Source organism: Streptococcus sp. HSISS3 (assembly GCF_000448605.1).
GTDB lineage: Bacteria > Bacillota > Bacilli > Lactobacillales > Streptococcaceae > Streptococcus > Streptococcus raffinosi.
In genome coordinates this window covers 2,257,322-2,302,888 of sequence record NZ_CM002130.1, presented here as the reverse complement: position 1 = coordinate 2,302,888, position 45,567 = coordinate 2,257,322, and the positions used below count along the sequence as shown (strand labels likewise).

General features: G+C 39.5%; 49 protein-coding genes, 1 tRNA gene and 7 pseudogenes. 55 read left to right on the top strand and 2 right to left on the bottom strand.

Annotated features, from left to right (window positions below; all coding sequences use genetic code 11):
• Nucleotides 1-211: 211 nt before the first annotated feature.
• From HSISS3_RS10730 to HSISS3_RS10525, 42 genes and pseudogenes are all read left to right on the top strand, one after another.
• The gene (locus HSISS3_RS10730) at nucleotides 212-1,357 is read left to right on the top strand and encodes a low temperature requirement protein A (RefSeq protein ID WP_021152654.1); all 1,146 of its coding nucleotides are present in this window, start codon (nucleotides 212-214) and stop codon (nucleotides 1,355-1,357) included.
• A gap of 449 nt (nucleotides 1,358-1,806) precedes the next feature.
• On the top strand, nucleotides 1,807-2,313 hold the full coding sequence (locus HSISS3_RS10725; RefSeq protein ID WP_042772019.1) for a DNA topology modulation protein: 507 nt from the start codon (nucleotides 1,807-1,809) through the stop codon (nucleotides 2,311-2,313).
• 264 nt (nucleotides 2,314-2,577) lie between these two features.
• Nucleotides 2,578-3,870 carry an adenylosuccinate synthase gene (locus tag HSISS3_RS10720; protein ID WP_002887495.1) on the top strand — a complete coding sequence of 431 codons (1,293 nt, stop codon included), beginning with the start codon at nucleotides 2,578-2,580 and terminating at the stop codon, nucleotides 3,868-3,870.
• 274 nt (nucleotides 3,871-4,144) lie between these two features.
• Complete coding sequence (locus tag HSISS3_RS10715) at nucleotides 4,145-4,579, top strand: low molecular weight protein-tyrosine-phosphatase (RefSeq protein WP_008536057.1); 435 nt, start codon at nucleotides 4,145-4,147, stop codon at nucleotides 4,577-4,579.
• Nucleotides 4,576-5,001 (top strand): MORN motif family protein, encoded by a 426-nt coding sequence (locus HSISS3_RS10710; RefSeq protein WP_021152652.1) that lies wholly within the window; start codon nucleotides 4,576-4,578, stop codon nucleotides 4,999-5,001. Before HSISS3_RS10715 ends, HSISS3_RS10710 begins: the two co-directional genes overlap by 4 nt.
• Complete coding sequence (locus HSISS3_RS10705) at nucleotides 4,998-6,821, top strand: acyltransferase family protein (RefSeq protein WP_021146606.1); 1,824 nt, start codon at nucleotides 4,998-5,000, stop codon at nucleotides 6,819-6,821. The genes HSISS3_RS10710 and HSISS3_RS10705 overlap by 4 nt, the downstream gene beginning before the upstream one ends.
• An 81-nt stretch (nucleotides 6,822-6,902) precedes the next feature.
• Nucleotides 6,903-7,907 carry a Holliday junction branch migration DNA helicase RuvB gene (gene ruvB, locus HSISS3_RS10700; protein ID WP_008536059.1) on the top strand — a complete coding sequence of 335 codons (1,005 nt, stop codon included), beginning with the start codon at nucleotides 6,903-6,905 and terminating at the stop codon, nucleotides 7,905-7,907.
• A 249-nt stretch (nucleotides 7,908-8,156) separates the two neighbouring features.
• On the top strand, nucleotides 8,157-8,465 hold the full coding sequence (gene rpsJ, locus HSISS3_RS10690; protein ID WP_002885653.1) for a 30S ribosomal protein S10: 309 nt from the start codon (nucleotides 8,157-8,159) through the stop codon (nucleotides 8,463-8,465).
• A 114-nt stretch (nucleotides 8,466-8,579) separates the two neighbouring features.
• On the top strand, nucleotides 8,580-9,206 hold the full coding sequence (gene rplC / locus HSISS3_RS10685) for a 50S ribosomal protein L3 (RefSeq protein ID WP_002885755.1): 627 nt from the start codon (nucleotides 8,580-8,582) through the stop codon (nucleotides 9,204-9,206).
• Nucleotides 9,207-9,230: 24 nt separating this feature from the next.
• The gene (rplD, locus tag HSISS3_RS10680; protein ID WP_021152651.1) at nucleotides 9,231-9,854 is read left to right on the top strand and encodes a 50S ribosomal protein L4; all 624 of its coding nucleotides are present in this window, start codon (nucleotides 9,231-9,233) and stop codon (nucleotides 9,852-9,854) included.
• Complete coding sequence (locus tag HSISS3_RS10675) at nucleotides 9,854-10,150, top strand: 50S ribosomal protein L23 (protein WP_002885771.1); 297 nt, start codon at nucleotides 9,854-9,856, stop codon at nucleotides 10,148-10,150. Before rplD ends, HSISS3_RS10675 begins: the two co-directional genes overlap by 1 nt.
• 17 nt (nucleotides 10,151-10,167) lie before the next feature.
• Nucleotides 10,168-11,001: a 50S ribosomal protein L2 gene (gene rplB / locus HSISS3_RS10670; RefSeq protein ID WP_021152650.1), complete on the top strand. Its 834-nt coding sequence runs from the start codon at nucleotides 10,168-10,170 to the stop codon at nucleotides 10,999-11,001.
• A gap of 90 nt (nucleotides 11,002-11,091) precedes the next feature.
• A complete protein-coding gene (gene rpsS, locus HSISS3_RS10665) occupies nucleotides 11,092-11,370 on the top strand; it encodes a 30S ribosomal protein S19 (protein ID WP_000533765.1) in 279 nt (92 codons plus the stop codon).
• Between the two features lie 15 nt (nucleotides 11,371-11,385).
• Nucleotides 11,386-11,730, top strand: coding sequence for a 50S ribosomal protein L22 (rplV, locus tag HSISS3_RS10660; protein WP_002887063.1), 345 nt, complete (start codon nucleotides 11,386-11,388; stop codon nucleotides 11,728-11,730).
• Nucleotides 11,731-11,742: 12 nt separating this feature from the next.
• Nucleotides 11,743-12,396: a 30S ribosomal protein S3 gene (gene rpsC, locus HSISS3_RS10655; protein ID WP_002887507.1), complete on the top strand. Its 654-nt coding sequence runs from the start codon at nucleotides 11,743-11,745 to the stop codon at nucleotides 12,394-12,396.
• A gap of 3 nt (nucleotides 12,397-12,399) precedes the next feature.
• On the top strand, nucleotides 12,400-12,813 hold the full coding sequence (gene rplP / locus HSISS3_RS10650; protein ID WP_002887508.1) for a 50S ribosomal protein L16: 414 nt from the start codon (nucleotides 12,400-12,402) through the stop codon (nucleotides 12,811-12,813).
• Nucleotides 12,814-12,822: 9 nt separating this feature from the next.
• Nucleotides 12,823-13,029, top strand: a complete 207-nt coding sequence (gene rpmC / locus HSISS3_RS10645; RefSeq protein WP_002885754.1) for a 50S ribosomal protein L29 — start codon at nucleotides 12,823-12,825, stop codon at nucleotides 13,027-13,029.
• Nucleotides 13,030-13,056: 27 nt separating this feature from the next.
• On the top strand, nucleotides 13,057-13,317 hold the full coding sequence (gene rpsQ, locus HSISS3_RS10640) for a 30S ribosomal protein S17 (protein WP_002885836.1): 261 nt from the start codon (nucleotides 13,057-13,059) through the stop codon (nucleotides 13,315-13,317).
• Between the two features lie 24 nt (nucleotides 13,318-13,341).
• Nucleotides 13,342-13,710, top strand: coding sequence for a 50S ribosomal protein L14 (gene rplN, locus HSISS3_RS10635; RefSeq protein ID WP_002885711.1), 369 nt, complete (start codon nucleotides 13,342-13,344; stop codon nucleotides 13,708-13,710).
• Nucleotides 13,711-13,788: 78 nt separating this feature from the next.
• Nucleotides 13,789-14,094 carry a 50S ribosomal protein L24 gene (rplX, locus tag HSISS3_RS10630; protein ID WP_002885874.1) on the top strand — a complete coding sequence of 102 codons (306 nt, stop codon included), beginning with the start codon at nucleotides 13,789-13,791 and terminating at the stop codon, nucleotides 14,092-14,094.
• A 26-nt stretch (nucleotides 14,095-14,120) separates the two neighbouring features.
• Nucleotides 14,121-14,663: a 50S ribosomal protein L5 gene (gene rplE / locus HSISS3_RS10625; RefSeq protein ID WP_002887058.1), complete on the top strand. Its 543-nt coding sequence runs from the start codon at nucleotides 14,121-14,123 to the stop codon at nucleotides 14,661-14,663.
• A 17-nt stretch (nucleotides 14,664-14,680) separates the two neighbouring features.
• The gene (locus HSISS3_RS10620; protein WP_001085699.1) at nucleotides 14,681-14,866 is read left to right on the top strand and encodes a type Z 30S ribosomal protein S14; all 186 of its coding nucleotides are present in this window, start codon (nucleotides 14,681-14,683) and stop codon (nucleotides 14,864-14,866) included.
• Between the two features lie 122 nt (nucleotides 14,867-14,988).
• A complete protein-coding gene (rpsH, locus tag HSISS3_RS10615; protein WP_002885642.1) occupies nucleotides 14,989-15,387 on the top strand; it encodes a 30S ribosomal protein S8 in 399 nt (132 codons plus the stop codon).
• 126 nt (nucleotides 15,388-15,513) lie between these two features.
• A complete protein-coding gene (gene rplF / locus HSISS3_RS10610) occupies nucleotides 15,514-16,050 on the top strand; it encodes a 50S ribosomal protein L6 (protein ID WP_002887056.1) in 537 nt (178 codons plus the stop codon).
• Nucleotides 16,051-16,139: 89 nt separating this feature from the next.
• On the top strand, nucleotides 16,140-16,496 hold the full coding sequence (gene rplR, locus HSISS3_RS10605; RefSeq protein WP_002885810.1) for a 50S ribosomal protein L18: 357 nt from the start codon (nucleotides 16,140-16,142) through the stop codon (nucleotides 16,494-16,496).
• A gap of 18 nt (nucleotides 16,497-16,514) precedes the next feature.
• Nucleotides 16,515-17,008 (top strand): annotated as a pseudogene (rpsE, locus tag HSISS3_RS10600) (30S ribosomal protein S5).
• 14 nt (nucleotides 17,009-17,022) lie between these two features.
• Nucleotides 17,023-17,205, top strand: coding sequence for a 50S ribosomal protein L30 (rpmD, locus tag HSISS3_RS10595; RefSeq protein ID WP_002885773.1), 183 nt, complete (start codon nucleotides 17,023-17,025; stop codon nucleotides 17,203-17,205).
• Between the two features lie 128 nt (nucleotides 17,206-17,333).
• A complete protein-coding gene (gene rplO / locus HSISS3_RS10590) occupies nucleotides 17,334-17,774 on the top strand; it encodes a 50S ribosomal protein L15 (protein WP_002885849.1) in 441 nt (146 codons plus the stop codon).
• Nucleotides 17,775-17,790: 16 nt separating this feature from the next.
• Nucleotides 17,791-19,086, top strand: a complete 1,296-nt coding sequence (secY, locus tag HSISS3_RS10585) for a preprotein translocase subunit SecY (protein WP_002887516.1) — start codon at nucleotides 17,791-17,793, stop codon at nucleotides 19,084-19,086.
• 131 nt (nucleotides 19,087-19,217) lie between these two features.
• Nucleotides 19,218-19,856, top strand: a complete 639-nt coding sequence (locus HSISS3_RS10580; protein ID WP_008536073.1) for an adenylate kinase — start codon at nucleotides 19,218-19,220, stop codon at nucleotides 19,854-19,856.
• A 117-nt stretch (nucleotides 19,857-19,973) separates the two neighbouring features.
• Nucleotides 19,974-20,192 (top strand): translation initiation factor IF-1, encoded by a 219-nt coding sequence (gene infA, locus HSISS3_RS10575; protein ID WP_001040189.1) that lies wholly within the window; start codon nucleotides 19,974-19,976, stop codon nucleotides 20,190-20,192.
• Nucleotides 20,193-20,217: 25 nt separating this feature from the next.
• Complete coding sequence (gene rpmJ / locus HSISS3_RS11860) at nucleotides 20,218-20,334, top strand: 50S ribosomal protein L36 (RefSeq protein WP_000868345.1); 117 nt, start codon at nucleotides 20,218-20,220, stop codon at nucleotides 20,332-20,334.
• Between the two features lie 17 nt (nucleotides 20,335-20,351).
• A complete protein-coding gene (gene rpsM, locus HSISS3_RS10570) occupies nucleotides 20,352-20,717 on the top strand; it encodes a 30S ribosomal protein S13 (protein WP_002887519.1) in 366 nt (121 codons plus the stop codon).
• A gap of 27 nt (nucleotides 20,718-20,744) precedes the next feature.
• Nucleotides 20,745-21,128, top strand: coding sequence for a 30S ribosomal protein S11 (gene rpsK / locus HSISS3_RS10565; protein WP_002887520.1), 384 nt, complete (start codon nucleotides 20,745-20,747; stop codon nucleotides 21,126-21,128).
• A 48-nt stretch (nucleotides 21,129-21,176) separates the two neighbouring features.
• A complete protein-coding gene (locus tag HSISS3_RS10560) occupies nucleotides 21,177-22,115 on the top strand; it encodes a DNA-directed RNA polymerase subunit alpha (protein ID WP_002887521.1) in 939 nt (312 codons plus the stop codon).
• Nucleotides 22,116-22,132: 17 nt separating this feature from the next.
• Nucleotides 22,133-22,519: a 50S ribosomal protein L17 gene (gene rplQ / locus HSISS3_RS10555; protein ID WP_002887523.1), complete on the top strand. Its 387-nt coding sequence runs from the start codon at nucleotides 22,133-22,135 to the stop codon at nucleotides 22,517-22,519.
• A gap of 247 nt (nucleotides 22,520-22,766) precedes the next feature.
• Nucleotides 22,767-24,062 carry a hypothetical protein gene (locus HSISS3_RS10550; protein ID WP_021152647.1) on the top strand — a complete coding sequence of 432 codons (1,296 nt, stop codon included), beginning with the start codon at nucleotides 22,767-22,769 and terminating at the stop codon, nucleotides 24,060-24,062.
• Nucleotides 24,063-24,260: 198 nt separating this feature from the next.
• Nucleotides 24,261-24,346, top strand: a tRNA-Leu gene (locus tag HSISS3_RS10545).
• A gap of 144 nt (nucleotides 24,347-24,490) precedes the next feature.
• A complete protein-coding gene (locus HSISS3_RS10540; protein WP_002887525.1) occupies nucleotides 24,491-25,372 on the top strand; it encodes a class II fructose-bisphosphate aldolase in 882 nt (293 codons plus the stop codon).
• Between the two features lie 165 nt (nucleotides 25,373-25,537).
• Nucleotides 25,538-25,894 (top strand): hypothetical protein, encoded by a 357-nt coding sequence (locus tag HSISS3_RS10535; RefSeq protein WP_002887526.1) that lies wholly within the window; start codon nucleotides 25,538-25,540, stop codon nucleotides 25,892-25,894.
• 32 nt (nucleotides 25,895-25,926) lie between these two features.
• A complete protein-coding gene (locus HSISS3_RS12450; protein ID WP_042772015.1) occupies nucleotides 25,927-26,265 on the top strand; it encodes a hypothetical protein in 339 nt (112 codons plus the stop codon).
• Between the two features lie 12 nt (nucleotides 26,266-26,277).
• Nucleotides 26,278-26,838: a TIGR01440 family protein gene (locus HSISS3_RS10525; RefSeq protein WP_021152646.1), complete on the top strand. Its 561-nt coding sequence runs from the start codon at nucleotides 26,278-26,280 to the stop codon at nucleotides 26,836-26,838.
• A 55-nt stretch (nucleotides 26,839-26,893) separates the two neighbouring features.
• Here the strand turns inward: HSISS3_RS10525 and treR are convergent.
• Nucleotides 26,894-27,603, bottom strand: a pseudogene (gene treR / locus HSISS3_RS10520) (trehalose operon repressor).
• Between the two features lie 141 nt (nucleotides 27,604-27,744).
• Between treR and HSISS3_RS10515 the strand changes: the two are divergent.
• The 13 genes and pseudogenes from HSISS3_RS10515 to ilvC all read left to right on the top strand — a co-directional run.
• Nucleotides 27,745-28,059 (top strand): annotated as a pseudogene (locus HSISS3_RS10515) (DUF3459 domain-containing protein); the annotation flags it as partial.
• 81 nt (nucleotides 28,060-28,140) lie between these two features.
• Nucleotides 28,141-30,036, top strand: coding sequence for a M13 family metallopeptidase (locus HSISS3_RS10510; RefSeq protein WP_021152645.1), 1,896 nt, complete (start codon nucleotides 28,141-28,143; stop codon nucleotides 30,034-30,036).
• A 140-nt stretch (nucleotides 30,037-30,176) separates the two neighbouring features.
• Nucleotides 30,177-32,764: pseudogene (gene adhE, locus HSISS3_RS10505) on the top strand (bifunctional acetaldehyde-CoA/alcohol dehydrogenase).
• Nucleotides 32,765-32,925: 161 nt separating this feature from the next.
• Nucleotides 32,926-33,768 carry a hypothetical protein gene (locus HSISS3_RS10500; RefSeq protein WP_021152643.1) on the top strand — a complete coding sequence of 281 codons (843 nt, stop codon included), beginning with the start codon at nucleotides 32,926-32,928 and terminating at the stop codon, nucleotides 33,766-33,768.
• A gap of 29 nt (nucleotides 33,769-33,797) precedes the next feature.
• Nucleotides 33,798-34,768: pseudogene (locus HSISS3_RS10495) on the top strand (hypothetical protein).
• A gap of 162 nt (nucleotides 34,769-34,930) precedes the next feature.
• Nucleotides 34,931-36,415, top strand: a complete 1,485-nt coding sequence (gene thrC / locus HSISS3_RS10490; RefSeq protein WP_021152640.1) for a threonine synthase — start codon at nucleotides 34,931-34,933, stop codon at nucleotides 36,413-36,415.
• A gap of 60 nt (nucleotides 36,416-36,475) precedes the next feature.
• On the top strand, nucleotides 36,476-37,762 hold the full coding sequence (locus HSISS3_RS10485; protein ID WP_021152639.1) for an MATE family efflux transporter: 1,287 nt from the start codon (nucleotides 36,476-36,478) through the stop codon (nucleotides 37,760-37,762).
• Between the two features lie 110 nt (nucleotides 37,763-37,872).
• On the top strand, nucleotides 37,873-38,238 hold the full coding sequence (locus tag HSISS3_RS10480) for an Asp23/Gls24 family envelope stress response protein (RefSeq protein ID WP_002887462.1): 366 nt from the start codon (nucleotides 37,873-37,875) through the stop codon (nucleotides 38,236-38,238).
• Nucleotides 38,238-39,905 carry a DAK2 domain-containing protein gene (locus tag HSISS3_RS10475; RefSeq protein ID WP_021152638.1) on the top strand — a complete coding sequence of 556 codons (1,668 nt, stop codon included), beginning with the start codon at nucleotides 38,238-38,240 and terminating at the stop codon, nucleotides 39,903-39,905. The genes HSISS3_RS10480 and HSISS3_RS10475 overlap by 1 nt, the downstream gene beginning before the upstream one ends.
• Before the next feature lie 169 nt (nucleotides 39,906-40,074).
• Nucleotides 40,075-41,796 (top strand): dihydroxy-acid dehydratase, encoded by a 1,722-nt coding sequence (gene ilvD, locus HSISS3_RS10470; RefSeq protein ID WP_002887460.1) that lies wholly within the window; start codon nucleotides 40,075-40,077, stop codon nucleotides 41,794-41,796.
• 133 nt (nucleotides 41,797-41,929) lie between these two features.
• Entirely contained in the window at nucleotides 41,930-43,630 is a 1,701-nt protein-coding gene (locus HSISS3_RS10465; RefSeq protein ID WP_021146580.1) for an acetolactate synthase large subunit, read from the top strand.
• Nucleotides 43,623-44,099 carry an acetolactate synthase small subunit gene (gene ilvN, locus HSISS3_RS10460; protein WP_021146579.1) on the top strand — a complete coding sequence of 159 codons (477 nt, stop codon included), beginning with the start codon at nucleotides 43,623-43,625 and terminating at the stop codon, nucleotides 44,097-44,099. The genes HSISS3_RS10465 and ilvN overlap by 8 nt, the downstream gene beginning before the upstream one ends.
• A gap of 74 nt (nucleotides 44,100-44,173) precedes the next feature.
• Nucleotides 44,174-45,195: pseudogene (gene ilvC, locus HSISS3_RS10455) on the top strand (ketol-acid reductoisomerase).
• Between the two features lie 61 nt (nucleotides 45,196-45,256).
• On the opposite strand, the pseudogene HSISS3_RS10450 reads toward ilvC, so the two are convergent.
• Nucleotides 45,257-45,567 (bottom strand): annotated as a pseudogene (locus tag HSISS3_RS10450) (transposase); the annotation flags it as partial.

Here is a 45,567-nt window from a genome sequence, read left to right as displayed (position 1 = left end):
TAAAAGACGAGTATACTCTCGCTTTTTTATTGTAAAATCTTATTCTTCATTATCAATCATCAAACACTCTGCCTGTGAGTTGGTACATGAGGTAAATGTGCTCCAAGGTTTTGACAATTCGCGTCACATGAAGTTATTTAAGCATCTCCTTTTCTCTCATTACCATTTTCTGTTATAATAAATTGTACTTCTAGAATAGAAAGGTCTTAAGATGGCAACTCTTATTAAGCATAAACGTGTAGAATTTTCAGAACTATTTTATGACCTAGTGTTTGTTTTTGCAATTTCAAAAGCAACTGCTTTAATTCACCCTATTCATAACGGTGTTTTGGCTTGGGACTCTTTACTTGATTTCTTCATCTCTGTCATGGTTATCATCAATTCCTGGATGATTCAAACCATTTATACCAATCGCTATGGAACAAACTCGTTATTTAACATGGTAATCATGTTTATCAACATGGGACTTATGCTCTTTATATCCAATATGATTGGATACAATTGGCAACAATGGTACTATCATACCTGTTGGGCTGTTGGCACATTAACCCTTACCTTATTTTTTCAATATTTGGTTCAGTTTTTTAGAGGATCAACCGATAGTGCTGATCGGGAAAGTATCAAAGGTTTTCTATGGTTGACAGGTCTACAAAGCTTAGGAGTCTATCTGGCAGCTCTTTTTCCTATTTACGTTGGAGTCTATATCTTTATTGCTAGTATTCTGCTAACATTTATTGTGCCAATTTTCTTGATTACTAAAGATGAGCATTTCCAAGTAAATCTTCCCCATTTAATCGAGCGCGTCTCCCTTCTTGTCATTATTACGTTTGGAGAGATGGTTATTGGGCTAGTTAACTTCTTTACAGTTGAGAATTTCTCGATATATTCGGTTCTTAATTTCGTTATCATGCTTTCTCTGTTCTTGTTTTATTTTGGTGAATTTGACCATGCTATTGACGAAGGATCCAATCAAAAGGGATTATTTATAATTTATAGTCACTATCCTATTTTCATTGGGCTTATGTTGATGACAGTTTCGATGGGTTTTCTTCTGAATCCTGAGGCTAATCTTCTCGTTGCAATCAGCTTCTTTTATATCGGAATTGGCCTCTTCCAAGCTGCTGTCCTAGCAAATGGGCCCTATAACAAAAACTATCTTCGCTATTCGAGAAGTTACTACTGTGCTCAAGCGACACTCTATCTGGCTGCCTTGATTCTCTCTTTGGTTTTCGCTTCGAATCCTACAATAGTGCTGAGTATTGCAACCATCTTCGCTCTAGCTATAGCCATTCATTTTATTTATTTTTATGTGACACAGAATAAAAAATATTCCAAATCTAACTGGGGGTTCTTTTAATGAGTTTATAACATAAAAAAGCTTTGGGAACCAAGGCTTTTTTTTCATTAATTTGTTTTTCCATTTTATCCTCCAATTTGATCTCGCACTGACATTTATTTATAACAAAACTATATATCTAGAATAGCATAATCATTAGGTATTATAGGTTTTCAAACAAAATACGAGTCATTCGTTTTTGCCCCACTTTTGCCCCATTTTTAAATCCTGACATTGAAAACACCTAAAAGTATTTCCCTAAAATCAGCTATATTTCAACATTTTTGTTTATTTTCAATATGAAAAGTTCTTACAAATCCATGTAGGGGGCAGCTAAACAATAAGAAAAAGCCTTGAGATTAAGGCTTTTTTGTTTGTCTGAAGCGATTACTTTTCGGTAATGTCTCTGCAAGGTGTACACTTTATGCTATGATATTAGTTAAGGAATGAAATTGAAAAGGAGACAGGTGTTGAAAATAGCAATCATCGGCTATAGTGGTTCTGGAAAGTCGACTTTGGCTAGTTTTTTAGGTCAACATTACAATTGTGATGTACTCCATTTAGATAAAATTCATTTCACATCAAATTGGCAAGAGCGGACAATTGATGAAATGGCTAACGATATATCAAGATTCATGCTACAAAGTGATTGGATTATTGAAGGGAATTACTTGACCTGTCTTTATGAAGAACGCATGAGAGAGGCGGACTGTATTATATATTTCAGCTTTAACAGATTTAATTGTCTCTCTCGGGTTTTCAGGCGATATCTAAAATATAGGGGACATGCACGTCCCAGTATGGCAGAGGACTGTAATGAAAAATTTGACTTTGAGTTTATGAAATGGATTTTATTAGATGGTCGTTCAAATAAATATGTAAAGCAATATAAAGCAGTTATTAAAAAATATCCTGACAAAACAATTGTTTTAAAGAATCAAAAGCAGTTGAATCATTATATGAAGCAGATTAATTAATTATTATAACGATTTCCTCATATAAATAGCTGGTAAGTCTATATAAGATGAAAGATTAAAAAGATATAGTAAATCACTAGTTGCAATCTTAGCTGTAACTGTCAGAATATTTTGTAAGAAACGCTTTCAACATTGAACAAAAGGACTTTTTTCTGCTATAATAAACTGTAACGCAAAACTTGTGGGTGAAATTCCCACCGTGAAGTTTTTCAAGAAAGGTGGGGACAGTCTCGTAAAGGTAGAGCTGTCCGTTATCAAAATAATATGACATCAGTAGTTGTTGTAGGTACCCAGTGGGGTGATGAAGGTAAAGGGAAAATAACAGATTTCCTAAGTCAAGATGCCGAAGTGATCGCACGCTATCAAGGTGGAGACAATGCAGGTCACACGATTGTTATCGATGGTAAGAAATTCAAATTGCACTTGATTCCGTCAGGTATTTTCTTCCCAGAAAAAATCTCTGTTATTGGGAATGGTGTAGTGGTCAATCCTAAATCACTTGTCAAAGAGTTGGAATATCTTCATGCGGAAGGTGTGTCAACAGACAGTCTTCGTGTTTCTGATCGTGCGCATGTTATCTTGCCATACCATATTAAACTTGATCAACTGCAAGAAGCTGCTAAGGGTGACAATAAGATTGGTACAACTAATAAAGGCATCGGTCCAGCTTATATGGATAAGGCTGCGCGTGTCGGTATTCGTATTGCAGACCTTTTGGACAAGGAAGTCTTTGCTGAACGTTTGAAGACAAACTTGGCTGAAAAAAATCGTCTCTTTACTAAGATGTATGGGTCTGAAGGACTGTCATTCGATGATATTTTTGAAGAATATTATGCTTACGGCCAACAAATTAAACAATATGTCACGGATACATCTGTTATCTTGAATGATGCTCTTGACGCTGGCAAACGTGTTCTCTTTGAAGGAGCTCAAGGAGTTATGCTTGACATTGACCAGGGAACGTATCCATTTGTAACGTCATCAAACCCAGTTGCGGGGGGAGTTACAATTGGTTCTGGTGTTGGTCCATCTAAAATCAATAAAGTTGTTGGTGTATGTAAGGCCTATACGAGTCGTGTTGGTGACGGACCATTCCCAACTGAATTGTCTGATGAAGTGGGTGAACGCATCCGTGAAGTTGGTCATGAGTATGGAACAACAACTGGACGCCCACGTCGTGTGGGATGGTTTGACTCAGTAGTGATGCGTCATAGCCGTCGTGTATCAGGAATCACAAACCTTAGCTTGAACTGTATTGATGTTTTGTCAGGTCTTGATACGGTGAAAATTTGTGTAGCTTATGATCTTGATGGTAAGCGCATCGATTACTATCCAGCTAGTCTTGAACAATTGAAACGTTGTAAACCAATCTATGAAGAGTTACCAGGTTGGGAAGAAGACATCACAGGTTGCCGTAGTTTAGATGAGCTTCCTGAAAATGCCCGTAATTATGTTCGTCGTGTTGGTGAATTGGTAGGTGTACGTATTTCTACCTTTTCAGTAGGACCAGATCGTGAGCAAACTAATATTCTTGAAAGTGTCTGGTCAAATATTTAATAACACATTAAGGAAGAATCTAGAAAATAGGTTCTTTTTTTCTGAATCTTAAACCTAGTAAAGGCTGACAGAGGCCAGTAATTGTTAGGGAAAGTGCTTGCTAAATTTTCGACAGTAATAAGGAAGAAGTCTTTCTATTTGATTAGTTTTTCGGTATAATATGGGTTGATTAGATGAAAATGAGTGAGCATTTACTTTATTATTTCAAATGCGGACTCTCAATGTGGTAAAATAAGTAACTATATCTCTTAATATCTTTGACAAGAGGTGGATAATGAAGAAGATTGTATTTGTTTGTTTAGGCAACATTTGTCGTAGCCCTATGGCAGAATTTGTGATGAAAGCACTTAATCAAGAGGAAGCTTTGCAGATTGAGAGTCGTGCAACATCTTCATGGGAACATGGAAACCCAGTTCACCAGGGAACGCAAAAAATTTTAAGAAAATATGCGATTTCTTTTGATCCTTCTAAGAGATCACAGCAGATTAATCAGTTAGATTTTGAATCTTTTGATTTAATTTTAGGAATGGATGAGTCAAATGTTGATGATCTTTTACAATTATCTGCGGGACGTTATGATGATAAGATCAAGCTTTTTCGGTCTGGTGGAGTTCCGGATCCGTGGTATACAGGGGACTTTGAAGAAACATACAAATTGGTAATGGAAGGTTGCCAAGATTGGTTACAATGGATTAAGGATAGACAATGAATTTTAAACAATTAAAAGATTTTGATTTTAAAAATATTGATCTTAAAAATATTGAGATTGATCGTAATCAATTTGAACGTATCGCAGTAGGAGTTATTATTCTTTGCGCATTGTCCTTGTTTTTAGTGACTATAAAAACACAGCACACTATCAAGGTTGATGGGACTAAAATTACCTATAAAGGTCAAATGCAAAACCACCGTTTAAATGGTCAAGGAACTCTGACTTATGATAATGGCGACACCTATACAGGTGAATTTAAAAATGGTTCCTTTAATGGTCAAGGAACATTCAAATCTCACGAGGGTTGGACCTATGTGGGGGAATTCAAATCTGGTCAAGCTGATGGTCAAGGTAAATTGACTACTGAAAATAAAGTTACCTACAAAGGAAAATTTAAACAGGGGATTTTTAAAGGATGAGAATTAACTGGTTTTCTTATATTCGTGTGACAGGACTTCTCTTAGTTCTTGTTTATCATTTCTTCCCAAGTGTTCTTCCTGGGGGGTTCATTGGTGTTGATGTCTTCTTTACTTTCTCGGGGTATCTGATTACAGCTCTTCTTATTGATGAAGTGTCTAGAACGCATCGTATTGATTATCTTGGTTTTATGCGACGTCGTTTTTACCGGATAGTACCACCGCTTGTATTGATGGTTCTTATCTGCACCCCCTTGGCACTCCTAGTTCGAAATGATTTCATAGCAGGTATTGGACGTCAAATCACCTCTGTTCTTGGTTTTGTGACTAACTATTATGAAATTTGGACCGGAGGAAATTATGAGAATCAGTTTAACCAGCATATTTATCTCCATACGTGGAGTCTGGCTATCGAGGTTCACTACTACATTCTCTGGGGAGCTTTGCTCTGGTTCTTAGCTAAGCGTGTCAAGCACCAAAATCAATTTAGAGGGCTAGTTTTCATAGTTTCGCTTACTTGTTTTGCGGTAAGCTTCTTATCAATGTTTATTAGTGCTTTCTTTGTTGATAGCTTTTCTCGTCTCTACTTCTCATCGATTACCCATGCTTATCCTTTCTTTTTAGGTTCGCTTTTTGCGACGCTTTCAGGTGTGCATGAGACGACTGCTAGGTTCAAGAAAAATATTCGCCTTTGGGATCTGAAAAAGACAGTCCTATATATGGTTGGAAGCTTTGCCCTATTATTATTGTTAGGATTAGTACTTCATTTTGAAGAGCGCCTTACCTATTTATTTGGCTTTGCTTTAGCTAGTTTGTTTACATCTGTCATGATTTATTCGGCGCGTATTCTTCATGAAAAGTTACCTGGGAAATCAGAGCCTGCTGTCATTAGTTATTTGGCAGAGATTAGTTATAGTGTTTATCTTTTCCACTGGCCACTTTATATTATCTTTAGTCAATTAACAAATAATCTTGTTGCTGTAATAGTGACCACTATTTTATCAATTGTCTTTGCAACACTTTCCTACTATATAATAGAGCCATTTATTGCAGGAAGAAAAGCGAATCTTTTTGGTATAGATTTGGATTTGTCTCCTTATCGCAATATTGTGTTTTATGTCTTTAGTGGGCTCACGTTGATTACGGTACTGATTTCGCTCTTTGCACCAGCTGTTGGGAACTTTGAAAAAGATTTACAAGCCAATGGTTTATCGCAAGCTCAGACTAAGATGAAATTAACGCGTGCTAATGCGGAACATAGTCAGGCTACTTCTTTTGGTGTTAATAAGGGAGTGACAATTCTAGGGGATTCTGTTGCGCTTAGGTCGAAGGATCAGATTGAATCGAAAATTGATAACGTCTATATGGATGCAGTTGTCAGCCGTAACTTATCAACAATCAATGATTTGCTTAAGAATTATGCAGATAGTAATGCACTTGCCAAGGATGTTGTTATTGCTGGTGGTGTTAATGAGATTGATGACTATAAAGGGGTTATTAATAAAATGATTAAAAATCTACCTAAAGGTCACCATATCATCTTTGTGACACCATATAATGGTAGTAAGTCTGGAAGTGAAGCTGCATCTTTGGTTCAGTTGCGTAAGTATGAATTGGAGATGGCTAAGAAATACGACTTTGTAACGGTTGCTGATTGGTACCAAGTGGCTAAGGACAATATTTCTATTTGGAATGGCACAGATGGTGTGCATTTTGGCTCCGATAGTGACTCTATTAACCGTGGTGCTAAATTATATACCAATACGATCAAAGAGGCCATTGCCCAAGCTGATAAGTCGCCAGTTAAAGGTGGTAAAAAATGATATAAAGAGAAGGCAGCATCTGTCTTCTTTTTTTGATGACAAATTTTGACTGCGTTTTTTGTTTTGTGCTAAAATAAGCCTATGGCAAGAATATTAGATAATGATTTATTAGGAGATGAAGAGTATGTTGAGCGTACTCTTCGTCCTCAATATTTTAAGGAATACATTGGTCAAGACAAGGTTAAAGACCAATTAAAAATATTTATAGAAGCAGCAAAACTTCGTGATGAGGCCTTGGATCACACTCTTTTGTTTGGACCTCCAGGTTTAGGTAAGACAACTATGGCATTTGTCATTGCTAATGAGATGGGTGTTAATTTGAAGCAAACATCTGGACCTGCTATTGAAAAAGCTGGTGATTTGGTTGCTATACTCAATGACCTAGAGCCAGGAGATATCTTATTTATTGATGAGATTCATCGGATGCCAATGGCAGTTGAAGAAGTTCTTTATAGTGCCATGGAAGATTACTATATTGATATCATGATTGGTGCTGGTGAGACAAGTCGTAGTGTCCATCTTGAGTTACCTCCTTTCACCTTGGTCGGTGCAACTACACGAGCAGGTATGTTGTCAAATCCTTTGAGGGCTCGATTTGGGATTAATGGTCATATGGAATATTACGAGTTACCTGATTTGACAGAAATTGTAGAACGAACATCGGAAATTTTTGAAATGACCATAACACCAGAAGCCGCTTTGGAATTAGCTCGTCGTAGTAGAGGGACGCCACGTATTGCCAACCGTCTACTTAAGCGCGTGCGGGATTACGCACAAATTATGGGTAATGGTATCATTGATGATAAGATTGCGGATAAGGCATTGACGATGTTGGATGTGGATCGCGAAGGACTAGACTATGTTGACCAAAAAATTCTCCGAACTATGATTGAAATGTATGGGGGAGGACCCGTTGGCCTAGGTACTTTGTCAGTGAATATTGCTGAAGAGCGAGAGACGGTAGAAGATATGTATGAGCCCTACCTTATCCAGAAAGGTTTTATTATGCGTACACGAACAGGACGTGTCGCAACGGCTAAAGCCTATGAGCACATGGGATATGATTATAAGGAACAGAACAGTTAAGAATGCGACAATCCATCCAATCTAAAGGATGGATTTTTGATTTTGTAAAAAATAAGGAAGAAAAAGGAAAATTTAAAAAAAAACCTTGCAATGAGTGGGTTCTTTTGTTATTATATTATGGTGCTGTAAATACAGCGCTTAGCTATGATACAAGAGGTTGCGACACGCCTGGTTGCACTGCCACGCAATCCGTGTTGGTTTTCTTGAGGAGCTAGCCTATTATCTTAAATAGACGAAAGAGGAGAAAAAATGGCAAACAAAAAAATTCGTATCCGTTTGAAAGCTTACGAACACCGTACGCTTGATACAGCGGCAGAAAAAATCGTAGAAACTGCAACTCGCACAGGTGCGACAGTTGCTGGACCAGTTCCACTTCCAACTGAACGTAGTCTCTACACAATTATTCGTGCGACTCACAAATATAAAGATTCTCGCGAACAATTTGAAATGCGTACACACAAACGTCTTATTGACATCATCAACCCAACTCAAAAAACAGTTGACGCTTTGATGAAACTTGATCTTCCAAGTGGTGTGAACGTAGAAATCAAACTTTAATTTAAGGCTTGATTTGATTGAGCATAAAAAACGCTCGTTAAAAACTTTTTTGAGCATAAAAAACGCTCATAAAAAACTTTTTGAAATACAATAAAGTAAAGGAAATATTTTCTCATGACAAAAGGAATCTTAGGGAAAAAAGTGGGAATGACTCAAATCTTCACTGAAGCAGGTGAATTTATCCCTGTTACTGTCATCGAAGCTACTCCAAACGTTGTGCTTCAAGTTAAAACTGTTGAAACAGACGGTTACGAAGCAGTTCAAGTTGGTTTTGACGACAAACGCGAAGTATTGAGCAACAAACCTGCCAAAGGCCACGTAGCGAAAGCTAACACAGCTCCTAAGCGCTTCATTCGTGAATTCAAAAACATTGAAGGCTTGGAAGTTGGATCAGAAATCACTGTTGACACATTCGAAGCTGGAGATGTTGTTGACGTAACTGGTACTTCAAAAGGTAAAGGTTTCCAAGGTGTTATCAAACGCCACGGTCAATCACGCGGACCTATGGCTCACGGTTCTCGTTACCACCGTCGTCCAGGTTCAATGGGACCTGTTGCGCCTAACCGTGTTTTCAAAAACAAACACTTGGCAGGACGTATGGGTGGCAACCGTGTGACAATTCAAAACCTTGAAGTTGTACAAGTTATCCCAGAGAAAAACGTTATCCTCATCAAAGGTAACGTACCAGGTGCTAAGAAATCTCTTATCACTATCAAATCAGCAGTTAAAGCTGCTAAATAATAAGAAAGGAGAAATCAGTTAAAAATGGCAAACGTAAAACTATTTGACCAAACTGGTAAAGAAGTTAGCTCAGTTGAACTTAACGACGCTATCTTCGGTATCGAACCAAACGAATCAGTAGTATTTGATGTCGTAATCAGCCAACGCGCTAGCCTTCGCCAAGGTACTCATGCGGTAAAAAACCGTTCAGCAGTATCAGGTGGTGGACGTAAACCATGGCGTCAAAAAGGAACTGGACGTGCTCGTCAAGGTTCTATCCGCTCACCACAATGGCGTGGCGGTGGTATTGTCTTCGGACCAACTCCACGTTCATACGGATACAAACTTCCACAAAAAGTTCGTCGCCTTGCATTGAAATCTGTTTACTCAGCTAAAGTTGCAGAAGATAAATTTGTAGCAGTTGAAGCTCTTTCATTTGCAGCTCCAAAAACTGCTGAATTCGCAAAAGTTCTTTCAGCTCTTAGCATCGATTCAAAAGTACTTGTTATCGTTGAAGAAGGAAACAAATTCGCTGAACTTTCAGCTCGTAACCTTGCAAACGTAACTGTTGCAACTCCTGCAACTGCAAGTGTACTTGACATCGTAAACGCAGATAAACTTCTTGTTACTAAAGAAGCTATCTCATCAATCGAGGAGGTTCTTGCATAATGAATTTGTATGACGTAATCAAAAAACCTGTTATCACTGAGAAATCTATGGTTGCTCTTGAAGCAGGAAAATACACTTTCGAAGTTGATACACGTGCACACAAACTCTTGATCAAACAAGCAGTTGAAGCTGCATTTGAAGGTGTTAAAGTTGCTAGCGTGAACACTGTAACTGTTAAGCCAAAACAAAAACGTGTTGGACGTTACACTGGTTTCACTTCAAAAACTAAAAAAGCTATCATCACTCTTACAGCTGATTCAAAAGCAATCGAGTTGTTTGCAGCTGAAGCTGAATAATCAAAGGAGAAATTAACGTGGGTATTAAAGTTTATAAACCAACGACAAATGGCCGTCGTAACATGACTTCTTTGGATTTCGCAGAAATCACTACAAGCACTCCTGAAAAATCATTGCTTGTTTCTCTTAAGAACAAAGCTGGTCGTAACAACAACGGTCGTATTACTGTACGTCACCAAGGTGGCGGACACAAACGTCACTACCGTTTGATTGACTTCAAACGTAATAAAGATGGCGTTGAAGCAGTTGTTAAAACTGTTGAATATGATCCAAACCGTACTGCAAATATCGCTCTTGTACACTACACTGACGGGGTTAAAACTTACATCATCGCACCTAAAGGTCTTGAAGTAGGTCAACGTATCGTTTCAGGTCCAGATGCGGATATCAAGATTGGTAACGCTCTTCCACTTGCAAACATCCCAGTTGGTACAGTTATCCACAACATTGAGCTTCAACCAGGTAAAGGTGCTGAACTTATCCGTGCCGCTGGTGCTTCTGCTCAAGTTTTGGGTCAAGAAGGTAAATACGTGCTTGTTCGTCTTCAATCAGGCGAAGTTCGTATGATTCTTGGTACATGTCGTGCAACAATCGGTACTGTCGGTAACGAACAACAATCACTTATCAACCTTGGTAAAGCTGGTCGTAATCGCTGGAAAGGTGTTCGCCCAACAGTTCGTGGTTCTGTAATGAACCCTAATGATCACCCACACGGTGGTGGTGAAGGTAAAGCACCAGTTGGACGTAAAGCGCCATCTACTCCATGGGGTAAACCTGCGCTTGGTCTTAAAACTCGTAACAAGAAAGCTAAATCTGACAAACTTATCGTTCGTCGTCGTAACGAAAAATAATTTAGTCGCTTAGCACATATTATCCGCCAACTCGGTAGCGCTCAGCGCAAGCCGCTGTGGTACATTTAATTTAAAGGAGAAAACTACAAAATGGGACGTAGTCTTAAAAAAGGACCTTTCGTCGATGAGCATTTGATGAAAAAAGTTGAAGCTCAAGCAAATGACGAAAAGAAAAAAGTAATCAAAACTTGGTCACGTCGTTCAACGATTTTCCCAAGTTTCATCGGATACACTATCGCAGTTTATGATGGACGTAAACACGTTCCTGTTTACATCCAAGAAGACATGGTAGGTCACAAACTTGGTGAATTTGCACCAACACGTACTTACAAAGGTCACGCAGCTGACGATAAGAAAACACGTCGTTAATAGGAGGAGGACACAATGGCAGAAATTACTTCAGCTAAAGCAATGGCTCGTACAGTGCGTGTTTCACCTCGTAAAACACGTCTTGTTCTTGATCTTATCCGTGGTAAGAACGTTGCTGATGCAATCGCAATCTTGAAATTCACTCCAAACAAAGCAGCTCGTATCGTTGAGAAAACTCTTAACTCTGCTATCGCTAATGCAGAAAATAACTTTGGTTTGGAAAAAGCTAACTTGGTAGTATCTGAAACATTCGCAAACGAAGGACCAACAATGAAACGTTTCCGTCCACGTGCGAAAGGTTCAGCTTCACCAATCAACAAACGCACAACTCACGTAACAGTAGTTGTGTCAGAAAAATAAGGAGGTAAACTCGTGGGTCAAAAAGTACATCCAATTGGTATGCGTGTCGGGATCATCCGTGACTGGGATGCGAAATGGTATGCTGAAAAAGAATACGCAGATTACCTTCACGAAGATTTGGCAATCCGCAAATTTATTCAAAAAGAACTTGCAGACGCTTCAGTTTCAACTATTGAAATCGAACGTGCTGTAAACAAAGTTATTGTTTCACTTCACACTGCAAAACCAGGTATGGTTATCGGTAAAGGTGGATCAAACGTTGACGCTCTTCGCGCTCAACTTAACAAATTGACTGGAAAACAAGTACACATCAACATTGTTGAAATCAAGAAACCTGATTTGGACGCTCATCTTGTTGGTGAAACTATTGCTCGTCAACTTGAGCAACGTGTTGCTTTCCGTCGTGCACAAAAACAAGCTATCCAACGTACAATGCGTGCTGGAGCTAAAGGAATTAAAACTCAAGTATCTGGTCGTTTGAATGGTGCCGATATTGCCCGTGCAGAAGGATACTCTGAAGGTACAGTTCCACTTCATACACTTCGCGCTGATATTGATTATGCTTGGGAAGAAGCTGACACAACTTACGGTAAACTTGGTGTTAAAGTTTGGATCTACCGTGGAGAAGTTCTTCCGGCTCGTAAAAACACTAAAGGAGGCAAATAACAAATGTTAGTACCTAAACGTGTTAAACACCGTCGTGAATTCCGTGGAAAAATGCGCGGTGAGGCTAAAGGTGGTAAAGAAGTAGCATTCGGTGAATACGGACTTCAAGCTACAACTAGCCACTGGATTACAAACCGTCAAATCGAGGCTGCTCGTATTGCCATGACTCGTTACATGAAGCGTGGTGGTAAGGTTTGGATTAAGATCTTCCCACACAAATCATACACTGCTAAAGCTATCGGTGTACGTATGGGTTCTGGTAAAGGGGCACCTGAAGGTTGGGTAGCACCAGTTAAACGTGGTAAAGTAATGTTCGAAATCGCAGGTGTACCTGAAGAGGTTGCACGTGAAGCACTTCGTCTTGCTAGCCACAAATTGCCAGTTAAAAGTAAATTCGTGAAACGTGAAGCAGAATAAGGAGAAGACATGAAACTTGAAGAAATCAAAAAGTTTGTTGCTGAGCTTCGTGGCTTGTCTCAAGAAGAGCTTGCTAAAAAAGAAAACGAACTTAAGAAAGAACTTTTCGACCTTCGTTTCCAAGCTGCAGCAGGTCAACTTGATCAAACTGCTCGTTTGAACGAAGTGAAGAAACAAATTGCACGTGTTAAAACAGTGCAATCTGAAATCAAATAATAGATTGGGAAAGGAGCAATTCTAATAATGGAACGTAATCAACGTAAAACCCTTGTTGGACGCGTAGTATCTGACAAGATGGATAAAACAATCACAGTTGTAGTTGAAACGAAACGTAACCACCCAGTCTATGGTAAACGTATCAACTATTCTAAAAAATACAAAGCACATGATGAAAACAACGTTGCTAAAGAAGGCGATATCGTTCGTATCATGGAAACTCGCCCACTTTCAGCTACAAAACGCTTCCGTCTTGTAGAAGTTGTGGAAGAAGCTGTTATTATCTAATAAAACTAAAAGGAGACAATTGAAATGATTCAACAAGAAAGTCGCTTGAAAGTTGCTGATAATAGCGGTGCTCGTGAAATCTTGACTATCAAAGTTCTTGGTGGTTCAGGACGTAAATTCGCTAACATCGGCGACGTAATCGTTGCAACTGTAAAACAAGCTACACCAGGTGGAGCTGTTAAAAAAGGTGATGTTGTTAAAGCTGTAATCGTTCGTACTAAAACTGGTGCTCGTCGTCCAGACGGTTCATACATCAAGTTTGATGACAATGCTGCAGTAATCATCCGCGATGACAAAACTCCTCGTGGAACTCGTATCTTTGGCCCTGTTGCACGTGAATTGCGTGAAGGTGGATACATGCGTATCGTATCTTTGGCGCCAGAAGTACTTTAATCTAACGAAACACAAACTTAGTCCCCTGGCTCAGCTAGGGTGCCCATAGGGCGTAAGAAATAATAGGAGAAATACTCAATGTTTGTAAAAAAAGGCGATAAAGTTCGCGTTATTGCTGGTAAAGACAAAGGAACTGAAGCAGTAGTTCTTAAGGCTCTTCCAAAAGTAAATAAAGTTGTTGTTGAAGGTGTTGCAATCATCAAAAAACACCAAAAACCATCAGCTGAAAACCCTCAAGGTGCTATCGTGGAAAAAGAAGCACCAATCCACGCTTCAAACGTTCAAGTTCTTGACAAGAACGGTGTTGCTGGACGTGTAGGTTACAAAGTTGTTGACGGCAAAAAAGTTCGTTACAACAAAAAATCAGGCGAAGTGCTTGACTAATCACGAAGGAAAGGAGAAAGTATTAAATGGCTAACCGTCTTAAAGAAAAATACACTAACGAAGTAATTCCTGCTTTGACTGAAAAATTTAACTATTCTTCAGTTATGGCTGTGCCAAAAGTTGATAAAATCGTTATCAACATGGGTGTTGGTGAAGCTGTAAACAACGCTAAAACTCTTGAAAAAGCTGCTGCTGAGTTGGCACTTATTTCAGGTCAAAAACCATTGATTACTAAAGCTAAGAAATCAATCGCTGGCTTCCGTCTTCGTGAAGGTGTAGCGATCGGTGCTAAAGTTACCCTTCGTGGTGAACGCATGTACGAATTCTTGGATAAATTGGTATCAGTTTCACTTCCACGTGTTCGTGACTTCCATGGTGTTCCAACTAAATCATTTGATGGACGTGGTAACTACACACTTGGTGTTAAAGAACAACTTATCTTCCCAGAAATCAACTTCGACGATGTTGATAAAGTGCGTGGTATGGATATCGTTATCGTAACTACTGCTAACACTGACGAAGAAGGTCGTGAATTGCTTAAAGGCCTTGGAATGCCTTTTGCAAAATAATCTAGGAGGTAAATAAATTGGCTAAAAAATCAATGATTGCTAAGAACAAACGCCCTGCGAAGTTCTCTACGCAAGCTTACACTCGTTGCGAACGTTGTGGACGTCCACACTCAGTTTATCGCAAATTTAAACTTTGCCGTGTTTGCTTCCGTGAATTGGCTTACAAAGGTCAAATTCCAGGTGTTACCAAAGCTTCTTGGTAAAAACATGATATATTCAAGTTAGTTTTACCTAATTTGAATATATTAAACACAATCTGAGCCTAGCTCAATCATTAACTAGCAAGTGAATTATTCAAACTACTAGTAAGAGGAGAAAATATAAAATGGTTATGACTGACCCAATTGCAGATTTCTTGACACGTATTCGTAACGCTAACCAAGCTAAACACGAAGTACTTGAAGTACCTGCATCAAACATTAAAAAAGGTATCGCTGAAATCCTTAAACGTGAAGGTTTCGTTAAAAACGTTGAAGTTATCGAAGATGACAAACAAGGTATCATCCGCGTATTCTTGAAATACGGACAAAACGGTGAACGTGTTATCACTAACTTGAAACGTATCTCAAAACCAGGTCTTCGTGTTTACTCTAAACGTGAAGATGTTCCTAAAGTTCTTAACGGACTTGGAATCGCGATCATCTCTACTTCAGAAGGTCTTTTGACTGATAAAGAAGCTCGTCAAAAGAACGTTGGTGGAGAAGTTATCGCTTACGTTTGGTAAGAAGTTGATACTAAGCACTTATCTCAAATGATTTGTGCGAGTTTCGTTGATTATATTCGATGAAACTCATCCCCGTGAAAACTAGTCACTTTGTGGCTTGATAATCTAACAGGAGAATTAAATACTATGTCACGTATTGGTAATAAAGTTATTACTTTGCCTGCTGGTGTTGAAGTAACAAACAACGATAACGTTGTTACTGTTAAAGGACCTAAAGGCGAACTCACTCGTGAGTTTAACAAAAACATTGAAATCAAAGTTGAAGGTAATGAAGTTACACTTCACCGTCCAAACGACTCAAAAGAAAACAAAACAATCCACGGTACTTCACGTGCAAACTTGAACAACATGGTTGTTGGTGTTTCTGAAGGTTTCAAAAAAGAACTTGAAATGCGCGGTGTCGGATATCGTGCGCAACTCCAAGGAACAAAACTTGTTCTTTCAGTTGGTAAATCTCACCAAGACGAAGTTGAAGCTCCAGAAGGTATTACTTTTGAAGTACCATCTGCAACTTCAATCGTTGTAAGTGGTATTAACAAAGAAGTTGTTGGTCAAACAGCGGCTTACATCCGTAGCCTTCGTTCACCAGAACCTTACAAAGGTAAAGGTATTCGTTACGTTGGTGAATACGTACGTCGTAAAGAAGGTAAAACTGGTAAATAATAGGATTTTATCCTTATGGCAATTCTTTGTGGATTGTCTCTTTACCAAATGCTCTCATGAGCTAGCATTATAATTAAGAGGTGAAAATTGTGATTTCGAAACCAGATAAAAACAAACTCCGCCAAAAACGCCACCGTCGCGTTCGCGGAAAACTCTCTGGAACTGCTGATCGCCCACGTTTGAACATTTTCCGTTCTAATACAGGCATCTACGCTCAAGTTATTGATGACGTAGCGGGTGTAACGCTCGCAAGTGCATCAACTCTTGATAAAGAAGTTTCTAAAGGAACTAAAACAGAACAAGCCGTTGTTGTCGGTAAACTTGTTGCTGAACGCGCAGTAGCTAAAGGTATTTCTGAAGTGGTGTTTGACCGCGGTGGATATCTCTATCACGGACGTGTTAAAGCTTTGGCTGACTCAGCTCGTGAAAACGGATTGAAATTCTAATAGGGAGGACACTTAATAATGGCATTTAAAGATAATGCAGTAGAACTTGAAGAGCGCGTAGTTGCTATCAACCGTGTTACTAAAGTTGTAAAAGGTGGACGCAACATGCGTTTTGCTGCTCTTGTTGTTGTTGGTGACCGTAATGGTCGCGTAGGATTTGGTACTGGTAAATCTCAAGAGGTTCCAGAAGCTATCCGTAAAGCAGTTGAAGCAGCTAAGAAAACCTTATCGAAGTTCCTATGGTTGGTACAACTATTCCTCACGAAGTTCGTTCAGAATTTGGTGGAGCGAAAGTATTGTTGAAACCAGCTGTTGAAGGGGCTGGGGTTGCCGCTGGTGGTGCAGTTCGTGCCGTCATCGAATTGGCTGGTGTTGCTGATGTAACATCTAAATCTCTTGGTTCAAACACTCCAATCAACATCGTTCGTGCGACTGTTGAAGGATTGAAACAACTTAAACGTGCTGAAGACGTTGCTGCTCTCCGTGGCATCTCAGTATCTGACTTGGCATAAGAAAGGAGATTATAATGGCTCAAATTAAAATTACTTTGACTAAGTCTCCAATCGGACGCAAACCAGAACAACGTAAAACAGTTGTTGCTCTTGGACTTGGTAAATTGAATAGCTCAGTTGTTAAAGAAGACAACGCTGCTATCCGTGGTATGGTCAATGCAGTTTCTCACTTGGTAACTGTTGAAGACGTTAAATAAAAAATGATTTAAGTCGTAAGGGTTGCCTTGCGACTTAAACTGAATTTCATGTATAGGCGAGTTTTTAATCAAGCTACCTTACTTGGTTAGAGGCGCTAGCATTTTACAAAAAGAGGAGAAAATTAATAATGAAACTTCATGAATTGAAACCTGCTGAAGGTTCTCGTAAAGTCCGTAACCGTGTAGGTCGTGGTACTTCATCTGGTAACGGTAAAACTTCAGGCCGTGGTCAAAAAGGTCAAAAAGCTCGTAGTGGTGGTGGCGTACGTCCAGGATTTGAAGGTGGACAAACTCCATTGTTCCGTCGTCTTCCAAAACGTGGATTCACAAACATCAACGCTAAAGAATACGCACTTGTAAACCTTGATCAATTGAACGTCTTTGAAGATGGTACAGAAGTAACTCCAGCAGTTCTTAAAGAAGCTGGAATCGTTCGTGCTGAAAAATCAGGCGTTAAAGTTCTTGGTAATGGCGAATTGACTAAGAAATTGACTGTTAAAGCAGCTAAATTCTCTAAATCTGCTGAAGCAGCTATCACTGCTAAAGGTGGTTCAATTGAAGTCATCTAATGAGGGGTAACTCATTATGTTCTTTAAACTATTAAAAGACGCATTGAAAGTCAAAAACGTTCGTAATAAGGTTCTATTTACAATCTTCATTATTTTCGTTTTTCGTGTAGGAACTCATGTAACTGTTCCTGGTATCAATGCGGAAAGTTTGAAACAATTAAGTGATTTACCTTTCTTGAACATGCTTAACTTGGTGTCAGGTAATGCTATGAATAACTTCTCTATCTTCTCGATGGGGGTTAGTCCTTACATTACGGCATCAATCATTGTCCAACTTTTGCAGATGGATATCTATCCAAAATTTGTGGAGTGGGGTAAACAGGGTGAAGTTGGCCGTCGTAAATTAAATCAGGCGACTCGTTATATTACTCTTGTTTTAGCATTTGTTCAATCGATTGGTATTACAGCTAGTTTCAATACACTCTCATCAATTTCATTGGTTAAGACACCTAATGTTTCAACCTATTTGTTGATTGGGACAATTTTAACTGCTGGTAGCATAATTGTGACATGGCTTGGTGAACAAATTACTGATAAGGGCTTTGGTAATGGTGTGTCAATGATTATCTTTTCTGGTATCATTGCTTCCATTCCAAAGATGTTCTCAACAATTTATGAGGATTTCTTTGTCAATGTTCGTTCAGGAGAATTGACTCGTTCATATATCATCGTCGCATTGTTGATTGTGGTAGGTTTGGCGATTGTCTTCTTTACGACATTTGTACAACAAGCAGAATATCAAATTCCAATTCAATATACGAAATTGGTTCAAGGGGCTCCAACGAGTTCATACTTACCTTTGAAAGTCAATCCAGCTGGTGTTATTCCCGTTATCTTTGCTAGCTCGATTACGACAATTCCAAGTACGATTCTTCCATTCTTCTCGAAGGTTTCGTGGTTATCTCATTTACAAGGACTACTCTCGTATAATACACCTAGTGGAATGATTACCTATGCGATATTGATTATCTTGTTCTCATTCTTCTACACATTTGTCCAAGTTAATCCTGAAAAAACTGCTGAAAATCTTCAAAAGAATGGGTCTTACATTCCTAGCGTTCGTCCAGGTCGTGAGACTGAAAAGTACATGTCTTCATTACTTAAGAGATTGGCAACAATCGGGGCTGTATTTCTCGCATTTATTTCATTGGCTCCAATTGCGGCTCAACAGTTTATGCACCTCACAAGTTCAATTGCACTTGGTGGTACATCACTCTTGATCTTGATTTCAACTGGTATTGAAGGTATGAAACAACTTGAAGGTTACCTTTTGAAACGTCAATATGTTGGATTTATGAATCTCGAAGACTAAGTCTTCTCATGAACAATCGAGAGGGAAAGAAAGATTGCTTTCTGCCCCTTCTCTTTTGTTTTTTGATAACTCTACCAAGTCTATTAAATCTTGATAGAGTTATTTGAAAACAAAAATAAGGAGTTCGTAAGATGAATCTTTTAATTATGGGTCTACCAGGCGCTGGTAAAGGGACACAAGCTGCAAAAATCGTTGAAGAATTTGGTGTAGCTCATATCTCAACTGGTGATATGTTCCGTGCTGCTATGGCTAACCAAACAGAAATGGGAACTTTGGCAAAATCATTCATCGATAAAGGTGAATTGGTTCCAGATGAAGTGACAAACGGGATTGTAAAAGAACGTTTGGCTCAAGACGACATTAAGGAAAAAGGATTCCTTTTGGATGGTTTTCCTCGCACGATCGAACAAGCTCATGCCTTGGATCAAATCTTGGTTGATCTTGGTTTGGAGCTTGATGGAGTAATCAATATCGAAGTGGATCCATCTTGCCTTCTTGAACGCTTGAGTGGTCGTATTATTCACCGTAAAACAGGTGAAACTTACCATAAAGTATTCAACCCACCAGCTGACTACAAGGAAGAAGACTATTACCAACGTGAAGATGACAAACCTGAAACGGTAAAACGTCGCCTTGATGTTAACATTGCTCAAGGTGAGCCAATCATTGCACACTATCGTGAGCTTGGCCTTGTATCAGATATTCAAGGTAATCAAGATATTGAAGATGTATTCGCTGATGTTAAAAAAGCGATTGCAGCAATTAAATAATTATTTAATCTTACTTGCGTATCAGACTCAAGCATGATATAATACTTTAGTCTGACTTATAATTGTTACCTCTGTGCTCAGAGGAAATCAAATCGAAATTTTAGGGGGTACTTTTGCGTGGCAAAAGAAGACGTGATTGAAATTGAAGGTAAAGTTGTAGAAACTATGCCTAATGCTATGTTTACTGTTGAATTGGAAAATGGACACCAAATTTTGGCGACAGTTTCTGGTAAAATCCGTAAAAACTACATTCGTATTTTGGTCGGTGACCGTGTGACTGTTGAAATGAGTCCTTATGATTTGACACGTGGACGCATCACATACCGCTTTAAATAATCGAAATAATTGGAGGGATTAAAACATGAAGGTAAGACCATCGGTTAAACCAATTTGCGAATACTGTAAAGTTATTCGTCGTAACGGTCGTGTTATGGTAATTTGTCCAACAAATCCAAAACACAAACAACGTCAAGGATAATATAGAAAGGAGAAATCATGGCTCGTATTGCTGGAGTTGACATTCCAAATGATAAACGTGTAGTAATTTCACTTACTTACGTATACGGTATCGGACTTACAACATCTAAGAAAATCTTGGCTGCTGCAGGTGTTTCTGAAGACATCCGCGTTAAAGATTTGACAAATGATCAAGAAGACGCTATCCGTCGTGAAGTGGATGCAATTAAAGTTGAAGGTGACCTTCGTCGTGAAGTAAACCTTAACATCAAGCGTTTGATGGAGATCGGTTCATACCGTGGTATCCGTCACCGTCGTGGACTTCCTGTCCGTGGACAAAACACTAAAAACAATGCCCGCACTCGTAAAGGTAAAGCTGTTGCGATTGCAGGTAAGAAAAAATAATTTAAAATAAAATAGGAGGTAAAAACATTGGCTAAACCAACACGTAAACGTCGTGTGAAAAAGAATATCGAATCTGGTATTGCTCACATTCACGCTACTTTCAATAACACTATTGTTATGATTACAGATGTGCATGGTAATGCTGTAGCTTGGTCATCAGCTGGTGCTCTTGGTTTCAAAGGTTCTCGTAAATCTACACCATTTGCTGCCCAAATGGCTTCAGAAGCTGCTGCTAAATCTGCACAAGAACATGGTCTTAAGACAGTTGAAGTAACTGTTAAAGGTCCTGGTTCAGGTCGTGAGTCTGCTATCCGTGCTCTTGCTGCTGCTGGTCTTGAAGTAACTGCAATCCGTGATGTAACTCCTGTACCACATAATGGTGCTCGTCCTCCAAAACGTCGTCGTGTGTAATCTTTAATAACAATAGTACACAAGGTTCGTTTCGAGGGAGTATAATAAATGATTGAGTTTGAAAAACCAATAATAACAAAAATTGATGAAAATAAAGATTACGGCAAATTTGTCATCGAACCACTAGAACGTGGTTATGGTACAACTTTGGGTAACTCTCTTCGTCGTGTACTTTTGTCATCACTTCCAGGTGCTGCCGTAACATCAATTAAGATTGATGGAGTACTTCACGAATTTGATACCGTACCAGGCGTCCGTGAAGACGTGATGCAAATCATCCTTAATGTTAAGGGTCTTGCTGTAAAATCTTACGTCGAAGACGAAAAAACAATTGAACTAGATGTTCAAGGTCCAGCTGAAGTAACTGCTGGGGATATCTTGACTGATAGTGATATTGAAATTGTTAACCCTGATCATTATCTTTTTACTATCGCTGATGGGGCTTCATTGAAAGCAACCATGACAGTAGCTACAAACCGTGGTTATGTTCCAGCAGATGAAAACAAGAAAGATGATGCTCCAGTGGGAACATTGGCTGTAGATTCAATCTACACACCAGTGAAGAAAGTCAATTATCAAGTTGAACCTGCTCGTGTAGGTAGTAACGATGGTTTTGATAAATTGACAATCGAAATCATGACAAACGGAACAATCATTCCTGAAGATGCCCTCGGTCTTTCAGCTCGCGTTTTGATTGAACACTTAAACTTGTTTACTGACCTTACTGATGTGGCTAAGGCTACAGATGTAATGAAGGAAACTGAGAAAGTGAACGATGAAAAAGTGCTTGACCGTACCATCGAAGAACTTGATTTGTCTGTCCGCTCATATAACTGTTTGAAACGTGCCGGTATTAATACCGTTCATGATTTGACAGAAAAAACTGAGCCTGAAATGATGAAAGTCCGTAACCTTGGTCGTAAATCTCTTGAAGAAGTTAAAGTTAAATTAGCTGATCTTGGACTTGGACTTAAAAACGATAAATAATAATATAGGAGGATAACATGGCTTACCGTAAACTTGGACGCACAAGCTCACAGCGTAAAGCGGTTCTTCGTGATTTGACTACAGATCTTATCATTAACGAAGCAATCGTTACAACTGAAGCACGTGCTAAAGAAATCCGTAAAACAGTTGAAAAAATGATTACTCTTGGTAAACGTGGTGATTTGCACGCACGTCGTCAAGCAGCTGCATTTGTACGTAACGAAATTGCATCTGAAAGCTATGATGAAGCAACTGACAAATATACTTCAGTAACTGCTCTTCAAAAACTTTTCTCAGAAATTGCACCTCGTTATGCTGAACGTAACGGTGGATACACTCGTATCCTTAAAACAGAACCACGTCGTGGCGATGCTGCCCCAATGGCAATCATCGAACTTGTTTAATTTTTATCAATTTTGTTGAGTGTTATGATGATGGAATAGCTTTGCTTTTCTTAGTCTAGCTCTGGTCTACCGCTGGGCATTCGCCTAGCGGGAACACTCATCATAAAATGGGAATAAATAAGCATGTAACGCTTGTTTACGAAAGATAATACGGTTGTTTTTCGTAAGCAGGCGTTTTTTAGTCTATAAATCGTCTGAATATTTTGATATAATGGGATAAACTTATTTTTAAAAGGGGAATATTATTTTGACAACAGCCAAGGAACTTCTTAAACAAAGGTATTATTTGCCAATCAAGGAACAACCCGGACTATTTGTAGGAATCGAGTTGGAATACCCTGTTGTTAATTTGAGCGGGAACGCTACGGATGTCTCTCTTACAAAACAACTTTTAATATATCTTATTGATAATTTTGGTTTTAAAGCGGATAAATTTGATTCTGATAATAATCCTATTCAGCTTATTGAGCAAGCTTCTGGAGATATGATTCTTTTCGAAGTCTCATATAATACGATTGAATTTGCATTTGCCAAGGCTAGTCGGATTGCTGAGGTTGAAGAACGTCTGGATACTTACCTTAGTATGATTCAACCATACCTGCGTACTCATAACCATGAGTTGCAAGGTTGGGGTGTTAATCCTAATTGGGCTAAAAATGATAATAGTCCGGTAAAATCACCTCGTTATGAGATGCTTATGGATTTTCTTGAGCTTTCTAAAGCCAAAAATAATCCCTTCTTTCATAATTACCCGGAATATGGGTCTTTTATCTGTGGGAGTCAAGTGCAGTTGGATGTCCCCAAGATTTCCTATTTAAGAGTTCTCAACGCTTTTAATCAGATCGAGGGTCCTAAAGCGGTATTATTTGCTAATTCGGAATTTTGGGGTTCTGATTGGGATTTAGCAATTTCGAGGGATGTTTTTTGGGAGAATTCCATGCATGGTGTCTTTGAAGAAAATGCCGGGATTTTCCCAAGAGTATTCAAGAATGAAGATGATTATTTTTCTTATTTATCTGAAACAGCCATTTTTACTGCAAAACGGGCTGAGGAAACCTACTATTTTGAACCGATACGAGCTAAAGACTATTTGAATAAATCAGCTATTCAAGCCTGGTCTATTCATGGTAAAGAAGTTTCGATTAAGCCGAGTGAGGACGACTTTAAAACGCATCGATCTTATCAATTTCAAGATTTAACGATTAGAGGAACTATTGAATTTCGAAGTGTTTGTACGCAACCTTTTTCAGCGACTTTCGCACCAGCAGCCTTTCATCTGGGGCTGTTAGTCAATTTAGAACGTTTAGAAAATATTTTAAAAGATTCCCCATTTTTTGAAGCTTTTGACTTTGATTATCCAAGAATTCGTCGTTTATTTTCGAAAAAGGATATTTCTGATACAGACCTTAAATTGATATTCCCTTTAACAGAAGCGTTATTGGTTTGTGCAGAGGATGGTTTAAAATCACGTGGTTTTGGAGAAGAAATTTACTTAGCTCCTCTTAAAGAGAAGCTGAAAGCATTGAAAGTACAATTCGATTAGTTTTTGATTGAGCTTGAAGGTTTCTATAAATTTTGGAGTGAAATATTAAAAAATCGTTGAAAAAGTATTGACGATACTCGACAACAAATGGTATTATGTAATAGTTGTTTCGAATGAGGCAATGGAAAGTTTAGTTAAAAACTTTTCAAAAAGTGTTGACACAATTTGTCAGACTTGATATAATAGTTAATGTTGTTAGCGGAAATGGCGGAATTGGCAGACGCGCAGGACTAAGGATCCTGTGACCGCTTTAGGTCGTGAGGGTTCAAGTCCCTCTTTCCGCAGAGTAACCAGTCGGTTGACTGGTTTTTTTGTATTAAAAAATCAAAACGCTTACAAATTGTAGAAAAGCTAGTTTTTTGAATCTAATTGTGATAGAATAAACATGTAAACGGGTTCAAACCCAAAAAATATAGGAGGCCTTTATAATGGCAATCGTTTCAGCAGAAAAATTTGTCCAAGCAGCTCGTGACAATGGTTACGCAGTCGGTGGATTTAACACAAACAACCTTGAGTGGACTCAAGCTATCTTGCGTGCAGCAGAAGCTAAACAAGCTCCAGTGCTTATCCAAACTTCAATGGGTGCTGCTAAGTACATGGGTGGTTACAAATTGTGTAAAGCTCTTATCGAAGATTTGGTAGAATCAATGGGTATCACTGTACCAGTTGCTATTCACCTTGACCACGGTCATTACAACGATGCTTTGGAATGTATTCGTGAAGGATACACTTCAGTTATGTTCGATGGATCTCACCTTCCAGTTGAAGAAAACCTTGAAAAAGCAGCTAAAGTTGTTGAATTTGCACATGCTAACGGTGTATCAGTTGAAGCTGAAGTTGGTACAATCGGTGGTGAAGAAGATGGTATCATCGGTGACGGTGAATTGGCACCAATCGAAGATGCTAAAGCTATGGTTGCAACTGGTATCGACTTCCTTGCAGCAGGTATCGGTAACATCCACGGTCCTTACCCAGAAAACTGGAATGGTCTTCACCTTGATCACTTGCAAAAATTGACAGAAGCTGTACCTAACTTCCCAATCGTATTGCACGGTGGATCAGGTATTCCTGATGATCAAATCCAAGCAGCTATCAAACTTGGTGTTGCTAAAGTTAACGTTAACACTGAATGTCAAATCGCATTTGCTAAAGCAACACGTAAATTTGTTGCTGAATATGAAGCAAATGAAGCAGAATACGACAAGAAGAAACTCTTTGACCCACGTAAATTCTTGAAACCTGGTTTCGAAGCAATTACAGCAGCTGTTGAAGAACGTATTGACGTATTTGGTTCAGCAAACAAAGCTTAATTGAAAAAAAGAACAAGGTCTTTTCTGGATCTTGTTCTTTTTGTACCCAAATATATAGTTAATATCTGCGAATCAATCTGTGATTGAGCGCAAACAAATTTTAAAGAGCGGATATGGCTTTGGTTGATAGATTCTATTTCCTAACTTTTTAAGATATGCTATAATATGAATATGTTTGATAATTATATTGTACCTGTATTTTTTGGTGGTGGAGCTCTTGCTCTACTTGGTTTATTGTTATTTGGTTGGGCCTTGCCTTCATTTTTGAAGGGGAAGTGGTCTTATTTGATTTCCTTGTTAGGTTTAGGCTTGGTTGCTTTTGCTTACTTTGATGGGGCTATTGTTGTCACTTATAAAGTATGGCTCGGTTTACTAGGCGTTATCATGATTGGTTGGGGTCTTCCTTTCAACAATCGCAAGGGACGTCGTGCTATGACCATTTTTTGGAGTATCATGGCAATCGTTGTGGGAATTGCTGCTATTGCGTTCACAATTGCTTATGGTGTTATTAACCGCCACTAACATGAATCTTTAAAACATGCTATAATAATGGCATGTTTTATTTTATGACCCTATCATTTATTATTATGCCTGCTTTGGGTTGTTTCTTAATTGGTCTGGCTTTTGCTAAATCAGATCGTTGGGACTATTCTTGGATTTTATCCTTAATAGGTTTGGTGGCCTTTATTTCATCTTTTTGGCATATGGCGCGTGTAGACCTATGGTTTATGGTTAGCTATAGTTTTGGTCCTTTTTTGACGGGATTTGGTTTTTCTTGGGACTTAAGTAGGAAACGTCGGATGCAGTTGCTACTGTTAGGGGCATTTTTCCTTATCTTTTTTGTGATTCTATATTATCTTATTGTGCGAATCCTAAATACGGCCGTTGTTTAAAGGAGGCTTGTGATGTTGTTAGATTTAGAAGAGAAGACACGGGTATTAGTGGAAGATATTGTTGAACGATCTGCAATTAAGCGGGGAGCTATCTTTGTTTTGGGTTTATCGTCCAGTGAGGTTGCTGGTGGAACTATCGGCAAAGCCTCTAGCCGTGAAATTGGTCAACGAATTGTGAAGACTATTCTTGGGGTTTTGGAACCGAAAGGGATTTACTTGGCTGTGCAAGGTTGTGAACATTTGAATCGTGCTTTGGTCGTTGAGCGTGAGCTTGCTTTGGCTAAAGATTTGGAAATTGTCAATGTGCTTCCAACTTTGCATGCCGGTGGAAGTGGTCAGTTGGCTGCTTTTGATTACATGAAGGATCCTGTTGAGGTGGAAGAGATGGTGGCTCAGGCTGGTATTGATATTGGGGATACATCTATTGGTATGCATGTGAAGAGAGTTCAAGTTCCTCTTCGCCCCATTACTTCAGAACTGGGTGGAGCTCATGTGACTGCCTTAGCGAGTCGTCCTAAGTTGATTGGTGGTGCTCGTGCTGAGTATTTATCAGATCCTATTCGTAAAAACTAAAAAGTATCGGATGCTTATGTGTCCGATACTTTTTATGTTGGTTGGTTCTATATCTTCAGTGATGACGCTTGGCATAATCGACAAATTTGAACTTTTCAAGTTTGTGTCGGCTTTCAGTGAACTGAAACTGATTTCCATTATCCATATAAACTTTTGAGCGTATGCAGACGACGTGATGATCTTTGCCGATATCGATGAGGATTTTGTCTTGCTCGGTAATGTTATCAATGGTGATTTCTTTAAAGGCATGAGAAATGCTAAGGTGGAGCTGATTCTCAAGATAATCATAGATGGAGTTCTCAGCGATGCTGCGGTTGAGTTGAGGCATAAGTCTCGCATCTAGGTAATTAATATCAACGACAGAGCACAACCATCAACTACTCTTTGACGAATAAGACGCCAAACCTGTTGGCTTTTTGAAAATCCAGTTTTTTCTGAGAGATTGGTGTCAACGATGATTTTATCTAGAGAGATAACGTTGGTTTGTGATTTAATGCCTTGTTGTTTTATGAGCTCTTGGTAACTGGTTAAGTAAGATACAGGGAAGTTCACTTGTTCTTGACTAATAACTTGAGAGCCTGATCCATGAATCTTTTTAACCAGGCCCTCTTCAACGAGTAAAGCCAATGCCTTTCGTATGGTGTCTCGACTAACTTGGAAAGTTTCTACTAATTCTTGCTCGGTGGGTAGAAAGTCTCCAACTTGATATTCTTTGCTATGAATAGCTTTTTCTAAATCTTTATAAATAACCTGGTATTTTTTCATTGCTCTCCTTATTTGTTGGCAAAAAAACATACAACTATTGTTTTTTTCAAAAAATATGGGTAAAAAATCACGGAACACTTGCAGACAAATTTGCAATCGCTTACAATTAGTTTATCAAGTCAATCAGATATTGTCAAAAAAGAAAAGGAGATTCAAAACGGACCAATCTTTAATTTCTATAAAGAATTAATTCGCTTGCGGAAGGAAATGCCGATCATTTCAGAAGGTAGCTACCTGCCAGCACTTGAAGATAGCAAGCAGGTCTATGCTTTTGAACGCCACTTAGACGGTCAAAAACTCTTGGTACTCAATCATTTCTATGGAAGTGAAGCTGAAGTGGCGATTCCAGCAGAATACCAAGCAGGACAAGTGCTCTTGTCCAACTATGAGCATGTAGAGCTTGCTGAAAAGGTAGTTCTTAAACCATATCAAACCTTGGCAATCCTAGTTAAATAAGCTAATTTTTCCTCGGCAAATGCTTTTGCTGGGGAATTTTGTTATAATGAAAGCACTTTTAATGTTGATGGAGGAAGTGTAATGACACGCTTACAAGATGATTTTTACCATGCGATTAATGGTGAGTGGGAAAAGACAGCAGTGATTCCCGATGATAAGCCTCGTACAGGTGGTTTCTCAGATTTAGCAGATGAAATAGAAAACCTCATGCTTGAAACAACGGATCAGTGGTTGGCGGGAGAGAATATTCCTGACAATCCTATTCTACAAAACTTCATTAAGTTTCACCGTATGGCTGCGGACTTTGACAAACGTGAGGCAGTGGGTATCGAGCCTGTCAAGCCTTTGATTGAAGAATACAAGAAGCTTTCCTCATTCTCAGAATTTGCTTCGAAAATTGCTGACTATGAGATGTCTGGTAAGCCTAATGCGTTCCCGTTTGGTGTGTCTCCCGATTTTATGAATGCCCAATTAAATGTTCTTTGGGCTGAAGCACCACGTATTATTTTACCTGATACAACCTATTACACTGAGGATAATGAAAAGGGCAAGGAGCTTTTGGGAATCTGGCGTGAGACTCAAGAAGAACTCCTAGAGAAATATGGCTTTACAGTTGAAGAAATCAAAGATACCTTGGACAAGGTTATCGCTCTTGATGCTAAGTTAGCCAAGTATGTCCTTTCGAGTGAAGAATCTTCTGAGTATGTAGAACTCTACCACCCATATGATTGGGAAGACTTTACCAAGCTAGCACCGGAACTCCCACTTGATAACATCTTCACAGAAATCTTGGGCCAAGTTCCTGATAAAGTTATCGTTCCTGAAGAACGCTTCTGGACAGAATTTGCAGCGGAATATTACTCAGAAGCAAATTGGGAGTTGCTTAAGGCGGACTTACTTATCGATGCTGCTACATCTTGGAATGCCTATTTGACAGACGAGCTTCGTATCTTGGCTGGAAAATATGGTCGTGCGCTTTCAGGAACACCACAAGCCATGGAAAAGAAAAAAGCAGCCTACTATTTGGCACAAGGCCCTTACAATCAGGCTTTAGGACTTTGGTATGCTGGTGAAAAATTCTCTCCAGAAGCTAAGGCAGACGTTGAAGCCAAAGTGGCAACTATGATTGATGTTTATAAATCACGCCTTCAAAAAGTGGATTGGTTGGCACCAGAAACACGTGAAAAGGCTATTACGAAACTTAATGTTATTACGCCTCACATTGGTTATCCAGAAAAACTACCCGAGACATATGATAAGAAGATTATTGATGAGAACTTGTCACTTGTTGAGAATGCTCAGAAGTTAGTCGAAATTTTAGTTGCACATAGTTGGAGCAAGTGGAATAAACCTGTTGATCGCAGTGAGTGGCATATGCCTGCCCACATGGTTAATGCTTACTATGACCCACAGCAGAACCAAATTGTTTTCCCAGCAGCTATCCTTCAAGCACCTTTCTATGACCTTCACCAATCGTCATCAGCCAACTACGGTGGTATTGGTGCTGTCATTGCTCATGAGATTTCCCATGCCTTTGATACAAACGGTGCTTCCTTTGATGAGAATGGTAGTCTTAAGAATTGGTGGACTGAAGAAGACTATGCAGCCTTTAAGGAACGTACTGACAAGATTGTGGATCAGTTTGAGGGCTTGGATTCTTATGGTGCCAAGGTCAACGGCAAACTGACTGTTTCTGAGAATGTTGCTGACCTCGGTGGTGTAGCCTGTGCCTTAGAAGCAGCTAAACGAGATAAGGATTTTTCAGTTCGTGAATTCTTTGTTAACTTTGCGACGATTTGGCGTATGAAGGCGCGTGAAGAATACATGCAAATGCTGGCCAGCGTGGATGTACACGCTCCTGCTAAATGGCGTACCAATGTTATCGTGAGCAACTTCGACGAATTTCACAAGGAATTTGACGTCAAAGAGGGCGACGGCATGTGGCGTGCCCTAGAAGAACGTGTGATTATTTGGTAAAAAGTGATGAAATCTGTCCAAAAATGGACGGATTTCTTTATTTTTATCAATGTAAGGGTTTACATAATGTGTAGAAAACGCTATAATAGATTTGTGTTAAAGCTTGTGAAGTTTTTAACAAGCATTCAAAGGAGTTTCATATGACTAAACAAACTAAAGATGTTCAAACAGTAATTGATGAATTAGCAACGAAGGGGGTTGAAGCCCTCGATGCTATGGCTAACTTTACGCAGGAGCAAGTGGACCATATCGTTCACCATGTTGCGATTGCTGCCCTAGATAAACACATGTACTTGGCAAAATTGGCTGTTGATGAAACAGGACGTGGTATCTATGAAGATAAAGCCATCAAGAACATGTATGCTTCTGAATACATTTGGAATAGTATTAAATATGATAAAACTGTAGGCGTTATTGCTGAAGATAAAGAACAAGGTTTGGTTTCTATCGCTGAGCCTGTTGGGGTTATCTGTGGGGTTACACCAACAACTAACCCAACTTCAACAACGATTTTCAAAGCCTTGATTGCATTGAAAACACGTAATTCTATCGTCTTTGCCTTCCACCCTTCAGCTCAAAAATCATCTGCAGAAGCTGCTCGTATCGTTCGTGATGCAGCGATTGAAGCAGGTGCACCTAAGAACTGTATCCAGTGGATTGAAGAGCCATCTATTGAAGCAACTGGTCTTTTGATGAACCATCCAAAGATTGCTACCGTTCTTGCGACTGGTGGACCTGGTATGGTTAAGGCTGCGTATTCAACTGGTAAACCTGCCCTTGGTGTAGGTGCTGGTAACGTTCCTGCCTACATTGCAGCTGATGCTAAAATTAAACGTGCTGTTAATGATATCATTGTTTCAAAAACGTTTGATAATGGTATGATTTGTGCCTCTGAACAAGGGGCAATCGTTGATGCTGCTGTTTATGATGAAGTTAAGGCTGAATTTGAAGCCCATCAATGTGTGATTATCTCTAAAAAAGCTGATATTGCTAAATTGGAAAAAGCCGTTCTTAACGAAGCACGTACAGCTGTAAACGGAGCGATTGTTGGTCACTCAGCTGTTGAAATTGCAGAAAAAGCTGGTATCAAAGTTCCTGCAGGTACAAAAATGCTTTTGGCAGAAATTCCAGATGCAACTATGGAACACCCACTTGCCTTGGAAAAATTGTCTCCAGTACTCGCTCTTATCAAATCTGATGGTGTTGAAGATGGATTTGCCAAAGCAGAAGGGATGCTTAACTTAGGTGGTCTCGGACATACAGCTGTTATCCATACTGAAAATGAAGACCTTCAACTCCAATTTGGTATTCGCATGAAAGCCTGCCGTGTATTGGTAAATAGCCCATCATCTGAAGGTGGTATCGGTAATATCTACAACAATATGATTCCATCATTGACTCTTGGATGTGGTTCACACGGTCACAACTCAATTTCTCATAATGTTAGCTCATTTGACCTTCTTAATATTAAAACACTGTCAAAGCGCCGCAATAACATGCAGTGGTTTCGTGTCCCACCAAAAATTTTCTTTGAAAAAGACTCAATAACTTATTTGCGTCACATCAAGGCTGAACGTGTTATGTTGGTCTGCGACCCAGGTATGGTTCAGTTTGGTTATGCAAATTTGGTTAAACGACAATTGGAACTTAACCACAATGACCCATTGATTGAAGTCTTCTCAGATGTTGAACCAAACCCATCTACAAATACAGTTTATAAAGGTTTGGAACGCTTTGTAGACTTCCAACCAGATGTTATCATCGCCCTTGGTGGTGGTTCTGCAATGGATGCCGCTAAGGCAATGTGGATGTTCTTCGAACACCCAGATGTAAGCTTCTTTGGAGCTAAGCAAAAATTCTTGGATATCCGTAAACGTACCTACAAGATTCCTTATGCAGAAAAACAACATTTATTTGTATTCCAACTACTTCAGGAACAGGTTCAGAAGTAACATCATTTGCAGTTATCACTGACAGTGAAACACATATCAAGTATCCATTGGCTGACTATGCTTTGACTCCAGACATTGCCATTGTTGACCCAGCCTTGGTTATGAGTGTGCCTGCTAGCGTTACTGCTGATACAGGTATGGACGTTTTGACTCACGCTATTGAATCTTATGTGTCAGTAATGGCAAGTGATTATACACGTGGATTGTCTCTTCAAGCTATCAAACTCGTCTTTGAAAATCTAGAACATTCTTATCGTTTTGCTGATGAAGAATCACGTGAAAAGATGCATAATGCATCAACCATTGCAGGTATGGCTTTTGCAAATGCCTTCCTTGGTATTAGTCACTCATTAGCGCATAAGGTTGGTCCAATGTACAATATTCCACACGGACGTACGAATGCTATCCTCTTGCCACACGTTATCCGCTACAATGGACGTGATCCTCAAAAACATGCGATGTTCCCTAAATATGATTACTTCCGTGCAGACAAGGATTACGCAGATATTGCTCGTTACATGGGATGGGGAACTGACAAGCAATCAGATGCTGAGTTGGTTGAAGTATTGGCTAAAAAAGTCTATGAATTAGGACTTGCTGTTGGAATTGACATGAACTGGAAAGGACAAGGCGTCACTAAGAAACTTCTTCAGGACACTGCTTATACTTTGGCTGAACATGCTTATGAAGACCAATGTACAACAGCTAATCCAAAAGAACCACTTATTTCAGAATTGAAAGAAATTATCGAAACTGCTTTTGATTATAAAGGGTAGACGATGAACTAAAGTAGCTCCATAAGGGCTACTTTTTTTGGCTAAAAAGCTATTAGATTAGAGTGTTTACCTAAATTAAAAATTAAGAACTTCCCTGAATAAGATAGCAAATCGCTTTAAGAATTGTTATAATAGCCTTACAGCAAAATAAGGAGATTCCTATGACAAAAGAAGAAGGGCTTAGTTTGGGTGATACAGCACATTCTCTCAAGCCTCGTGAAACGAGGCCTCCAAGGGCCTCCATAGAAGGGAATAGAGCGACTAATAAGTTTAGAGAGTTTGATGCTGATAGGGTAGTGAGTGTTCAATTCAATCCCAGTCAAAAGATGAACGAATCAAAAGCGCCAGTAACTTCAAAGAATATTTTGGGAATGGTATCAGGTGTAATTGCAGCAATACTCACCATACTTTTGATTGTTTTTGCGGTAATGGGCTACCGATATCAAGCAGCTAGTATTGAGGGTGATTGGATAAGCCCGACTTTTAGCGAGAAAATGTTGGCTACTCTAAAAGATACTGCCAATGCTAAGCAAAAGATCAGTAATGCCTTACCACAGGGGCAAAACCTTATCACTGATATCAATACAGCGATGAGCATTACTGATAATAAAGCCCGATTAGAGGTGAGTTTTATCTATAATCGAAAAGGTCTTTATGAGGCTTACAAGAGTAGGGTCAATGAACTGAAAGGTCAGTACGGAGAGGAATTCTCAGAGGTGTTTGATAGTTATTCATTGTCAGAAAAAGATTACTACAAACAGTTTGATTCGACGATAAAAAAAGAACTTCCCAAGAGTTATACTTACGATTCTAAAACAGGTCGAGTAACAACAACTGCTTTCATGGGTGACATAAACCGTTGGGAGCAAACAATCACAATAGCTAGTGCTGGAGATTCAGATGTCTTTAAAACAGGTGACGTATTAGACTATACACCTAACAATGGTGGCTTTGTCATCAAAGCACACAGTGAATTTGGTGACATTAACTTTACCAGAAAATAAATTAAAAATGTAATTAAAGGGGAATATAGATGACAAGAGCGGAATGGTTGGACTATTTTGAAACGGTGAATGGACGTAAGCCGAGTGTGCGGGAGATGGCGGATGCTTTGAAGGCTGGAGAGTTTGTTAACGAGGAGCCAGTTAAAGCAGAAGAAACAGCTACGGCTGAACCCATTAAGGTTGAGGCAGAAATCGTTGAGACAAATGCTAATCCTGCATCAATTGAAGGAACACCAATAACAGCTACACCAGCGACAGTTGCTTTTCCAGAAGGGCAAGCAGCTGTGACCAATATGGCTCCTAAAAAAGGCTTAGATGCTAAAAAGAAAAACTTATCATAATTTCTGTTCTTTCAGCCGTAGCTCTTATTCTATTAAGTGTTGGTGGCTTTACGGGCTACCGTTATGTGACAGGCAATATTGACGGTAAGTGGTACAGCAGTTCTCTAGGTAGAGAATATAGTTCAAGTATGACCGAAGGTTTGACCGATGTGGATAGTAAAGAACTTGAAAAATATATTACAAAAACTGCTGTAACCATGAAGGCAAAGGGTAGCAATGCGAAGGTGACTGCAAGCTTTACGTTTGACAAGGAAACCTATATCAAAGACTACCGTGAGAGAGTTCAAAAGACCTTTTCAACCTTTGGCGATTTATTTAAAGACCTTTATGGAGAATCCTTCGAAAATTATTACAGTGAGGAAACCATAGAGAAAGAACTTGATGAAGCTCTTGAAAAGGCTGCTAAAGATAGTGGTCAAAAGTATGATTCCAAGACAGGTGAAACTACAACGACCCTCTTTAAAGGGAAGGTTAGTCGTTTAGGGCATAAGATGACTATTACTTCTGTCAACAAAGATGTTGATATCGATGGTCTAAATGTGAAAAAAGGCCAAGAGCTAAAAGTTACCAAGAAGGATAAAAAAGTCATCCTTAGTGGTGATGGTAAGTCAAAAGATATGACCTTCTCAACTGAGAATGACACTAAAGATAAATTTTAAACCAAAATCCGGAATAGAAAAATTCCGGATTTTTCCTTGTCTTTGAATCCTGTACATCAAGTGAAAGCCGAATGTTTTTTGCAAAAGTCACAATATATGTAGAAATATTCTGACAATTATGATACAATGGAGCCAAAGACTATCTAAAAAAGAGGATTTACCATGACACTTGTATACCAATCAACACGTGATGAAAATAATAAAGTGACAGCTAGCCAGGCTATTCTTCAAGGTTTGGCAACAGATGGTGGTTTGTTTACGCCATTGTCAATCCCTGAGGTTGCTTTGGACTTTGACCAATTGAAAGACGCTTCTTATCAAGAAGTTGCTAAATTGGTTTTGTCAGCTTTCTTGGATGATTTCACTGAAGAAGAATTGGATTACTGTATCACAAATGCTTATGATGACAAGTTTGACACGGCTACTATTGCTCCTGTTGTGAAACTTAAGGATCATTATAATCTTGAACTTTTCCATGGTTCTACTATCGCCTTCAAAGATATGGCATTGTCAATTTTGCCATACTTACTAACAACATCAGCTAAAAAACAAGGTGTTGATAATAAGATTGTTATCTTGACAGCGACATCAGGGGACACTGGTAAGGCTGCCATGGCTGGTTTTGCGGATGTTCCTGGAACTGAAATCATTGTTTTCTATCCAAAAGATGGTGTTTCAAAAATCCAAGAACTACAAATGACTACTCAAACAGGTGCGAACACTCATGTTATTGCTATTGATGGTAACTTTGATGATGCCCAAACAGATGTCAAACGCATGTTTAACGATGTTGATTTACGTGAGAAGTTGTTGGCTCATCAAACGCAATTTTCATCAGCTAACTCAATGAATGTTGGCCGTTTGGTACCACAAGTGGTTTACTATGTTTATGCCTATGCACAGTTGGTTAAGGCGGGTCATATTCAAAACGGTGATAAGATTAACGTTACAGTACCAACAGGTAACTTTGGTAACATCTTGGCAGCCTATTATGCACGTCAAATTGGTGTCCCAGTTGGCAAGTTAATCTGCGCCTCTAACGAAAATAATGTTCTTACAGACTTCTTTGCAACAGGTACTTACGACAAGAAACGTGACTTCAAGGTGACAACAAGTCCTTCAATGGATATCTTGGTATCTTCTAACTTGGAACGCTTGATTTTCCACCTTCTTGGCAATGATGCAACCAAGACTAAAGAACTTATGGATGCGCTTGTGACTAAGGGTGAGTATACTTTGGCTGATGCAAATCAAGATATTTTAGACTTGTTTGCAGCTGGTTTTGCGACCGAGGATGAAACAGCTGCTGAAATCAAACGTGTTTATGGGGAAGACAAATATATTGAAGATCCTCATACAGCAGTTGCCTCAGCGGTTTACGAAGCCTATGTTCAAAAGACAGATGATTACACACCAACAGTCATCGCTTCAACAGCTAGCCCTTACAAGTTCCCACGTGTAGCTGTCTCAGCTGTCACTGGTAAAGACAGTGGAGATGATTTCAAAGCGGTAGAAGATTTGCACCAACTTTCAGGTGTAGCTATCCCAGCTGCTGTAGATGGACTTGAACGTGCAGAAGTTCGCCATAAAACAGTTGTTGCGGCAGCTGATATGCAAAAAGCAGTTGAAAGCTATCTTGGCTTATAAGAATAAAAAAATAGGAGCTGAGAAATCAGCCCTATTTTTATCAATGTAAAAGAGAATATTATGACAGAAACAAAGAAAATTCTAAATATAGCCTTGCCGGCTATGGCTGAGAACCTTTTACAAATGTTGATGGGGGTTGTCGATTCTTATCTAGTGGCGCAGGTTGGTATTGTCGCCATATCAGGGGTTTCCGTGGCCAATAATATCATTACCATTTATCAGGCTATCTTTATTGCCTTGGGGGCCTCAAGTGCTAGTGTCATTGCTAGAAGTCTAGGAAAAGGTGATGTCAAAGCGACCAACCGAGATACCTGGGATGCTATCATTATTACTCTTGCCCTTAGTTTGGTTCTTGGTCTACTTTCGATTTTGGGTGGAGGAACCATTCTAAATCTTTTAGGTACTGAGAAATCGGTGACTCAGGCTGGTAGTCTCTACCTTGCACTTGTCGGTGGGGGAGTCGTCTTTCTAGGATTGATGACCACTTTTGGTAATATTCTACGAGCCAAGGGACGCCCTCGTATTTCCATGGTTGTCAGTCTTTTGACCAATGTGCTTAATGCTATTTTATCCTCTTTAGCCATATTTGTTGGCCATTGGGGGATTATTGGGGTTGCGACAGCAACGGTTTTTTCTCGTCTGGTTGGGACAGTGATTCTATGGACAGCCATGAAATTGGATGTGAAGCAGTTCGAGGTCACTAAACCGTTGAACAAGGAGTTGTTGGGGATTGCCTTGCCAGCTGCAGGTGAACGACTGATGATGCGTGCTGGTGATGTGGTAATCGTGGCTATTATTGTGACCTTTGGTACAGCTGTTGTCGGTGGTAATGCCATTGGTGAAAATCTTACCCAGTTTAACTACATGCCTGGTATGGGAGTAGCGACAGCGACGGTAATTCTAGTTGCCAATAGTTTGGGTCGGGGGGATAAGGCGCAGATGAAGCGTATTATTCGAGAATCTTACTGGATTTCGACTGTCCTCATGGTTCTGGTATCGGGAATTATTTTAGGTTTTGGTCATGGTTTGTCAGGCCTTTTCACAGATAATAAAGCAGCTATTGCGGCTAGTCAGGTAGTTATTCTTTATTCTTTTCTGGGGAATCCTGTGACTTCGGGAACTTTAGTCTACACAGCAGTTTGGCAAGGTCTGGGTAAGGCTAAGATGCCTTTTTATGCAACGACTATTGGGATGTGGCTCATCCGAATTTTCTCAGGATACTTCCTTGGAGTGAGTCTGGGAATGGGTCTTGCAGGTGTCTGGATTGCAACAGTTGTTGATAATGTATGGCGGGCTGTGTTCCTTTATGTGATGTACCGTCGTTATCTCATAAAGAGACAGTTTTAATGATAAATTGATGAGGAGATGCTCTCTACAGGGGTATCTCCTTCTTATTTTTTACAAGTGGGCTTGAATATGGTAAAATAAGCTGATAAAAACTTTTTGAGGTAGTAATTATGACTGTAAAAATCAATACAAAAGATGGTCAAATCGAATTGTCAGATGATGTCATCGCAACAGTAGTTGGCGGTTCAGCAACAGAAATTTTTGGCGTTGTCGGTATGGCAAGTAAGAGTGCTATCCGAGATAATTTTCAAGCACTTCTTGGAAAGGAAAACTACGCAAAAGGAGTTGTCGTGAAATCTACTGATGCAGGTATCACTGTGGATGTATACACTGTCATGAGTTACGGTGTCAAGATCAGTGAGGTTTCTAAAAATATTCAAGAACGTGTAAAATTCAATCTTGAGAATCAATTGGGTATCAAGGCTGAAACTGTTAATGTTTACGTTCAAAGCATCAAAGTCGTAGGAGAAAACTAGTGTCTAAAATTACAACAAGCTTGCTTCAAGAAATGGTAGAGGCTGCGGCGACTCGTCTTGGTAAGCAGGCAGAATATGTGAACTCGCTTAATGTCTTCCCAGTTCCTGATGGAGATACAGGAACTAATATGGGTATGACCATGGATAACGGAGCTAAGGCTGTTTCTGATCAGACGGCATCAACAGTTGGTGAAGTTGGACAAATCTTGTCTAAGGGACTTTTGATGGGTGCTCGTGGAAATTCAGGGGTCATCACTTCTCAATTGTTCCGTGGCTTTGGACAAAGTATCAAAGGCAAAATCGAACTTGATGGTAAGGATTTAGCCAGCGCTTTCCAATCAGGTGTTGAAGTTGCTTATAAAGCTGTTATGAAGCCTGTTGAAGGTACAATCTTGACTGTTTCTCGTGGTGCAGCCACAGCAGCTATTAAAAAAGCAGAATCTACGGATGATGCTGTTGAGGTTATGCGTGCAGCTCTTGAAGGAGCTAAGGCAGCCTTGGCTAAGACTCCAGAAATGCTACCAGTTTTAAAAGAGGTCGGTGTTGTCGATTCAGGTGGTCAAGGATTGGTCTTTATCTATGAAGGGTTCTTGTCAGCACTTACTGGTGAGTATATTGCTTCAGAGGATTTCCAAGCAACGCCTGCTACCATGACTGAAATGATTAATGCTGAGCACCATAAATCTGTTGCAGGTCATGTAGCGACCGAAGATATCAAATTTGGTTACTGTACTGAAATTATGGTTGCTCTTAAACAAGGACCTACATATGTCAAAGATTTTGATTATGAAGAATTCCGTAATTACTTGAGTAATCTTGGCGACTCTCTCCTTGTCGTTAACGATGATGAGATTGTTAAGGTCCATGTTCATACGGAAGATCCGGGTCTTGTCATGCAAGAAGGTCTTAAGTATGGTGCCCTTGTCAAAGTTAAGGTTGACAACATGCGTAACCAACACGATGCACAAGTGCAAAAAGAAGAAGCTGTGCAAACAGAGCAGTCAGCTCCTAAAGATTTTGCCCTTATCACGGTTGTTGCTGGTGATGGACTTGCAGATATTTTCAAATCTCAAGGTGTTGACTATGTGATTTCAGGTGGTCAAACAATGAATCCATCAACAGAGGATATCGTTAAGGCTATTGAGCAGGTTAATGCTAAGAATGTTATTATCTTGCCAAATAATAAAAATATCTTTATGGCGGCACAATCAGCTACTGAAGTAGTAGATGTCAATGCGGCAGTTGTTGAAACACGTACAGTTCCACAAGGCTTTACAAGCTTGCTTGCTTTCGACCCTAGCCAAAGTATTGAAGCTAACGTTGAAGCGATGACAGCTAGTCTTTCAGACGTCACAAGTGGTAGCGTGACCTTAGCGGTACGTGACACAACTATTGATGGCCTTGAGATTCATGAAAATGACATCCTTGGTATGGTTGATGGTAAGATTCTTGTGTCTACACCAGATATGGATCAAGCCCTTCTTGACACCTTTGACAAGATGATTGACGAAGATAGCGAAATTGTTATGATTTACGTCGGCGAAGAAGGAAATAAAGAACAAGCTCAAACAATCGCTGATAAATTGGAAGTAGCACACGAAGATATTGAAGTTGAAATCTTCCAAGGTGATCAGCCAGTATATCCATATATCTTTAGCGTTGAGTAATTTTGAAATAATCATTTAGGAAGTCTTAGGGCTTCCTTTTTGTTTTGTCGGTTTCGATACATCAGAAACGCTTTTTCGGAATTACGGAAATATTCTGAAAATTCCTTGACATTACTTTGCAAAGTGGTAACATATGATGTGAGAAATTTTATAGATTGAAGGTAACATCATGAGAAGTGATATGATTAAAGTTGGTGTTGATAAGGCGCCAGCACGTGGACTTTTGTATGCGACTGGACAGGTTAAATCTTCCAAGGATATGAAAAAGCCTTTTATTGCTATTTGTAACTCCTATATTGATATTGTTCCAGGGCATGTTCACTTACGTGAATTGGCAGATATTGCTAAAGAAGCTATCCGTGAAGCTGGTGGTGTTCCCTTTGAGTTTAATACAATTGGTGTAGATGATGGGATTGCCATGGGGCATATTGGGATGCGTTACAGCCTTCCTTCTCGTGAATTAATTGCTGACTCTGCAGAAACTGTTATTAACGCCCACTGGTTTGATGGGGTTTTCTATATTCCTAACTGTGATAAGATTACACCAGGGATGATTTTGGCGGCTATGCGTACGAATGTGCCAGCGGTATTTTGCTCAGGTGGCCCTATGAAGGGTGGCGTTGACATGACTGGTCATCAGGCTACGCTATCAAGTTTGTTTGAAGCTGTAGGTACTTATCAGGCTGGAGATATGAGCAAGAAAGAGCTCGATTATTTGGAAAAAAATGCCTGTCCAACTTGTGGTTCATGTTCAGGAATGTTTACTGCCAACTCAATGAACTGTTTGATGGAAGTTTTGGGTCTTGCACTTCCAGGTAATGGTACTATCCTAGCTGTTTCAGATGAACGTCGTGAATTGGTTCGTCAAGCAGCTACAAAATTGATGGATAACATCAAAAATAATGTTCGCCCACGTGATATAGTGACTAAAGAAGCAATTGATGATGCCTTTGCGCTTGATATGGCCATGGGTGGTTCAACCAATACCGTTCTTCATACGCTTGCTATTGCGCGTGAAGCTGGAATTGATTATAACCTCAAGGACATTAACGAGATTGCTAAGAAAACACCTTATCTTTCTAAAATCGCCCCTTCAAGTGTTTACACCATGCATGATGTGCACGAAGCTGGTGGTGTTCCAGCCATTATTAATCAGTTGATTAAGAAAGGTGCCATTAAGGGTGACCGCATCACAGTCACTGGTAAGACTTTGAAAGAAAATGTGGCTGGTGCTGAAATTAAAAATGAAGAAATCATTCATCCAATCGAACATCCAATTTCACCAGTTGGTGGTTTGTCTATCCTTTACGGAAATATTGCTCAGGATGGCGCTGTTATCAAGGTTGGTGGTGTAGACCCATCTGTTAAAACTTTCCGTGGTAAAGCCATTTGTTGTGATTCACAAGATCAAGCCCTTGAGTTGATTGATAATGGAACAGTTAAGAAGGGACATGTTGTAGTTATTCGTTACGAAGGTCCTCAAGGAGGTCCTGGTATGCCAGAGATGCTGGCACCAACCTCTAAGATTGTCGGGCGTGGGCTTGGTAAAGATGTAGCTCTTATTACGGATGGCCGCTTCTCAGGAGCGACTCGCGGTATTGCTATTGGTCATGTATCTCCAGAAGCCGCTGAAGGTGGAAATATCGCCTTGATTGAAGATGGTGACGAAATCGTGATTGATCTACCAAATCGTACCATCGATTTGCTTGTCGATGATGCAACACTTGAAGAACGTCGTAAACACTTGAAACCGTTCAAATCAAAAATTTCAAGTGGTTGGTTGCGTCGTTACACAGCTTTTGCCAAATCTGCTAATGTCGGTGGAACATTGATGAGTGATGAAGAGTTTGAAGAGCGTAAGGCAGAACGTCAAGCACAGGAGAAGGACTAAAACCATTCTTTCCAGAGAGTTTGTGATATTTTTCTCCTAACCCCTTGCAAATCTGGTTAAAAATGTTATCATAGTATACAAGGTTTTGAATTTTTAGACAATTCGAAAAAACCAACTACTAAAGGAGGTCCATGTGAAGAAAATTGAACTTGAAGAAGCACGCTCTGGTGCTGATTTGATTCTTGATACACTTCTTGAACTTGGGATTTCAACCATCTTTGGGTATCCTGGCGGAGCGGTTCTTCCTTTGTATGATGCTATTTATAAAAATGACGAGATTAATCACATCTTATCTCGTCATGAGCAAGGAAGTTTGCATGAAGCTGAGGGTTATGCAAAATCAACTGGTAAACTTGGTGTTGCTCTGGTAACGAGCGGTCCTGGTGCGACTAATGCTATCACAGGGATTGCAGATGCTATGAGTGATAGTGTACCTCTCCTTGTATTTACAGGTCAGGTAGGAACAGCAGGTATTGGTAAGGATGCCTTCCAAGAGGCTGATATTGTCGGAATCACCATGCCGATTACCAAATACAACTATCAAGTTCGTGATACAGCTGATATTCCTCGTATTATTAAGGAAGCAGTCCATATTGCAACGACTGGGCGTCCTGGTCCAGTTGTTATTGACCTTCCGAAAGATATTGTAGCTAAGGAAACGGATTATATTAACGATCCTGAAATTTATCTTCCAAGTTACCAACCAACGCTAAGACCAAACGAAATGCAGATTAAGAAAATCTTGAAACAGTTGGGCAAGGCTAAAAAACCAGTTATCGTAGCTGGAGGTGGGGTATCTTATTCTGAGTCTGCTAAGGAGTTAGTCGCTTTTGCAGAACGCTACCAAATTCCGGTTGTTACAAGTCTATTAGGTCAAGGAACAATTGCTACTAGCCATCCCCTTTTCTTGGGCATGGGAGGTATGCATGGTTCATATGCAGCTAATATTGCTATGACTGACGCTGACTTTATGATTTCTATTGGTTGTCGTTTTGATGACCGTTTAACAGGTAATCCTAAAACATTTGCTAAGAATGCTAAGGTCGTTCACATTGATGTGGATCCGGCTGAAATTGGTAAAATTATTGCTGTAGATATTCCTGTTGTTGGGGATGCTAAGCAAGCTCTTGAGATGCTTTTAGCAGAACCTGTTGTTAAAAACAACACTGAAAAATGGATTGAAAAAGTCACGAAAGATAAAGAGCGTGTGCGTTCTTACGACAAGAAAGAACGTATGGTACAACCTCAGGCAGTTATCGAACGTATCGGTGAATTGACTAAGGGTGATGCTGTTGTGGTTACTGACGTTGGTCAACATCAAATGTGGACTGCTCAGTACTATCCATACCAAAATGAACGCCAACTGGTTACCTCAGGTGGTCTAGGAACAATGGGATTTGGTGTTCCAGCAGCAATTGGTGCTAAGATTGCCAATCCTGATAAGGAAGTTGTTCTCTTTGTTGGTGATGGTGGTTTCCAAATGACTAACCAAGAGTTGGCTATCTTGAACATTTATAAGGTACCAATCAAGGTTGTCATGCTCAACAACCATTCACTTGGTATGGTTCGCCAATGGCAAGAGTCCTTCTATGAGGGACGTACATCAGAATCTGTCTTTGAAACTCTTCCAGATTTCCAATTGATGGCTCAAGCTTATGGTATCAAGTCTTATAAGTTTGATAATCCAGAAACAATTGATCAGGATTTGGAAGTTATCAAGGAAGATGTGCCAATGTTCATAGAGGTAGACATCTCTCGTAAGGAGCATGTTTTGCCAATCGTTCCGGCTGGTAAGAGTAATAATGAAATGTTGGGGGTGAAGTTCAATGCGTAGAATGTTAACTGCTAAACTTCAAAACCGTTCCGGTGTCCTTAACCGCTTCACAGGTGTCCTTTCAAGACGTCAAGTCAACATTGAAAGTATTTCGGTTGGTGCTTCAGAGGATCCTAATGTTTCACGTATTACGATTATTATTGATGTAAATTCTCACAATGAGGTGGAACAAATCATCAAACAACTCAATCGTCAGATTGATGTGATTCGCATTCGCGATATTACAGATCAGCCACATTTGGAACGTGAAGTTATCTTAGTTAAGGTATCAGCACCAACCTCTAAACGTGCTGAAATCTTGGCAATTATTCAACCTTTCCGTGCTTCGGTGGTTGATGTGGCACCTAGCTCTATTACTATCCAGATGACTGGGAATGCTGAAAAGAGCGAGGCGCTTCTACGAGTTATTCGACCTTATGGTATTAAGAATATCGCTCGTACGGGTGCGACTGGATTTACCCGTGATTAAAAATCCAATTTAAATTTGTTAACCCAGCCTTAAAAAGGCAATAAAATATTTTTTTAGAAAAGAGACATATTACTATGGCAGTTCAAATGGAATATGAAAAAGACGTAAAAGTACCAGCACTTGACGGCAAAAAATTGCTGTTATTGGTTACGGTTCACAAGGTCATGCGCATGCACAAAACTTGCGTGATTCAGGACATGATGTCATCATCGGTGTACGTCCTGGTAAATCATTTGATAAAGCTAAAGAAGATGGTTTTGATACTTACACAGTAGCAGAAGCAACTAAATTGGCTGATATCATTATGGTTTTGGCACCAGATGAAATTCAAAAAGACATCTATAAAGATGAAATTGCGCCAAACTTGAGTGCAGGTAAAGCTCTTGGTTTTGCCCATGGGTTTAATATTCATTTTGGCTACATTAAAGCTCCAGAAGATGTTGATGTCTTCATGGTTGCTCCTAAAGGACCAGGTCACTTGGTACGTCGTACATATACAGAAGGTTTTGGTGTACCAGCTCTTTACGCTGTTTACCAAAATCCAACAGGAAATGCTCAAAACATTGCAATGGACTGGGCTAAAGGTATCGGTGCTGCACGTGTTGGCTTGCTTGTAACAACATTTAAAGAAGAAACTGAAGAAGATTTGTTTGGTGAACAAGCAGTTCTTATGGGTGGTTTGACACACCTTATTGAAGCAGGTTTCGAAGTGTTGACTGAAGCTGGTTATGCACCACAATTGGCTTACTTTGAAGTTCTTCATGAAATGAAACTTATCGTTGACCTTATTTATGAAGGTGGATTTAAGAAAATGCGTCAATCATGTTCAAATACTGCAGAATTTGGTGACTTTGTAACTGGCCCACGTGTCATCGGTCCAGAAGTCAAAGAAAACATGAAAGCTGCACTTGCTGATATCCAATCAGGTAAATTTGCTCGTGAATTCGTTGAAGACCACGATGCTGGCTTCCCACGTTTGAAAGCTTACCGTAAAGAAGCTGAAGAACTTGAAATTGAAAAGATTGGTGTTGAATTGCGTAAAGCAATGCCATTCGTTGGTCAAAACGACGACGACGCTTTCAAGATTTATAACTAATGTGATAGTCTCAAAAAAACCGGCTCTTTGTCAACTGTAGTGGGTGACGAAAAGCTAACATCTAGAGAGAACCTGATAGGTTTTCTCTTTTTGTATGTTCAGAGTGATGAAAACACGCTTCCTAAAGTTAATAAAGTTTCTAAAACCGAAGCCCAGACGTTTAATATCTTTGATAAGCTTATTGGTGCCCTCCAATTTTGCATTTGAGTAATGTGTTTCTAGCGCATTTTTGATGTATGGTTTGTGTCTAAGGAAGGTCCTAAAGACAGTTTTGAAGTAATGATTAACCTTGCTTATATTCTCCTCTATGAGCTCAAAAAACTCATCTACCCTCTTCTCCTGAAAGTGAAACAGCAACAGCTGATAGAGGTT

What these genes read in the sequence shown, in the direction of transcription:
- rpsJ (WP_002885653.1), top strand. Translation starts at nt 8,157, where the DNA reads ATGGCAAACAAAAAAATTCGTATCCGTTTGAAAGCTTACGAACACCGT.
- HSISS3_RS10500 (WP_021152643.1), top strand. Translation starts at nt 32,926, where the DNA reads ATGACAAAAGAAGAAGGGCTTAGTTTGGGTGATACAGCACATTCTCTC.
- HSISS3_RS10580 (WP_008536073.1), top strand. Translation starts at nt 19,218, where the DNA reads ATGAATCTTTTAATTATGGGTCTACCAGGCGCTGGTAAAGGGACACAA.
- rpmC (WP_002885754.1), top strand. Translation starts at nt 12,823, where the DNA reads ATGAAACTTGAAGAAATCAAAAAGTTTGTTGCTGAGCTTCGTGGCTTG.
- HSISS3_RS10485 (WP_021152639.1), top strand. Translation starts at nt 36,476, where the DNA reads ATGACAGAAACAAAGAAAATTCTAAATATAGCCTTGCCGGCTATGGCT.
- rplV (WP_002887063.1), top strand. Translation starts at nt 11,386, where the DNA reads ATGGCAGAAATTACTTCAGCTAAAGCAATGGCTCGTACAGTGCGTGTT.
- rplE (WP_002887058.1), top strand. Translation starts at nt 14,121, where the DNA reads ATGGCTAACCGTCTTAAAGAAAAATACACTAACGAAGTAATTCCTGCT.
- rpsM (WP_002887519.1), top strand. Translation starts at nt 20,352, where the DNA reads ATGGCTCGTATTGCTGGAGTTGACATTCCAAATGATAAACGTGTAGTA.
- rpmD (WP_002885773.1), top strand. Translation starts at nt 17,023, where the DNA reads ATGGCTCAAATTAAAATTACTTTGACTAAGTCTCCAATCGGACGCAAA.
- ilvD (WP_002887460.1), top strand. Translation starts at nt 40,075, where the DNA reads ATGAGAAGTGATATGATTAAAGTTGGTGTTGATAAGGCGCCAGCACGT.
- rpmJ (WP_000868345.1), top strand. Translation starts at nt 20,218, where the DNA reads ATGAAGGTAAGACCATCGGTTAAACCAATTTGCGAATACTGTAAAGTT.
- HSISS3_RS10715 (WP_008536057.1), top strand. Translation starts at nt 4,145, where the DNA reads ATGAAGAAGATTGTATTTGTTTGTTTAGGCAACATTTGTCGTAGCCCT.
- HSISS3_RS10675 (WP_002885771.1), top strand. Translation starts at nt 9,854, where the DNA reads ATGAATTTGTATGACGTAATCAAAAAACCTGTTATCACTGAGAAATCT.
- rplX (WP_002885874.1), top strand. Translation starts at nt 13,789, where the DNA reads ATGTTTGTAAAAAAAGGCGATAAAGTTCGCGTTATTGCTGGTAAAGAC.
- ilvN (WP_021146579.1), top strand. Translation starts at nt 43,623, where the DNA reads ATGCGTAGAATGTTAACTGCTAAACTTCAAAACCGTTCCGGTGTCCTT.
- rpsH (WP_002885642.1), top strand. Translation starts at nt 14,989, where the DNA reads ATGGTTATGACTGACCCAATTGCAGATTTCTTGACACGTATTCGTAAC.
- HSISS3_RS10705 (WP_021146606.1), top strand. Translation starts at nt 4,998, where the DNA reads ATGAGAATTAACTGGTTTTCTTATATTCGTGTGACAGGACTTCTCTTA.
- HSISS3_RS10720 (WP_002887495.1), top strand. Translation starts at nt 2,578, where the DNA reads ATGACATCAGTAGTTGTTGTAGGTACCCAGTGGGGTGATGAAGGTAAA.
- rplN (WP_002885711.1), top strand. Translation starts at nt 13,342, where the DNA reads ATGATTCAACAAGAAAGTCGCTTGAAAGTTGCTGATAATAGCGGTGCT.
- HSISS3_RS10510 (WP_021152645.1), top strand. Translation starts at nt 28,141, where the DNA reads ATGACACGCTTACAAGATGATTTTTACCATGCGATTAATGGTGAGTGG.
- HSISS3_RS10540 (WP_002887525.1), top strand. Translation starts at nt 24,491, where the DNA reads ATGGCAATCGTTTCAGCAGAAAAATTTGTCCAAGCAGCTCGTGACAAT.
- HSISS3_RS10480 (WP_002887462.1), top strand. Translation starts at nt 37,873, where the DNA reads ATGACTGTAAAAATCAATACAAAAGATGGTCAAATCGAATTGTCAGAT.
- ruvB (WP_008536059.1), top strand. Translation starts at nt 6,903, where the DNA reads ATGGCAAGAATATTAGATAATGATTTATTAGGAGATGAAGAGTATGTT.
- HSISS3_RS12450 (WP_042772015.1), top strand. Translation starts at nt 25,927, where the DNA reads ATGTTTTATTTTATGACCCTATCATTTATTATTATGCCTGCTTTGGGT.
- HSISS3_RS10710 (WP_021152652.1), top strand. Translation starts at nt 4,576, where the DNA reads ATGAATTTTAAACAATTAAAAGATTTTGATTTTAAAAATATTGATCTT.
- HSISS3_RS10730 (WP_021152654.1), top strand. Translation starts at nt 212, where the DNA reads ATGGCAACTCTTATTAAGCATAAACGTGTAGAATTTTCAGAACTATTT.
- secY (WP_002887516.1), top strand. Translation starts at nt 17,791, where the DNA reads ATGTTCTTTAAACTATTAAAAGACGCATTGAAAGTCAAAAACGTTCGT.
- HSISS3_RS10525 (WP_021152646.1), top strand. Translation starts at nt 26,278, where the DNA reads ATGTTGTTAGATTTAGAAGAGAAGACACGGGTATTAGTGGAAGATATT.
- rplP (WP_002887508.1), top strand. Translation starts at nt 12,400, where the DNA reads ATGTTAGTACCTAAACGTGTTAAACACCGTCGTGAATTCCGTGGAAAA.
- rplD (WP_021152651.1), top strand. Translation starts at nt 9,231, where the DNA reads ATGGCAAACGTAAAACTATTTGACCAAACTGGTAAAGAAGTTAGCTCA.
- thrC (WP_021152640.1), top strand. Translation starts at nt 34,931, where the DNA reads ATGACACTTGTATACCAATCAACACGTGATGAAAATAATAAAGTGACA.
- rplC (WP_002885755.1), top strand. Translation starts at nt 8,580, where the DNA reads ATGACAAAAGGAATCTTAGGGAAAAAAGTGGGAATGACTCAAATCTTC.
- rplQ (WP_002887523.1), top strand. Translation starts at nt 22,133, where the DNA reads ATGGCTTACCGTAAACTTGGACGCACAAGCTCACAGCGTAAAGCGGTT.
- rpsQ (WP_002885836.1), top strand. Translation starts at nt 13,057, where the DNA reads ATGGAACGTAATCAACGTAAAACCCTTGTTGGACGCGTAGTATCTGAC.
- HSISS3_RS10535 (WP_002887526.1), top strand. Translation starts at nt 25,538, where the DNA reads ATGAATATGTTTGATAATTATATTGTACCTGTATTTTTTGGTGGTGGA.
- rplF (WP_002887056.1), top strand. Translation starts at nt 15,514, where the DNA reads ATGTCACGTATTGGTAATAAAGTTATTACTTTGCCTGCTGGTGTTGAA.
- rpsS (WP_000533765.1), top strand. Translation starts at nt 11,092, where the DNA reads ATGGGACGTAGTCTTAAAAAAGGACCTTTCGTCGATGAGCATTTGATG.
- rplO (WP_002885849.1), top strand. Translation starts at nt 17,334, where the DNA reads ATGAAACTTCATGAATTGAAACCTGCTGAAGGTTCTCGTAAAGTCCGT.
- HSISS3_RS10560 (WP_002887521.1), top strand. Translation starts at nt 21,177, where the DNA reads ATGATTGAGTTTGAAAAACCAATAATAACAAAAATTGATGAAAATAAA.